Source organism: Aliihoeflea sp. 40Bstr573 (assembly GCF_024105655.1).
In the GTDB taxonomy this organism is placed as follows: domain Bacteria; phylum Pseudomonadota; class Alphaproteobacteria; order Rhizobiales; family Rhizobiaceae; genus Aliihoeflea.
The window spans coordinates 173,014-220,216 of sequence record NZ_JAAAMH010000007.1; the positions used below are offsets into that span (position 1 = coordinate 173,014).

Sequence of the window (47,203 nt, forward strand, 5' to 3'; positions counted from 1 at the left end):
GTCCGGACCTGCCGCCCTTCTTCAGCGACGACGAGACGCTCGCCGCCGACCTTTCGCGTGCGGGCGAGACGGTCGCCGATCCCGTTTGGCGGATGCCCCTGTGGAAGCCCTACGCGAAGAAGCTTTCCTCGCGCGTCGCCGACATGAACAACGTCACCACAGACGGCTTCGCCGGCTCCGTCACTGCCGCGCTTTTCCTGCAGAAGTTCGTCGAGAATGCGCGGAGCTGGGTCCATCTCGACATCTTCGGCTGGAACCCGATCGACAAACCCCATGCGCCGATCGGCGGCGAGGCGCAGGCGATCCGGGCGCTGATGCGCGTCCTCGAGGCGCGGTACGGCAAATGACCGCCCTCGACCGCCGCCTCCACGCCTTCCGGCCCGACCTCGCCTCGGCGGACCTGCGGGGCCGGGTCACGGCCAGCGCATTCGCAGAAGGCCGGCCGGCACGCATCGCCTCGCCGGTCGTCGACCTGCGGCCCGAACCGCGCGCCGATAGCGGCATCGACACGCAACTGCTCCACGGCGCGACGGTCCGAATATTCGACGAGCGCGAGGGCTGGGCGTGGCTGCAGGCGGACGCCGATGGCTATGTCGGCTACGCGCCGGCATCCGCGCTCGGTGCACCCGAGGAAGCGACGCATGTCGTCGTCGCCCAACGCAGTTTTGTCTATCGCGGCGCCGATTTGCGCTTTCCAGCGACCCAGGCTCATTCAATGGGCGCAACCGTGCGCATCGTCGACGAAACGGAGACGCGCGGCACGCGCTATGCGCTTTTCGATACGGGCGAGGCGATGATCCTCGATCATCTGCGCCCGATCGGCCAACTGGAGGCAGACTACGTCGCGGTCGCCGAGCGCTTCGAGCACGCGCCCTATCTGTGGGGCGGCGTCTCCGGTTTCGGCATCGACTGTTCAGGGCTGGTGCAGCTTTCGATGGCAATGGCGGGCATTCCAGTGCTGCGCGACACGGACATGCAGGCGGCAAGCATCGGAGCGGCGCTCGACATCGGAACCGATCTCGCCGGCCTGCGGCGCGGCGACCTCGTCTTCTGGAAAGGCCATGTCGCGATCATGATCGATCCGGCTTCCATGATCCACGCCAGCGGGCACACGATGTGCGTTACACGCGAGAAGCTTTCCGATGCCGTCGCGCGCATCGGCCATCTCTATGGCGGGCCGACCGGGTTTCGCCGGCCCTGATCAGTAGCCCGCCGAACGATCCACCAGATGCTGCAGCGGATCGCCCCGCTCGAAGCGGTCCATTTGATCCAGCATCAGCGGCACGAGATGGCGTGCGTCGGACGTGGCGGCCGCGTGGGGCGTGAGGAAGACGCGGGGATGCGTCCACAGCGGGCTCGTCGTCGCCAGCGGCTCGGTCTCGAAGACGTCGAGGCTCGCTTCCTTGAGCGTGCCGTCATCGAGCGCGCGCAGGATGTCCGCCTCTTTCTGCAACTTGCCCCGGCCGGCATTGATCAGGCAGGCGCCGCCAAGCTGATTGTCGCGGCGCAGCTTCGTGATGAGGTCGTAGTCGACGATTCCCTCGGTCGCCGGCGTGTGCGGCAGCAGGACTACGAGGATGTCGGTGGCGTTAAGGAACGGCGTCAGCCCCGCCTCGCCGCTGAACGTTTCCACGCCCTCGACTGTCTTTGCCGTCCGCGTCCAGCCCTTCACGTCAAACCCGACCGCCTTCAGCGCTTTCGCAGCGGCTTGGCCCAGTTCGCCGAGGCCCAAAATGCCGACAGAGACGTCCGGCGAGGCGGGCTGCGCGATCTCTCGCCAGCTCTTCTTCGCCTGTTCGGAGCGGTAGAACATGCCCTGGCGCTGATGGTCGAGCACGCGCCAGACGACATAGTCGACCATGTGCTGGGTGAGGTTTCCGGCCACCACGCGAACGATAGGCACATCGGGCAGGTTCGGGTCGGCAAAGATGTGGTCGACCCCTGCGCCGATCGAGAAGATCGCCTTCAGGTTCGGCAGCGCGGCGAGAATTCCAGGCTGGTGCTTCCAGACCACCGCATAGTCGATCGACGGGTCGCTCCCGCCCTGCGGCTCGATCACCACCTCGCGCGTTGCCGAAAGAAGCTCATGCCACTTCTTGGGGTTGAAGCCCTGGACGGACAGAAGAATGCGGCCCGCACGGTGGTCGGTCATGGTCTGCTCCCTGATGTCTTCTTCTATTCGCTGACGACGCCGGCTGGCGCGGTCGCGAGATCGAAGGCGGCGGCGATCAGCGCCTTCGTGTAGTCGGTCTGCGGGTTCTCGAAGATCTGCTGGCTGGTGCCGTATTCGACGACCTTGCCGTTGCGCATCACGATCACCTCGTTCGCCAGCGCGCGCACGACCTTCAGGTCGTGGCTGATGAAGAGGTATGCGAGCTGGTGCTTCTTCTGCAGGTCGCGCAACAGGTCGACGACCTGCGCCTGCACGCTCATGTCGAGCGCCGAGGTCGGCTCGTCGAGCATGACGAAGCGGGGATTGAGCACCATGGCCCGCGCGATAGCGATGCGCTGGCGCTGGCCGCCGGAAAATTCGTGCGGATAGCGGAAACGCGTCGCCGGATCGAGACCCACTTCCTTGAGGACGTCCACCACCAATACGTCGCGCGCGTCCGCATCGAGCCTGGGCTGGTGGATGCGCAGCCCTTCCTCGATGATCTCCGAGACCGACATACGCGGCGAGAGCGAGCCGAACGGATCCTGGAAGACGATCTGCATCTCGCGGCGCAGCGGCTTCATCTCGCGGAACGAGAAGTCATCGATCGCCTTGTCGCCGAGCATGATCTTGCCTTCAGACGAGATCATGCGCGAGAGCGCCAGTCCCAGCGTCGTCTTGCCGGAGCCGGATTCGCCGACCACCCCAAGCGTCTGGCCGGCGCGCACCGTCACGTCGATGCCGTCCACCGCCTTCACATGGTCCACCGTCTTGCGGAAGAAGCCTTCCTTGATCGGGAACCAGACCTTGATGTCCTCACCCTTCATGACGACGGGTGCTGCTTCGTTTGCCGCCGGCGGCTCGCCCTTGGGCTCGGCCGCGAGAAGGTGGCGCGTGTATTCGTGTTTCGGATTGGCGAAGACCTCTGCGGTCGGCCCTTCCTCGACGATCTTGCCCTTCGTCATCACGCAGACGCGGTCCGCGATGCGCCGCACGATGCCGAGATCGTGCGTGATGAAGAGCATCGACATCTTGTTGCGGGTCTTCAATTCGCCGAGGAGTTCGAGGATCTGCGCCTGGACGGTCACGTCGAGCGCGGTCGTCGGCTCGTCGGCGATCAGGAGCTTCGGCTCGTTGGCGAGGGCCATCGCGATCATGACGCGCTGGCGCTGGCCGCCGGAAAGCTGATGCGGATAAGCGCCGAGCCGCTTTTCGGGCTCGCGGATGCCGACTTCGTGCAACAGTTCCAGCGTGCGCGCCTTCGACTGCTTCTCGTTCATGCCGCGATGCAGTTTCAGGGTCTCGCCGATCTGCCGCTCGATCGTGTGCAGCGGATTGAGCGACGTCATCGGCTCCTGGAAGATCATCGTGATGTCGTCGCCGCGCACGCGCATCAGCGCCCTCTCGTCGAGCGCAAGCAAATCCTTGCCCTCAAAGAGTACCTGCCCCGACGGATGGCTCGCCGCGGGATATGACAGAAGTTTCAGGACCGACAGCGCGGAAACCGACTTGCCCGACCCTGACTCGCCGACAAGTGCAACCGTCTCCCCCGACGCGATGTCGAAGGACACATGATCGACGGCGATCTGCTCACGTCCGCCTTGGGTGAAGGCGACGGACAGATCGCGGACGGAAAGAAGCGGAGCGGTCATCGGAAGGTCTTCCGGGGATCGAAGGCGTCGCGCACGGCCTCGCCGATGAAGATCAGCAGGGACAGCATGATGGAGAGCGACAGGAAGCCGACGATGCCGAGCCAGGGCGCGTTCAGATTGCGCTGGCCCTGGCGCAGGAGTTCGCCGAGCGAAGCGGAGCCGGGCGGCAGGCCGAAGCCCAGGAAGTCGAGCGAGGTCAGCGTCGTGATCGAGCCGTTGAGGATGAAGGGCAGGAAGGTCAGAGTCGCAACCATCGCGTTCGGCAGGAGGTGACGGAACATGATCGTCGCATTGCCGACGCCAAGCGCGCGCGCGGCGTTCACATATTCGAAGTTGCGCGCGCGCAGGAATTCGGCGCGCACCACGCCGACGAACGCCACCCATGAGAAGAGCAGCATGATGCCAAGCAGGATGAAGAAGCCGGGCGGCAGGATCGCGGCGATGATGAGGATCAGATAGAGAACCGGGATCGACGACCAGATCTCGATCACGCGCTGGAAGATCAGGTCCGTCCAGCCACCGAAATAGCCCTGCACCGCGCCGGCCGAGACGCCGATGATCGCCGAAGCTGCCGTCAGGACGAGGCCGAACAGGACCGAGATGCGGAAGCCGTAGATGACACGCGCGGCAACGTCACGCGCCTGGTCGTCCGTGCCGAGCCAGTTGAAATTGCCGAGCGTGCAGTTCGGATCGTCCGCGCCCTCGAAATAGCGCTGGCAGCGCGTCTCGCGATCATAGAGCCAGGACGGCTTGGCAGGCGCCGCTTGCGGGATTTCGTTATTCACCGTGCGGTAGGAATAGCGGATCGGTGGCCAGATCATCCAGCCATTCGCCTCGATCTCCTCCTGGATGACCGGATCGCGATAGTCGGTTACCGCGAGGAACCCGCCGAACTTCTCCTCCGGGTAGTCGACGATGGTCGGGAACAGGATTTCGCCGTTGTAGGAGGCAAGGACGGGCCTGTCGTTGGCGATGAACTCGGCGAACAGCGACAGGACAAACAGGACGAGGAATATCCAGAGCGACCAGTATCCGCGCCGGTTCGCCTTGAAGTTCTGCCAGCGGCGCTGGTTGAGCGGCGACAGCCACGGCCTCCTGACCTTCTCGCGCACTTCCTCGACCTGCGCTTTCGAAAGGATATCCGACATCAGACGTCCCTCCGCTCGAAGTCGATGCGCGGATCGACCCATGTGTACATCAGGTCCGACAGGAGGCTGACGAGCAGCCCGATCAGCGAGAAGATGTAGAGCGTGGCGAAGACGACCGGGTAGTCACGGTCGAGCACGGAGCGGAAGCCGAGGAGCCCGAGCCCGTCGAGCGAGAAGATGTTCTCGATCAGGAGCGAGCCGGTGAAGAAGGCCGAGATGAACGCGCCGGGGAAGCCGGCGATGATGATCAGCATCGCATTGCGGAAGACGTGACGATACAGCACCTGCCGCTCCGAAAGCCCTTTTGCGCGCGCGGTGACGACGTATTGCTTGCGGATTTCCTCAAGGAAAGAATTCTTGGTCAGAAGCGTCGTGGTGGCGAAGGCCGAGAGGACCATCGCCGTCAGCGGCAGGGCTAGGTGCCAGAAATAGTCGAGGATGCGCTCGGGCCATGAAAGGTCCGACCAGTTCTCCGATGTCAGGCCGCGCAGCGGGAACCAGTCGAAGAACGAGCCGCCCGCAAACAGCACCATCAACAAGATCGCGAACAGGAAGCCCGGGATCGCGTAGGCGATGATAACGACCCCGCTGGTCCACACGTCGAAGCTCGATCCATCCTTGACCGCCTTGCGGATGCCCAGGGGGATGGAGATCGTGTAGGAGATGAGCGTGATCCACAAACCGAGCGAGATCGACACCGGCATCTTCTCGACGATCAGGTCGATCACGGAAATGTCGCGGAAGTAGCTCTCCCCGAAGTCGAAGCGGATGTAGTTCCAGATCATGTTGGCGAAGCGCTCGAGCGGCGGCTTGTCGAAGCCGAACTGGCGCTCGAGTTGGGCGATGAATTCGGGGTCGAGCCCCTGCGCGCCGCGATAGCTGGATTCGCCGCCCGTATCGAAGTTCTGGAAGTCGGAGCTGCCGCCGCCAATGCGGTCGGCCGCGCCGCCGCCCTGCCCGGTGATGTTGGCGATGACCTGCTCGACCGGCCCGCCCGGCGCGAACTGGATGACGATGAAGGATATCGCCATGATGCCGAACAGGGTCGGGATCATCAGCAACAGGCGTCGAAGGATATAGGCGCCCATCAGGTGCGCTTCGTCTCGGAAACGGTCAAGTCAACCTCAAGCCCTGCCAATCGATTTCGCCTTTTCCTCGTCGTACCACCACAGGGCCTCGACCGGAAAGCCATAGTCCGGCTTTGGGTCCTTGAAGCCGAACATGTCCCAATAGGCCGCCCGGTGATTCGGTGCATGCCAATTTGGTATCCAGTCATGACGCGCGCGCAAGATGCGGTCCATGACCTTGAGCGTGACGACGAGCTCGTCGCGCGTCTCGGCCCTGCCGGCACGCTTGATCAGCGCGTCGAGCGCTGGCGATTTCGTACCCGGATAGTTGCGCGTGCCCGGCAGGCCGGCCGAGCGCGAATGGAAGAAGTTGGCGAGCGAATCGCGCGTCGGTGTCGCGCCGAAGGAGGCCGCCATGCCCACCATGTCGAAGTCGAAGTCGAGCTGGCGCGCCTGGTACTGGGCCGAATCGACCTGCCGGATCGAGGCGTCGATGCCGATCTGGCGCATGTTCTCTATGAAGGGCGAACCCGAGCGGATGAAGACCTCGTCCTGAATCAGATACTCGACCGACAAGGTCTGGCCGGCGGCATTCTTCAGCGTGCGCCCATCCGCCTGCCACCCGGCTTCCATCAGCAGGCGGCGCGCTTCGCGCAACAGGCGCCGGTCGCGGCCCGAACCGTCCGATGTCGGGGCGACCACCGCCTCGCCGAAGGCTTCCTCGGGGATTTCGCCGCGGAACTCCTCCAATAAAGCGAGTTCCGCCTGGGAAGGCGCGCCCTCTGCGCGGAACTCCGATTTCTCGAACACCGAGTTGGAGCGCGCATAGGCGCCGTAGAAGAGATTGCGGTTCGTCCATTCGAAGTCGAAGCACATGCCGATCGCCTGGCGCGTGCGCGGATCGGCGAACTTCTCGCGCCGCTGGTTCAGCGCCCAAGCCTGCATGGAGGGCGACTTCTCGCTCGGGAACTCGCGCTTGACGACGCGCCCCTCCGTGATCGCCGGGAAATCATAGCCCGTCGCCCAGGTTCGCGCCGTGAATTCCTGGCGGAACTGGATGTCCCCCTTCTTGAACGCCTCGAAGGCGGCATTGCGGTCGCGGTAAAACTCGATGCGGATCGTATCGAAATGAAAGAGCCCGCGCATGACCGGCAAGTCGCGCGCCCAGTAGTCATCGACGCGGTCATATTCGATTGTCTGACCCGCATTGACCAGGCCGACCTTGTACGGCCCCGAGCCGAGCGGCGGATTGAGCTGCGAGGCGTCGAACGGGTTTTCCTCGTAGAAAGCCTTGGAGACGATCGGCATCGAGATGACCGAAAAGATCGTGCGCGAGGACTGGTTGCCGCTGAAGGCGATGCGGAAGGTCGCCTCGTCCTCGGCCACCGCCTCCGTCATCTCGGTCAGCGGCAGGATGAGCGAGGGGTGCCCCTTTTCCTTGAAGAGATTGAACGAATAGGCGACGTCCTCGGCCGTCAGATTGGAGCCGTCATGGAAGCGCGCCTGCGGCCGCAGCTTGAAAGTGAAGGAATTGCGGTCGTCCGCGATCGTCACCGTCTCGGCGAGAAGGCCGTAGGCCGAATCCGGCTCGTCGAGCGAGCCGGCCATCAAGCTGTCGAAGCAAAGCTCCATGCGCGGCGGCGCATCGCCGCGCGGCACGAAGGAGTTCAGCGTGTTGAAGGTGAGGACCGACTGGTTGTAGCCCCAGTTCGGCACCGAGAAGTTGAACCGTCCGCCCTTGGGGGCTTCAGGGTTCGCATAGTCGAAATGCGTGAAGTCCGGCCCGTATTTCAGGTCGCCGAAGGCCGAGATGCCATGCAGCGGCGTTCCGGTTTGAAGCTGCGCAAGCGCTGCGCGCGGCAGGAACGGCGCAGTGAAAGCCGCGCCGCCAAGCGCAAGAAAGGCGCGGCGGTCGAGAACCGCGCCGCTCATTCCGTTTCCTCGATCTGTTCTTCGATCTGCGCCTCTCGGTGCTGCAATATCCACCAGGACTGCGTGTCGATGCCGGCATATTCAGGCTGCTGCTCGGGAATGCCGAACTTGTTCCAGTAGGCATAGCGCATGGTCGGCTGGAAATATTGCGGCACGGTGTAGTAGTTCCACAAGAGCACCCGGTCGAGCGCGCGCGTGGCGGCCACCAGTTCCTCGCGGTCGGCCGCGTAGATGATCTTGTCGATCAACGCGTCGACCACCGGGTCCTTGATGCCCGGAACGTTGCGCGAACCCTCCGCATCTGCTGCCTGCGAGCTCCAGTAGTCGCGCTGCTCGTTGCCGGGCGATTCGGATTGCGGGAAGCGCGCCGTCACCGCGTCGAACTCGAAGGCCTGGTAGCGCTGGATGTATTGCGAGGTGTCGACGATGCGCAGCGTGGCGTCGATGCCGATGCGGCGCAGATTTGCCATGTAGCCGCCGGTTATGATCTCGCTGGTCGGCGAAGCACCCAGGAACTCGATCCTGAACTGCTCGCCCGTCTCCTTGCTGACCATGCGCCCGTCCCGGATCGTCCAGCCAGCTTCCTCGAAGAGGCGCACCGCCTCGCGCAGATTGTCGCGTTGCGCGCCTGGCGTGTCGAAGACCGGCAGCTCGAATTCCTCGGTGAAGAGCTCGGTGGGCAGTGCGTCACGGTGCGGTTCTAGGATTTCCAGTTCCTTGCCCTCGGGCAGGCCGCTCGAGGCGAGCTCGGAATTCTCGAAATAGCTGGAGAAGCGCTCGTTCATGCCGAAGAACTGAAGACGGTTCTGCTCCTCGAAATTGTAGGCCAGCGTCAGCGCCCGGCGCACGCGCCGGTCCTGGAAGCGCGGCTGGCGCATGTTGAACGCGAACGCCTGCATGTGCTGGATGCCGCCCGATATGAACTCGCGCTTGACCACGTCGCCGCGCTCGAAGGCCGGGAAATTGTACTCGACCGCCCAGCGCCGCGTGCTCGTTTCCAGACGGATGTCCTCGAAGCCGCCGCGCGTAAAGGCCAGGAACTCCGCATTGTCGTCCTGGAAATAGGTGTAGGTCATGCGGTCGAAATTGTTGCGGCCAATGTTGACCGGCTCTTCGGCGCCCCAGTAATCGTCGACACGCTCCCAAACGATGCGTGAGCCCGGATCGAAGGATGCGATCTTGTAGGGACCGCTGCCGAGCGGCGCCTCGAGCGTCGGATTGGCGATGTTGCGCTTTTGCCCCCGCGCGTTCTCGCCTTCCCACCAGTGCTTCGGCAAAACGGCCAGATCGCCCATGATGTGAGGCAGTTCGCGATTGCCGGTCTGGTCGAAGGTGAACTCGACCTCGCGCTCGGAAACAGCGACGGCCTCGGTCACGTTGGCATAATAGCGGCTGTAGGCTGGGCTGATCTCCTTCAGCTTCTCGAACGACCAGACCACATCTTCGGCGGTAATGGGCTCGCCATCGTGCCAGCGCGCGTTGGGGTTGAGCCGATAGGTGGCGGACGAATAGTCGTCCGGATAGGTGAACGCCTCGGCGATCAGCGCGTGGCTCGTCCCGGCTTCGTCGGGGGACTGCTGCATGAGCGTATCCCAGAGAAGGCCGCCGAACTGGCTGAGACCCGCCGCTGGCGTGCCCCGCACGATAAAGGGGTTGAAGCTGTCGAATGTGCCGAAGGCGGCCGAATTCAACGTTCCGCCCTTGGGAGCATCGGGATTGACGTAGGAATAGCGGGTGAATTCCTCGGCGGGCGGTTCGGTCTGGATCAGCGACGACGTCGTGCGCCATTGCGCCTCGCCGTCCTGCGCAATCGCGCTTCCCGTGCCCATGGCCAGAACTGCCACCGCGATCAGCGAATTGCGCAACTTGTTGCCGCTGCTGCTGAAAACCATCCGACGCGTCTCCTCTTCGTCTGCACGCGCACCCTACCCGATCGGGCGCGATTGGAAACCGGCAGTGCGGCTAAACTTTGCGTGGCTGCCCATTCCGCCGGATGCAAAAAAGCCGGGCAAAACCCGGCTTTTTCGTGATCGTTGAAATTACGCTTTGGTTAGTTCTGCGCCGGAGCCCGCTGCTCCTCGTCGGACACTTCGCCATCGGGAGCGGGCGTTGCTGCATCTGTTTCGGGCGACGCGGCGGAACCGTCTTCCTCGCGGGGAACTTCGATCGGTGCAGCTTCGGTCTCGGTCGTCGCATCCGCGTCAGCGGGTTCGGTTGCGTCACCGGCAGGCGCAGCGGCGCCATTTGCCGGCGCGGCCCCGTCCGCAGCGGGGCCGGCTTCGGCGCCAGCCGCTGCTTCCTCGCCTGCAGCGGCTGGCGCGGCTTCCTCACCGTCTGCGGGGGCAGCGTCTTCGCCCTCGGCCGGAGCGGCGGCGTCACCCTCTGCGCCTTCTTCCTCGGCAGCGGCCGGCTCGGGCAGCGGCAGCGGATTGTCCGACTGCGCATTGATGTAGGCGATCAGGTTGGCTTCTTCCTGCGGGTCGCGCATGCCGGCGAAGGCCATGATCGTGCCGGGGATGTACGAACGCGGGTTCACCAGGAACGCGCTCATGTTCTCGAATTCCCAGGTCTTGGTGCCGCCCTCGGAATACGCCGTCATCGCGGCGGAGTAGGAAAAGCCTTCGTGCGACGCGACGACGCGGCCCAGCACGTCGTGCAGGTTCGGCCCGACGCGGTTCGCGCCACCGGCTTCAATCGTGTGGCACGAGGCGCAGCGGCGGAAAGCGGCTTCGCCGGCGGCCGGATCGGCGGTGGCAAGAAGGTCTAGCGCGCTCGGTCCGCTTTCAGCGGGCGCGCCGCCGCCAGCCGGCTCGTCGGGAACCTCGATCGCATAGCCCGGAGTTTCAGGGGCGTGGGACGCAAAGATCGCATCCGAGACCAAGCTGACCGAAAAGACGACGAACACGACGCCCAAAAACGCGCCGATCAGCTTGTTGAGTTCAAAAGAGTCCATCTACCCAAGGCTCCAAGGTTCGACCGGGGTGATGGGCCGTGCGGCCGGCGCACACGCGTCAAAGGGTCCCCCACCCGGTCGTGCCGGTGAAAATCGCGCGGAAACTAGGTCTTTTGCTTGGATGTTGCAACACATATAAGGGCCTTTCCACGTGAGACCTTTTGACACTTTTCCGACTGTCCCGAGAGCAGCACCGCCGCGCCCCAGATGTCCCGACTGATCCTCATTCCCGCCCGCATGGCCTCCACCCGCCTGCCCGGCAAGCCGCTGGCCGACATAGGCGGACTGCCGATGATTGCGCAGGTGGCGAGGCGCGCGGCCGAAAGCGGCGCCGGCGAGATCGCCATCGCAACCGACAGCGCCGAGGTGGCCCGCGCTGTCGAGGCGCTCGGCTTCACGGCCGTGATGACGGCGCAAACGCACCAGTCAGGCTCGGACCGCATCTTCGAGGCGTTGAAAACGCTCGACCCTGCCGGCCGCCATGGGACGATCGTCAATCTCCAGGGTGACCTGCCGACCATCGATCCCGCGCTGATCGCAAGAACGGCCGACGTGCTTGAAGAAGGCGACGCGGATATCGCCACACTCGGCGTAGAGATCGCCGACGAGGCGGAGAAGACCAATCCGAACGTCGTCAAGATCGTCGGATCGCCGATAGCGCCCAAGAGGCTGCGCGCACTCTATTTTACCCGTGCGACCGCGCCTTGGGGCGATGGCCCGCTCTACCACCATATCGGCATCTACGCCTATCGCCGCGACGCGCTCGAACGTTTCGTCGGCCTGGGCCCCAGCCCGCTCGAGACGCGCGAACGGCTGGAGCAGTTGCGTGCGCTCGAAGCGGGCATGCGGATCGATGTCGGGCTGGTGAATTCCGTTCCGCTGGGCGTCGACACCCCCGAAGATCTCGAGCGCGCCCGCGCCATCCTTTCCTAAAGAAGAGCCAGAAGCCGCATGTCCAAGACCAACCGCATCGCATTCCAGGGTGAACCCGGCGCCAATTCCGACACCGCCTGCCGGAACATGTTTCCCACCATGGAACCGATGCCCTGCGCAACCTTCGAGGACGCGTTCAACGCGGTCGAGAGTGGCGCGGCCGAACTTGCGATGATCCCGATCGAGAACACGATCGCGGGCCGTGTCGCCGACATCCACCACCTCCTGCCGGAATCGAGCCTGCACATCGTCGGCGAGTATTTCCTGCCGATCCATTTCCAGCTCATGGTGCTGCCGGGCGTGAAGATCGACGAGATCAAGTCCGTCCACAGCCACATCCACGCGCTCGGCCAATGCCGCAACGTGATCCGCAAGCACAAGTGGAAGCCGGTCATCGCCGGCGATACTGCCGGGGCCGCGCGCCAGGTGGCCGAAGAGGGCGACCGCACCGCCGCGGCGCTCGCGCCGGTTCTCGCAGCCGAACTCTACGGCCTCGACATAGTCGCCGAGAACGTGGAAGACACGGACAACAACGTGACCCGCTTCGTCGTTCTGGCCAAGGAAGAATCCCGGGCGCCGCGCAAATCCGCCGACGATCTGATGATGACGACCTTCATCTTTCGCGTGCACAACATTCCGGCCGCGCTCTACAAGGCCATGGGCGGCTTTGCCACCAACGGCGTCAACATGACCAAGCTGGAAAGCTACCAGCTCGGCGGCACCTTCTTCGCCTCACAATTCTACGCCGACATCGAAGGCCATCCCGACGACGCCAATGTCGCGCAGGCGCTGAAGGAACTGGACTTCTTCTCGCGTGAGGTGCGGGTGCTCGGCGTTTATCCGGCGGCCCAGTTCCGCGTCGCGCAGCGCAGCGGCGGTTAGCTGTCCACCCACGCTCGGATCAGATGATTGGCGATCGCGGCGTCCGGCGGCACGATCAGTCCGTCGGGATGCGTACCGGCAATCATCGACCGCACCTCGTCGCGCGTGAACCAACGGCAGGCTTCGAGTTCGGTGAAGTCCGGCGTCAGGTCCTCGTTCATCGCCTCGCCAAAACAGCCGATCATCAGCGAGTGGGGAAACGGCCAGGGCTGGCTGGCATGATAGGCGACGCGGCCGACCCGCACGCCCGATTCCTCCAGCGTCTCGCGCCGTACCGCATCCTCGATCGTCTCGCCCGGCTCGACGAAGCCGGCCAGCGTTGAGAACATGCCCGGCACGAAATGCGGGCTGCGGCCCATCAGGCATCGCTCCTGCGTCACCGTCAGCATGATGACGACGGGGTCGGTGCGCGGAAAATGCTGTGCGCCGCAACCGGTGCACACACACTTGTATCCGCCGATCCGGGCTTCGGTCGCAGCCCCGCAACGCCCGCAGAAGCGGCAATTGGCGTTCCACGCCAAGAGCGATGCCCCTTGCCCTACCGCGCCAATATCCTCCGGCCCGAGCAGGCCCTGACTATTCAGTGAGCGCAGGTCTATCGCCTTGATGGCGGCCGGCAGGTCTTCCGGCTCGAGTCCGCCGGGCGCGGCGATGACGGGGCCGTTCGCGCCATGTCCCAGCAGCACGGCATGCTGCAGTTTGGCCTTCAGCCCTGTCGCCTCCGATGCCGAAAAGCGGCAATCGGGACCAGCGCCGTTCATCTTCAGATACAGGCGTCCGCCTTGCAGAATCAGGACGGAGAGGCGCGGGTCAGAGAGCGCATCCGCAAGCGCCGTTTCCGAACGGTTCTCGGCCTGCCGGTCGATGCGATTGCCGGCAAAGCCGACGAAACGGCTCGGCTCTTCGGCCGGCCGGTCGAACAAGGCGAATGTCACAGGCGGCCCTTGATGTCGTTGATCAGACCGTGGAGATCCTCACGGCGGTAGGGTTCGGGCTGGCCGTGGCCCCAGACGGGACCTGGCCAGTTCGCGTCGCCTTGCTTGCGCGCGATGACATGGACGTGGAGCTGGCGCACGATATTGCCGAGGGCGCCGATATTGATCTTGTCGCAGCGCGTGACTTCCATCAGCGCCTTGGAGACCAAGGTCGTCTCGAAGGAGAGCATCGCCTGGTCGAGCGGCGTCAGATCGTGGATTTCGACGGCGCCACGGCGCTGCGGGATCATGATCAGCCAGGGCCAGCGCGCATCGTCCATGATCCGCAGCTCGCAAAGACCGAGCCAGATCACTTCGCAACTGTCGCGTTCAAGCTTTCTGTCGAGCTCGAAACCGCCGGCCCTGTGCGGCATGTCCATGTCTCCCTCCTCTCCAAGGATTGCGAAGCTAGAGCGTTTCCCTGCCCGATGGAAGCGAATCGTTCCAGCGATCGATCCGGTCTTGCATTCGCCTTTCGAATTGCCGATATGGGGCGCGGGAGGTTGGTGGTGGACGAGCCACTCGCCAACCGGGTCAGGTCCGGAAGGAAGCAGCCCTAACGAGCCCCGGCACGGGTCACCGTGCCAGCCTCCCACCTTATCCTTCAAGGCCAGGCGTCGGCGCCCTTCTCGGCATTGACGACCGGCTATGTCGGGACAACACTCGCGCCGCGAGGATGAAGGGGCCGCAAGGCCCGGGCACGAGCGGGATTTCATGGATCAGGCGCCGGACAAGGACCAAAGCCGCCCGAGCGGGCCCTACCGGGTACTCGCGCGCAAATATCGCCCGCGCGACTTTTCCACCCTGATCGGCCAGGAGCCGATGGTGCGCACGCTCACCAATGCGTTCGCCACCGGCCGCATCGCGCAGGCCTGGATGCTGACCGGCGTGCGCGGCGTCGGCAAGACGACGACGGCGCGCATCCTCGCCCGGGCCCTCAACTACAAGACCGATGCGGTCAGCCAGCCGACCGTCGACCTTTCCGTTGCCGGCGAGCATTGCGAAGCCATCATGGAAGGCCGCCATGTCGACGTGGTCGAGATGGACGCCGCCTCCCACACCGGCATCGACGACATTCGCGAGATCATCGAGCAGGTCCGCTATGCGCCGGTCTCCGCGCGCTACAAGGTCTACCTCATCGACGAAGTGCACATGCTCTCGACGCAGGCCTTCAACGGCCTGTTGAAGACGCTCGAAGAGCCGCCGCCGCATGTGAAGTTCATCTTCGCGACGACCGAGATCCGCAAGGTGCCGATCACGGTCCTGTCGCGCTGCCAGCGCTTCGACCTACGCCGCGTCGATGCCGGCCTCCTTACCGCACATCTGCGTGGCATTGCACAAAAAGAGGACGTCGCGATCGACGACGACGCGCTCGCGATGATCGCGCGGGCGGCGGAAGGCTCGGTGCGCGACTCGCTTTCGATCCTCGACCAGGCGATCGCACACGGTTCGGGCACGGTCACCGCTGGGGCGGTGCGCGACATGCTCGGCCTTGCCGACCGCGCCCGCGTCATCGACCTCTTCGAACTCCTGATGAAGGGCGACGTCGCCGGCGCGCTGGGCGAATTCCGCGGCCAGTACGATGCCGGTGCCGACCCCGCGACGGTCCTCACCGATCTTGCCGAGTTCAACCACCTCGTCACGCGCATCCGTTTCGTGCCGAATGCGGCGGACGACGCCTCCATATCGCAGGAAGAGCGCCAGCGGGGCCGCGAGTATGCGGACGGGCTTTCGGTCCGCGTCCTGTCGCGAACCTGGCAGATGCTCCTGAAGGGGATCGCCGAGGTGCAGACGGCATCGCGGCCGGTCAGTGCCGCCGAGATGGTGCTGATCCGCATCGCCCATGCCGCAACGCTGCCGACGCTCGACGAGGCGCTGAAGTCGCTCGACGGCGAAGCCTCGGCTCGCAACGCTCCGCAAAGCCCGACCCCGCCCGGCACCGGCGGTGCTGCGAGCCGCGCACCGGCCTCCGTCGACGCCATTGCCACACAGCCCGTCGCGGTGGGATTGAGTGGCGGCGGGCAGACGATGCGCCTCGTGCGCACCGAGCCGGAGCCGTTGCCCGTGGCGGTGCCGCAGCCGAAGGTCGAAGAAGCACCGGCCGGGCCGCGCATCGCCTCGATGACTGATCTCGTCGCGCTGTGCGACGCCAATCGCGATATGGCGCTGAAGGTTCAAATCAAGCAGTTCCTGCGGCCTGTGCGGTTCGATCCGGGACGCATTGAGGTCAGCCTGACGGAGCACGCGCCGCGTATGCTCGTCAGCGACCTGACGACACGGCTCCACGCATGGACCGGGCGGCGCTGGATCGTTACAGTCTCGCGCGAGCGCGGCGGCGACACGTTGTCGGAGATCGAGCAGGCGCGGCGCGACGTCGCCCTCCTCGATGCCAGGAACGACCCTTCCGTCGCCGCCATTCTCGCCCGCTTTCCCGGCGCGAAGATCATCGACGTGCGGCTGCCCGATGCTGCCGAAGCCCCGGAGATCGAGATCGAAAGCGACGAGGTGCCGGTCGATCCGGGCATCGGCGATCTGGACGATGACGACGAAATCTGACCAACGGAGATCACGATGAAAGACCTTCTCGGCATGATGGGCAAGGCCCGCGAGATGCAGGCCAAGTTCGCGCAGATGCAGGAGGAACTGGCCAACGTGGAAGCGTCCGGCCAGTCGGCCGGCGGCCTCGTCCAGGTCACGCTTGCCGGCAAGTTCGAGATGAAGTCGCTGAAGATCGATCCCTCGCTCTTCAAGGAAGACGACGTGGAAATTCTCGAGGACCTGATTCTCGCTGCCCACAACGATGCCAAGGCCAAGGTCGAGGCGATCATGCAGCAAAAGACGCAGGAACTGACCGCCGGGCTTCCGATCCCGCCCGGCATGAAGCTGCCGTTCTGACGCTTCGACAACGCGCTCTTAACGCATTAAAAAGCATTTGAACGATAGGATCGGGCAAATCCGGTTCTGATCGCGAAGTTGCGGCACAGGCGCGTTTTGAACGTGCCGCCCCTTTTTTGCCGCAAATCGCCCTTTCAAAATCGTCCACCAAACGGCGGGGGCCGTTCGGAGAGGTCTGTATCGTGTTCTTTCGGCTTCCGGCCGCGGCCTGCGCGGTCGCCCTGTCGCTTGTTGTCTCGTCGTGTACGTCCAGCAGCGATCTTCTCAGCGAGGCCGCCACATCGTCGGCCAAGCCGGTCGCGGCGACGGCCAGCAATCGTGATTGCCTTGCCCGCGCGATGTTCTTCGAATCGCATCGGTCGAGCCGGGAAGGCCTCGTAGCCGTCGGTACGGTGGTGATGAACCGGGTGAACTCGGGCGAGTATCCCGACACGATCTGCGGCGTCGTCGGCCAGAAGAATCAGTTCGCGCCGGGCGTGATGACGCGCAAGATGGATTCGAAGGCATTGCCGGACGTGATGGCCGCCGCGGACGCCGTCCTCGCCGGTGAACGTCACCCCATGGTCCAGAACGCGAAGTTCTTCCATACCGCCGGGCTGAACTTCTCCTATCCCAATATGCACTATGTGCTGAAGGCCGGCGGCAACGCCTTCTACGAGAAGCGCGGCCGCGAAGAGCGGGCCGCCAAGGGCGTTCGCCCGCAATCGCAGCTTGTCGCGGCCGGCCGAGTGGAGGGCAAGCAGGCGCGCGTCCAGGTTGCCGCCGCCCCGCAGTCACAGCCACAGCCACAGCCCGAACGTTTCGGAACGCCGCAGCCCGGACCGGCGGTCCCGCAGATGCAGACGGCGAACGCCTCAGTCTCGGCGGACCCGGCAACCGACGCGCTCTCCTTCGCCATAGACCAGGCAAAGGCGGACGCGATCGGCGCTTTGATCCTCGACCAGACGCGGACCGTCTCGATCGACTGAGTTCGACCTACACATCGGCAGGTTTCGGCGCTAAACCGGAGCCATGTCGAAGAGAATCGCCGGCCCGGAAATCGAACGTCTGATCCAGCTCCTGGCAAAGGTGCCGGGGCTTGGGCCGCGCTCGGCCCGGCGTGCTGCGCTGCATCTGATCAAGAAGAAGGAGCAGCTCTTCGTGCCGCTCACCGCCGCGATGGGCGAGGCGGTGGACAAAGTGCGCGTGTGCTCCACCTGCGGCAATGTCGACACGTCCGATCCCTGCACGATCTGCACCGATCCGCGCCGCGAGGATGCAACGCTGATCGTCGTCGAAGACGTCGCGGACCTGTGGGCCTTGGAGCGCGCGGCAGCCATGAACGTGCGCTACCACGTTCTTGGCGGGACACTTTCACCGCTCGACGGCGTCGGCCCGGACGACCTCAATATCAGGACGTTGATCGCCCGCGTCGCCTCGGGAGCGGTGTCCGAGGTCATCCTCGCCGTCAACGCCACGGTCGAGGGCCAGACGACGGCGCACTACATCACCGACCAGTTGTCGAGTTTCGAGGTCAAGGTCACGCGTCTGGCCCACGGCGTGCCGGTCGGCGGCGAACTCGACTATCTGGACGAGGGAACGCTGACCGCAGCGCTGAAATCGCGCACCGCGTTTTGAGCGCCGCGACAGGAAGGATAGCCATGAGAATCGCCGCCCTGCTGGTTTTGCTGCTTCTCCCCTTCCCCGCATTCGCCCAATCCATCGACCAGCAGTTCCGCGCGTGGCTCCAGAACGACCTTTGGCCCGAGGCCTCGCGCGCCGGCGTCTCCCGCTCCACCTTCGACGCGGCCTTTGCCAATATCGGTCCCAATCTCGACCTGCCCGACCTCGTCATGCCCGGTCAATCCGCGCAGACGCCGCAGCGCCAGCACCAGGCGGAGTTCGGCTCGCCCGGCAACTACTTCGCCGAGAACATCGTCTCGGGTGTCACCGCCGGCGGGCGCCAGCGCGCGGGGCGGCTCGCGCCGGTGCTACGCGACCTCGAAGCCCGCTATGGCGTTCCCGGCGCCATCCTCCTTGCCATCTGGGGGCGCGAGAGCGGTTTCGGCGCGGCGAGAATTCCGCACAATGCGTTCCAGGTGCTCGGCACCAAAGCCTTCATGGCGACGCGCAAGGAGATGTTCCGCGCAGAGGTGATCGCGGCTCTGTTGATGGTCGAGCGTGGCCATGCGCGCGTTGCCGACATGAAGTCCTCGTGGGCCGGTGCCCTTGGTCAGCCCCAGTTCCTGCCGACCTCTTACCTCGAGTACGCGACCGCCTATTCCGGCGGACGGGCCGACATCTGGGCCTCGGAGGCCGATACGCTCGCTTCCATCGCCAACTATCTCGCCCATTTCGGCTGGGTCCGTGGGCGCGACTGGGGCTTTGAGGTCTCGGTGCCGGCAAGCGTCTCCTGCGCGCTCGAAGGTCCCGACCGCGGCCGGCCGATTTCCGAATGGGCCGCGATGGGCGTGACGCGCGTTTCGGGCCGTCCGTTCCCCGACCACGAACTGCGCGGCGAAGGCTACCTCATGATGCCGGCCGGCGGTTCCGGCCCGGCCTTCATCGTCACGCCGAATTTCTACGTCATCAAGGAATACAACGAGAGCGACCTCTATGCGCTGTTCGTCGGCCATGCCGGCGACCGAATTACCTATGGCGACAGCCGCTTTTCAGGCAGGTGGGGCAATGTCGGTGGGCTGATGCGCTCCGACGTCGCAGCCATGCAGCGCGGCTTGCAGGCGCTCGGCTACGACACCGGAGGTGCCGACGGGCTCGCCGGTTTTCGCACCCGCCGCTCGATCGGCGATTGGCAGCAGAGGAACGGCCAGGCGCCGACCTGTTTTCCGGACGCCGGAATCGTGCGCGCGCTTCGGTAGAAAATACTTCAACCCCCTCGGAACCGGACAGCGCGTTGCGACTTCATGAATTTGGGACGGGTCTGTTTTGGAGTGAGCTCATGAAATTCGATTTCTCCGGGATAAAAACCGGATTGTTGGCCGTGGCCGGCGCCGGCCTTCTGGCTTCGTGCGTTGTCGTTGAGGAGGGCCCGCGGCCGTTGCCCCCGCGTCCCGGGCCGGAGCCGATCTGCACGCAGCAATATGACCCCGTGTGCGGCGAACGCGGCGGTGATCGCCAGACGTTCCCCAATTCGTGCGTAGCGCGCGCCGAAGGCTACCGCATTGCCTATGGCGGCGAGTGCCGTCGCGGCGGAGGTTCCAATTGGGACCGCCCCGGTCGTCCCGGAGGCCCCGGCTCCGACCGGCCAGGCCGTCCCGGCCCCGACCGTCCGCAGTTCTGCACGCGCGAATATGCTCCGGTCTGTGCCGTCCAGGGCAATCGCCAGCAGACCTTCGGCAACGCTTGCGAAGCGGAAGCTGCCGGCTGGCGCATTCGCCGCGGCGGCGAATGCTGATCTAGGAAAGGAGAAAGGCCGGCGCGAAGCCGGCCTTTCTTCTGGCGCCTATTCGGCGGCGGCGTTCACCACCGTCAGTCCGTAGACCTCGGCCAGTATCTCGAAGGACCGTACCCGCGCCCCATGATCGTGGATTTGCGCGGTCACCATCAATTCGTCCGCGCCGGTGCGCGCGATAAAGGCGTCGAGCCCTTGGCCGATCCGCTGCGGCGAGCCGACGATGGAGCAGCTCAGCGCCTGGTCCAGCATCGCCTTCGCCATGGGGTCCAGCCCTGCTTCGAAATTCTCGATCGGCTTCGGCAGCTTGCCGGGCCGGCCGGACCGCAAATTGACGAAGGCCTGCTGAAGCGAGGAGAACATGTAGCGCGCCTCTTCGTCGGTCGGTGCCGCGACGACGTTCAGCCCTGCCATGACATGGGGCTTGTCCAGATATTCGGACGGCTCGAACCGGGTTCGGTAGATCTCGAGCGCGTGGTCGAGTTCGGCTGGAGCGAAATGCGACGCGAAGGCATAGGGCAATCCCAGCGCCGCAGCGAGTTGCGCGCCGTAATGGCTCGAGCCGAGAATCCAGATCGGCACGTTCGTGCCTTCGCCCGGCACCGCACGCACGCGCTGGTTGGGCTCGGCCGGCTTGAAATAGGCCAGGAGTTCAAGCACGTCGTTGGGAAACTGGTTGACGTCGCCCGACAGGGACCGCCGCAGCGCATGGGCAGTCAACTGGTCGGTGCCCGGCGCGCGGCCAAGTCCCAGATCGATGCGCCCAGGGTAGAGCGAAGCCAGCGTACCGAACTGCTCGGCAATGACCAACGGCGCATGGTTCGGCAGCATGATGCCGCCGGCGCCGACCCGGATGCGCGACGTGCCGCCGGCAACATGGCCAATGACGACCGAGGTCGCGGCACTCGCGATGCCGGGCATGTTGTGGTGCTCGGCAAGCCAGAAGCGATTGTATCCGAGGCGATCGGCGTTCCTGGCAAGGTCAAGCGTATTGGCGAGCGCGTCGGCGGTCGTCGCGCCGTCGGGCACGGGCGAAAGGTCGAGTACGGAAAGAAGGGTCATCGCGTCATCCGGGTGTGTTCAATGCCCGGATATAGGAAGGACGATGCCGCCCGCCAACGTTACGGCGCGACGTGCTGCGCCTCTTCCTGGTTCTCTTCCTCCTCCTCGGCCGTTTGCTGGGCCGACAGGAAGTTGCCGACATGGCTGAGGCTCTCGAAATGATCGCAGAATACTTTGATGACGACGAGGAGCGGCACCGCAATCAGCGCGCCGACGAAGCCCCAGAGCCACGACCAGAAAGCGACGGCGATGAAGATTGCCACCGCATTGATCTCCAGCCTACGACCGACGATCAACGGATTGACGAAATTCCCCTCGATGATATTGCACAGGAGCACGAAGGCGGGCGGCACGAGCGCATAGGCGAGGCTGTCGAAAGTGACGATCGACAGGACGGCGACGAGGATGATGGTCATCGCCGCGCCGACATAGGGCAGGAAGTTCAACAGGCCCGCCGCAACGCCGAACACGAAGGGCATCGGCATGCCCAGCGCCCACAATCCGGTTCCCACTACGATTCCAAGGCACGTGTTGATTGCCGCGACCGTCAAGAGATAGCGCGAGATCTCCCGCTCCACGTCGTAAACGACGCGCAGCGCACGCTTCTTCTCGCTGAGCCGGGTGAAGGATTGGATGATCTTTTCGTAGAACATCGTCCCCGAAGCGAGCAGGAACAGCGACAGGACGAAGGTGATCGCCGCCGTCGTCGAGCCGGACAGGAGATTGCCAGCCGCGCGCGAGACGATGCCGGGTTGCGAGACGACAACGCGCTGGACATCGGGCTCCGAAGTCGTATCGGCCGCCTCGTCGACTTGGCGCGAGACCTCCATGAAGCGCTCGAAGGGGCGGCGCAGATCCTCGAGTCGCTCGGTCAGGCGCTGGCCGATCGCCGGCGCGTCGTTGGCGAGTTCGACCACCGGACCGGACAGGAAATAGCCTGTGGTGCCGATCGCGGTCATCGACATGAAGACCAGCAGCGTCGCCGAAAGCGCCTCGGGCACGCCGCGCTTGCGCAAGAACCGGACGATCGGCGTCAGCATCAACGCCAGCAGAAAGGCGAGAACGATGGGCATGAAGAAATCGCGCGCGAAATAGAGCGCGTAGACGACTGCGAAGAGGAACAGCCCCAGCATGAAGGAACGGATCAGGCGCAGGTCCCGATCGCGTGCAGGCGCGGGCTCGGGCGGCACGGAAGGCCCCGCGTGATCGAATTCGCTTTTCATGACGGCTCCACCGGCTCCCCTGCCGCGAATGCCGGCGGCATTCGGGCGGGTCGGCTGAAACGCGGCGCCATGGCTTTTCGTTCCGGGGCTAGAACACGTTCTGCTGGGAGATCTGGATGCCGGCCGGGCCCAGAATGACGGCGAAGAGAACCGGCAGGAAGAAAAGGATCATCGGCACGGTCAGCTTGGGTGGCAGCGCCGCCGCCTTCTTTTCGGCAGCGGTCATGCGGGCCTCGCGGCTTTCGGCCGAGAGGACGCGCAGCGCATGGGCGACAGGCGTGCCGTAGCGCTCGGCCTGTATCAGCGCCTGGGAGACGGAGCGCACGGATTCGAGGCCTGTGCGGCTCGCAAGGTTCTCGTAGGCCTGCTTGCGCTCCTGCAGAAACGACAGCTCGGCATTCGTCAGGACCAGTTCCTCGGCCAGTTCGACCGATTGCGATCCGATTTCCTCGGCTACTTTGCGGAACGCAGCCTCGACGGAGATGCCCGATTCCACGCAGATCAGCATCAGGTCGAGCGCATCCGGCCAGGCGCGCTGGATCGACTGCTTGCGCTTGCTCGCCTGGTTCGAGACGTAGAGCACCGGGACATAGAAGCCGGCATAGGCGGCGATGACGCAGATCAGCCCGCGGATGAAATTCGGCTGTTCGGCAAAGGCGCCCATGCCGAACACGTAGACGAGCGCGCAGGCAAGGAAGACGAAGGGCAGAACCAGGCGAAAGAACAGAAACTTCGTCAGCGGGTTCTGGCCGCGATAGCCGGCCATCCGCAGTTTGGCGATCGTCGCGTCGTCGGCGAGTGCCCGGCGCAGGTCCAGCTTCTCGACGATCGAGCGCATGCCGACCGATTCCTGCTCGCGGATGCCCTTGCGGCGGCGCTCGGCCTCGTTGGCAAGGCGCACCTTCTGCTGCGCGCGCAGCTGGTCGCGCTCGAGTGCGACGGCCCTCATGCGCGCCTTCAAAGGATTTCCCGAAAGGGCGGGCAGCGCCGTGAACAGCGTGGCGAACACCGCCACCGAGACGAGAACCGCCAGGAGGAAGCTGGGATCGGTAACGATATTGACGACCGAGCCTGTCATGGTTCGCCCCTAGAAGTCGAAGTTCATCATCTTGCGCATCACGAGCAGGCCCATGCCCATCCAGATGCCAGAGATGAGCAGGATGAGATGTCCGGTGCTGGTGGTGAAAAGCGGCATGATGTAGCCCGGGCTCGACAGGTAGACGAGCGTCGCGACGACAATCGGCAGCGCGCCGATGATCACGGCCGAAGCCTTCGCTTCCATCGACAGCGCGTCGATCTTGGCCTTCATTTTCTTGCGGTCGCGCAGCACCTTGGACAGGTTGCCGATCGCCTCGGAGAGGTTGCCGCCGGCCTGGCTCTGGATTTGGATGACGATGCCGAAGAAGCTCGCCTCGGCGGCGGGCATGGATTCGGGCATGCGCATCACCGCCTCGGGAAGCGACAGGCCAAGCTGCTGGTGCTCGACGACACGCTTGAATTCGCTCCGCACCGGCTCGGGCGATTCGCTCGCGATCATGCGGACGGCATCGTTGAGCGGCAGGCCGGACTTGACTGCGCGCACGATGACGTCGAGCGCGTTGGGAAACTCCGCCAGGAACGCCTTGACGCGGCGGCCGCGCTTGAAGGCGACGAACCAGCGCGGCAGGCCAAGGCCGCCGGCGATCATGGCGCCGGCAGCCACGAGCAGCGGCGCGCCCAGGAAGATGAAGAGGATGAACATGACGAGCCCGGTCGCGGCCGAGACGACATAGAACTGGCGGATCGTCATGGTGAGGCCCGCCTGCCGGATCTGCACCTTCAATGGCGGCTTGTGCCGGCCCTGGCCACGCGCCTTCTGCTTTTCCTCGAGATCCTTCAGCGTGTCCTGCACCGACTTGCGACGCTTGGCGGCTTCGGCGACGCGATCGCGCGAGGCGCGCACGACATTGCGGTCCGCCTCCGCGTTGCGAACGGTCTCGAACCGGCGCTCGATCGTTCTCTCGCTCTGCACGCGGGAGAACAGGAGGCCGTAAGCGAGCGCGCCTGCGCTGACGGCGGCCAGCGCAACGAAGAGCAGCAGGTTCATGTCCATCGAAGACCTCCCGCCTGTACCATCACGATTGGACTTCCATCGCTTCGAGGGCGGCGGCAAGACGCGCCTCCTCGCCGTAATATCGGGCGCGGTCCCAGAAGCCGGGGCGGCCGACGCCGCTCGAGACGTGGTTGCCGATCAGGCGGCCATTGGCATCCTCGCCCTTGATCTCGTAGGTCATCAGGTCCTGCGTGATGATGACGTCGCCTTCCATGCCGATCACCTCGGTGATGTGGGTGATGCGGCGCGAGCCGTCGCGCAGGCGCGCGGCCTGGATGATGACGTCGATGGAACCCACGATGATCTCGCGCACCGTCTTCTGCGGCAAGGTGAAGCCGCCCATGGCGATCATCGATTCCATGCGGTTCAGGCATTCGCGCGGATTGTTGGCGTGGATGGTGCCCATCGAGCCGTCATGGCCGGTGTTCATCGCCTGCAACAGGTCGAACACCTCGGGTCCGCGCACTTCGCCGACGATGATGCGTTCCGGGCGCATGCGAAGGCAGTTCTTGACGAGATCGCGCATGGTGACCTCGCCTTCGCCCTCCAGATTGGCGGGGCGCGTCTCGAGGCGCACGACATGCGGCTGCTGAAGCTGCAGTTCGGCGGAATCCTCGCAGGTGATGACGCGCTCCTCGCGATCGACATAGTTGGTCAGGCAGTTGAGGAGCGTCGTCTTGCCCGAGCCGGTGCCGCCGGAGATGATGACGTTGCAGCGCACCCGGCCGATCACTTTCAGCACTTCCGCGCCTTCCGGCGAGATCGAGCCGAACTTGACGAGCTGGTCGAGCGTTAGCTTGTCCTTCTTGAACTTGCGGATCGTGAGCGCGGTGCCGTCGATAGCCAGCGGAGGCGCGATGACGTTGACGCGCGAGCCGTCGGGCAGGCGCGCGTCGCAGATCGGAGACGATTCGTCGACGCGCCGGCCGACCTGACTGACGATTCGCTGGCAGATGTTCAAGAGCTGCTGATTGTCGCGGAAGCGGATCTGCGTCTGCTCGACACGGCCGGCGACTTCGATGAACACCTGCCGGGCGCCGTTGACCATGATGTCGGCGATGTCGTCACGCGCCAGAAGCGGCTCCAGCGGACCGTAGCCGAGGACGTCGTTGCAGATGTCCTCGAGCAGTTCCTCCTGCTCGGAGATCGACATCGCGAAATTCTTGATCGCTATGATGTCGTTGACGATGTCACGTATTTCTTCGCGCGCGGCGTCCGGCTCGAGCTTGGCGAGCTGCGACAGGTCGATCGTGTCGATGAGGGCGGAAAAGACCTGGCTCTTCGTGTCGTAATAGGCTTCCGAGCGTGGGCGGGTGGGCGTCGCCACGCGGCGTGGCTCGGGCGCCATCGGCGGCGCGGGGCTGACCACGCGCTTCGGCGCGGGGGAGCTTTCCCCGCCGCGTTCGGCCGGACGTTCGTCGAGCGTCAGGGATTCGGAGACGGGCGCCGCCGGGGCAGACCTGAACTCCGGAACATTGCGGCTTCCGCCTTCGTTTCCACGCTTGCCAAACATCTTGTCGCCCGTTCCCTTGGCTCCGCTATCGGAGCCTCAGATGAGTTGCTGCCGCAGTCGCGCCGCGCTCACGCGCTCTTCTTCTTCATCTTCAGCCGGCCCAAAAGGTCACCGAGACCGGCCTTCTTCTTCGACTTCATCTCGCTTCGCCCCGTCAGAACGTGGGCCATCTCATGCACGATCTTGACGATCGCATGCTGCGCGTCCGTCTCGCCCAGCATCCGGCCATTGTTGGCGGCGTTGCCGAAAAGCAGCGGCTCGAACGGGATCACGGCCAGTGGCAGCACGCCGAGCGGCTCGGCAAAATCCTCAGGCGAAATCTCCGGCCGCTTCGGCACGCCGGCCTGGTTGATGATCAGCTTGGGCGGTGAATCGTTGGGGCGCAGCTTGCGCAGCATGTCGATGAGGTTCTTCGTGTTGCGCAGGTTGGCGAGTTCGGGGGTCGCGGTGACCACGATTTCGTCGGCCTGCGCGAGTGTCTGGCGGGTCCAGCCGGTCCACACGTGAGGAACGTCGAGAATCACGGTCGGCGCGCTGCGCTGGGCGGTCTCGATCAGCGAGGCGAAGGCGTCGGTCTCGAAATCATAGACGCGGTCGAGCGTCGAGGGTGCTGCGAGCAGCGACAGGCGCTCGGCGCACTGCGCCAGGAGACGGTCCAGATAGACCTCGTCGATGCGCTCGGGCGAGAACACCGCTTCGGCGATGCCCTGGGCGGGGTCCTGGTCGAAATTGATGTTGGCGGTGCCGAAGGCGAGGTCCATGTCGGCCACGACCACTTCGGACTGGAACAGCGTCGACAGCGTCCACGCGATGTTGTGGGCTATGGTCGAGGAGCCGACGCCACCCTTGGCGCCGATGAAGGCGATCGAGCGCCCGATCGGCTCGGCGTCCGGGTCGACGAAGATCTTGGCGATATCGGCCACGATGTCTGCCATCGAGATTGGCGCGACAATGTATTCGGAGATGCCGAAGCGGATGAGTTCGCGATAGAGCGCGACGTCATTGTGATGGCCGATCACCACGACCTTGCTCGCGGGGTCGCAGACTTCGGCAAGCTTTTCCAGCTTGCCCATCAGCGCGCGCGGTTCGTCGCGCGATTCGATGATGATGAGGTTGGGCGTGGGTGCCGTGTGGTAGAACTCGATCGCGGTCTGGATGCCGCCCATGTGCACCTTCACATGAGCCTTGGCCATGCGGCGGTCCTCGGCGGCGCGTTCGATCGGCTGCGCGACGCCGTCGGTTTCGCAGAAGGCCTGGATCGAGATGCGCGGCACCGGCCGAAGTGCCTGCATGGCGGCTGCATCGGGCACGATGGCGTCGTTCGGATCGGTGGTGTAGGCCAGGTTCGTCATGTCGGTGCCCCCACGCTGTCCTAGTAGTTGATCTCGGACGTGCCGATGAATTCCGGCGCGACCTGACGGCGCTGATACTGGTCGATCGCGTTCGAGCGGTTCTGCGCATCGATCGGCGTCGACTCGCGCGGCGTCAGCAGATCGGCCGGGTTTGCGATCTGCGCGGCGAGATTGTTCTGGTAGGAACAGCCGAAATTCGCCCAGTGCTTGTTGTCGACGCGCGCCAGCATGTCCTCCGGCCAGCGGCCGCAATTGGAGGCGACCTGAGCGCGCATGTTCGCATAGGTCAGCCGGATGGGTGCCGAGGCGTCCGCGGGTGCTTGGTAGTGCTGCTGCACGACCCGGTTCTGCGGCACGCCGGCCTTGTGCATGTAGCCGATGAACTGACCGGCGATCCGCATGGCGGCGGCCGAGTTGGCCGAGCCATACGGCACCATCACATGAACCATCGGCGCCGCCTTGCCATCGTAGCGCGCCATGAAGCCGTTGATCGCCGCGCGCTGGACGCCGGTCATGTCATAATCGTTGAGACCGACGGGGATGTCGATCTTCTCCTGCTTCTCCGCGACGACGATCGGGTGGTTGGTCCGATAGTCGTCCGGGATCGCACCGACGACGATGCTGTCGCGCTGGGTGCAGCCGGCGGCGAAGGCGGCCGAACCGACCAGCGCGAGGGCGATCAGGAAGCGGGAATTCCAGGTGGTCGAATGGGCAGACATCGTGCGGTCCCCGCTCACTTGTAGATGAACCCGACCACGCCGTGGTAGCGGCCGGCGGGCCGATCGGTCTTCATGGTCCCGTAGACGCGGTTGACGCGGCCGAGGAAGTTACCCGCACCTTCCGAGGCCGGGTTGAAATTGTCGTCCGGCTTGGCCAGTTCGTTGCGGGCGACCGGCCGCGCCAGATAGGGCGTGACGATGATGACGAGCTCGGTCTCGTTGCGCTCGAAGGCCCTGCTGCGGAAGAGCGCGCCGAGCACGGGGACCCGGGAAAGACCAGGCAGGCCGTTGATCGACTGCCGCACGTCGTCGCGCACAAGCCCGGCGATCATCATCGAGCCGCCCGAGGGCAGTTCGACCGTGGTGTCGGCGAGGCGCTTGCGGATCGAAATTATGTTTGTGCCCGGAACATTGCCCTGTTGATTCCGTGCCGCACCGCCCTCGAAAAGTACAGAGCCCTCCATGGTCGGCTCCGACACCTGCGTTCGCAACTTGAGGCTGATGCGGCCGGGCGAGAGCACGGTCGGCTGAAATTCGAGCCCGATGCCGTAGTCGATTTTCTCGATCTCGTAAGCGGGCCTGTTGTTATCATCAACGTCGCGGTCGGTGACCATGTTGAACTCGCCGCCAACGCGGAACGTCGCCTTTTCACCCGAGACAGCCGTCAGCGTCGGTTCCGCCAGCGTCTTCATGACGCCCGATTGTTCCATCGCGTTGAAATAAGCATCGAGCGCTGATCCTCCTATGCCAAAGCCGCTGTTCGACAGCGGCTTCCCAAGGCCCGTCGGATTGTCGCCCAGAACCGACCATGCAAGCCCGTTTGATGATCCGCTGCCGACCATGTTGACACCGAGCTGGCGCATGACCGAACGCGAGACCTCCGCAATGGTCACCTTCAGCGTAACCTGATCCTCGCCGATGATCGACAGCATGTTGACGATCTGCGAGACGCGGCGCTCGCTGTCGGGGTTGTTGATGTCGACGCCGCCGATGGCCGAGCCGCCGGCCGCGGTCTGCGAGAACTGGCCGGTCGTCGCCTCACCGCCGGAGACGAAGAGCTGGGCGATCTGCTCGGCGCGCTTGGCGTCGAGCGGCGTTTCGACCGTACCCGACAGCACCACGTTGTCGTTGATCAGTTCGATCCTGATGTCCGAATTGGGCAAATAGCGCTTGAGATGATCCTCGAGGCCAGCCACGTCGCGCTCGATCGACAGGTCGAGGCTGACGATCTGTTCGCCATTGGCGCCGAAGACGAAGATGTTTGTCTCGCCGACCTGCTTGCCGAAGAGATAGATGCGCCGCGAAGTGCGGGTCACCGCATCGGCCACGGCCGGATTGGCGACGAGGATGTCGTAGGCGTCGGCAGGCAGGTCGATGACGATCGACTTGTTCAGGCCGAGCTTGACGCGCTGGGTGGCGGCCTGCGAGGCGATACGCACCTGCGCATAGACGCTCCCCGTTTCGGCCAGAAGGACAGCGCCGGTCAGCGGTGCTACCAGCACCAGCGACGCGGCGGTGCCGATCAACGTTCTCTTGAAGATATCGATCATTGACGGCCCCCCACTTCGGACACCTGCCCGGACTTGATCAATCGTATGGCGCCGCGGCGCCCGCTGCCCGAAAGGAGGTGGTCGGCCTGGTCGGTTACGACTTCCTGCGTGTCGACGACGGAGCGCAGGGCCAGGCTCAGCCGATCCGCCATCTGCTGGGCGACCGTGATGATTTCGGCCTGTTCGGGCGTCAGCTCCAGCGTCGCCGTCTCGCCGACCTTGACCCGTCGGCCCTCCTCGTCCTCCTGGATCGCCTGATCGATCGCGAGGACGCGGATGTTGCGCAGCACCGTCTCGGTCGCGTAGGCCTCCACGCCGCTGCTGTCGGTCTGGCGGCGCGTCATGATGACGTCGACATAGTCGTTCGGCAGGATGAAGCCGCCCGCCGACGTGTCGGCGGAAATCTGCGTCGCGACCGCGCGCTTGCCCGACGGCAGGATCGACGACATGAAGCTTTGGCCCTCGCCGATCAGCTTGGAGCGGCGCAGCGGCTCACCGGCATAGATCGGGACCCTGGCGATCGCGGTCTGCAGCTCTTCGAGCGCGTCGGGGTCGACGTCGCGGCGGATGAAATAGTCGTAGACATTGCTGGATGGCCAGGACTGCCAGGCGAGTTGCTCGCCGAGCGCGCCGCCCATCGGCACGTCGCCGCTCATCACGAGCACTTCCGTCAGCGCGATGGCCGGTTCGGCGGGGCCGGTTTCGATGAAAACCTGTTCAGGCGGCGCCGAGGCCATGTTCCTGGCGATCAAGCCGGCGCCTGCGGCGGCCACGACCGCGACGCCAAGGATGATTACTCTGGATGGAGCCATGTCCGCGCCCTTTACCCGGCATTTTCTTCAAGCCAGGGCGGACCTTGCATCACCAATCGTCAAATTAAGGTTAACGACCAGCTTACACTTATGCTTAACGATCGATTGACGACGCTCTACCTGACGAGAGACTGTATCGCCCATGCGCCCATGGGCGAGGACGGGAACACCATCAGCCCGGCCGCACCGAGCGCAATGCCGTAGGGAATCCCCACGCGCCGGTCGGCGAAATTGCGCAAGAGCACGAAATTGCCGGTGACGTCGGAGATCGGCGAATTGCGGTAGGCGAGGATCAGCAGCGTCAGCATGCCGCCCCAGACTGCGCCGACGACGACATACTCGGCGAGCGGCATCCCGAATCCCATCCACAGTGCAGTCGCTGCGAGAAGCTTGGCGTCTCCCCCGCCCATCGTGCCGAGGGCGAAGAGCGCAAATGTCACGCACAGAACCGCCGCCGCGGCCATGACGTGCATTCCCAGCATCGCCACAGGCATGCCCGTCAGCGGCGCGACGACCAGAAAGGTCGCGACAAGAAGAACGGAGACGCGGTTGGCGATCGTCATGGTGATCATGTCCGAAACGGCCGCATAGACCATGCAGAACGGAAAGATGACCAGGATCAGCGCTTCGACCATGACAAACCCTCACTTTACAGGCGCAAGCTAGACCGGTCACGCTTAAGCTTTGGTGAAACGGATCGGGGGATTTGATGCAATCTGCACGGGCGCCTTGCGGTTAACCGCCAATTCACCATTCTCCTTCACCTTCCAGAAGATTACCGAATAAGGGAACCGAAACGTGGCGCGGTCGACAACATCCATTCGCTTCATCGCGGGCCTGGCGCTTGCCGGAGCCGCATCGCTCTTCGCGGCTCCTGCGCTGGCGGATGCCGGCATCTCGGTCCTCGTCAACCAGGCCAAGATCGTCAAGCTCGCGCGCGCTGCCGACACGATCATCATCGGCAACCCTGCAATCGCCGACGCTTCCGTGCAGGACGCCTCGACATTGGTTCTCACCGGCAAGGGCTTCGGCGTGACCAACCTCGTCGTTCTCGACGCCGACGGCCAACCGATCGTCGACGAGCAGGTGACGGTGTCGCGGCAGTCGGTGAATTCGGTGCGCATCTATCGCCGCGCCGCCGTGCAGACGCTCTCGTGCACGCCGGTGTGCGAAGCGGCGTATGTCACCGAGGCGGAAGCCCTCTCGGACACGACGATCGGCGCACCCTGAACGCGGCGTTAATTCTTTTCGTCGCATCCTAGCGACCGCCACAACCTCAATTCAACATGACTGCGCTAGCGTGGTCGGTGGAGTTGAACAGGCGGGACCCGAAGAATGCCGACACACGCATCCGTCACTGCGCCATCTGCCCGCAAGGGGCTGCTCAGCGCCTTTGTGCGCCGACGCGACGGCAGCACGGCGGTCGAGTTCTCGATCCTCGTCATCCCTTTCGCGCTCCTGGTATTCGCGATCCTTGAAAGCTGCATTTCCTTTGCGGCCCAGCAGGTCATGACCAACGCGACCGACGACGTCGCCCGACTCTACCGCACGGGCCAGTTGCGGGCCGACCAACTCAGCCACGATCAGCTTCGCGACCGCATCTGCCAGCGCATGGAGATTCTTGTTTCGGCCGGTTGCCCAGGGCTTGAGGTCGATCTGCAGACCTTTGAGACCTTCGCGCAGGCTGCCGCGCTGCGCACGCCCTACAGCAATGGCGATCTCGACGACACGGATTTCGATGCGGTTTCCGGCGGCGCCGAGTCGAAAAACGTGCTGCGCGTCTATTATCGCTGGCCGGTCATGACCGACATGATGCGGCTGTCCATGTCGACCATCAATGGTGGCAAGGTGCTGCATTTCGCAACCGTCACCTGGCAGAACGAACCCTATGCGGAGTGAGGCGGCCCGATGATGCGATCCATTGCAAGTGCCGCCAAACGCCTACGCGCGGACACGCGCGGCGCGGCCGCGATCGAATTCGCGTTCATCGCGCCGATCCTGCTCGTTCTCTATTTCATGACCATGGAAGTGTCGCAGGCGATCGAGACCAACAAGAAGGTCGGCCGTATCGCCTCCATGGTAGGTGACCTTGTCGCGCAACAGCGTGAGGTCCCGCGCGTGGACGTGGACCAGATTCTGGATATCGGCGCTGCGATCATCCAGCCCTACAGCCGTTCGCGTCCCACGATCATCATCGAGCATATCGGCATCGAGGGCGACAAAGCCAATCCCAAGGCCGTCGTCGAGTGGTCGCGCCAGATCGAAGGCAACCACAAATCCCAGGCCGTGCCGAAGAACACCGAAACGGTGGTTCCCGAGCAGTTGCGCGTGGTCGGCACCCATCTCGTACGGGTCACCACGGAACTCGGCTACAAGCCCGTCATCGCATGGACCGCCGAACAGAAGGCCTCGCTCGGACTGGCTTCGGCCTTCAGCACGCTGAACATGAGCGAGCAGTACTATCTGCGCCCGCGCATGTCCGCCGACGTCAGATGCGGCGACTGTTGAGGCTGGCGACGTTTGCAACGCCCCCGGCATAGCCCTATCTGTCGCCATTATCGCGACAGATGGACCAACCTATGCGCCGCGCCTTCCTTCTCGTGCTCGATTCATTCGGCATCGGCCATGCCCCGGATGCCGAACGGTTCGGCGATGCGGGGTCCGACACGCTCGGCCACATCGCGGAAAGCTGTGCGCGCGGCGAGGCCGACAGGCCCGGCCTTCGCCAGGGTCCGCTCCACCTTCCCAACCTGGCGCGGCTCGGCCTTTTCCACGCCGCCGACCTCGCCGCCGGACGAAAGCCGGCCGCGAATGGCGTCGACGGCTTCTTCGGCTCCGCGCAGGAGGTTTCGAGCGGCAAGGATACGCCCTCCGGACACTGGGAGATGGCCGGCGTTCCCGTCACCTTCGACTGGGGCTATTTCCCCGAGGAAGGACCTGCCTTTTCCCACGATCTTGTCGCCGCAGTCGTCGCGGAAGGCGGCGTTCCCGGCATTCTCGGCAATTGCCACGCATCGGGCACCGACATCATCGCGCGCCATGGCGAGGAGCACATCCGCACCGGCAAGCCGATCTGCTACACCTCGGCCGACAGTGTCTTCCAGATCGCCGCGCATGAGACACATTTCGGGCTCGAACGGCTCTACATGCTCTGCCAGACAGTGCGCCGCCTCGTCGATCCGCTCAATATCGGCCGCGTCATCGCGCGCCCCTTCGTCGGCGAGACTGCCGATACGTTCCAGCGCACGTCCAATCGACGCGACTATGCTGTGCCGCCGCCCGAGCCGACGCTGATGGACCGGGTGATCGCCAGCGGCGGCCGCTCGCTCGCAGTCGGCAAGATCGGCGACATCTTCGCCCATCGGGGCGTCTCGCACCTGCGCAAGGGCCCCGACAACATGGCGATGTTCGACCGCGCGCTGGAAGCGATGGAAGACGCCAGGGACGGTGATCTCGTCTTCGCAAACTTCGTCGACTTCGACGCGCTTTACGGCCATCGGCGCGACGTTGCCGGCTATGCCGCTGCGCTCGAAGCCTTCGACCGGCGCCTGCCGGAAGCGCTTCAAGAGCTCCGCCCAGGCGATCTTCTGCTCCTGACCGCCGACCATGGCTGCGATCCGACCTTCCGCGGCACGGATCATACCCGCGAGCAGGTTCCCGTCATCGGCACCGGGCCCGGCCTCAAATCCGGCGCGGTCGGCGTGCGCAAGAGCTTCGCGGATATCGGCGAGACGGTCGCCGCGCATCTGCGGCTTTCGCCAGGTCCGCACGGGCGATCCTTCTACGGCGCGATTGCCGCCGATGCCTGAACTTCCCGAGGTTGAAACGGTTCGTCGCGGGCTCGCCCCCGTGATGGAAGACGCCACCATCGTCGCGGTGGAGCAGCGCCGGCCGGATCTGCGCTTTCCCTTTCCGGAAGATTTCGCGGCAAGGCTTCAAGGGCGGCGGATCGTGTCGGTCGGCCGGCGGGCGAAGTTCCTCTTCATCCATCTCGACAAGGATCCCGTGCTGATCGCGCATCTGGGCATGTCGGGCTCGTTCCGCATCCATGACGAGGACAGCCAGGAGATGCCCGGCAACTTCCGTCACGAACGCACCAAACTAGCCGCGCATGACCATGTCGTCCTCCACCTGGAACGAGGCGGCAGGACGCACCGCGTCGTCTATAACGACCCGCGCCGCTTCGGCTTCATGGTCTTTGCCGAGGCGTACGACCTTGACGCCCATCCCTTTCTTGCCTCGCTCGGCATCGAGCCGACGGGAAACGCACTCGACGGCGCGGTTCTGGCCGCACTTCTTGCTGGCCGCCGCTCGCCGCTCAAGGCCGCGCTCCTCGACCAGAAACTGATCGCCGGGCTCGGCAACATCTACGTATGCGAAGCGCTCTGGCGGGCCGGACTTTCGCCCAAGCGGCTGGCCGGAACGGTGTCGGGACGGCGCGCCGCGCGGCTTGCAGACGCCATCCGCACCGTCATTGCCGATGCGATTGCCGCCGGTGGCTCGACCCTGCGCGACCATCAGTTGACCGACGGCTCGCTCGGCTATTTCCAGCATTCCTTCAATGTCTATGACCGCGAGGGCGAGCCTTGCCGACGCGAAGGCTGCGCCGGCGTCGTCAAAAGGGTTGTGCAGTCGGGCCGGTCCACCTTCTATTGCTCCGCCTGCCAGCGTTAGCTATCCCATGTCGAACGCAGTCTTGCGCGCAGGAGGATAGCTTGGCCTACGAAACCATTCTCGTCGAAACCCGCGGCCGTGTCGGCCTGATCACGCTCAACCGCCCCAAGGCGCTCAATGCGCTCAACTCCGAAATGCTCAAGGACGTGGTCGCCGCCGCCGAGGCGTTCGAGGCCAATCCCAAGATCGGCGCGATCGTGATGACCGGCTCGGAGAAGGCCTTTGCCGCCGGTGCAGACATCAAGGAGATGCAGCAGAAGTCCTATGTCGACATGTACATGCAGGACTTCTTTTCCGGCTGGGACGCCTTCACGCGCATACGCAAGCCGATCATCGCCGCGGTGTCGGGATACGCGCTCGGCGGGGGCTGCGAGCTTGCGATGATGTGCGACTTCATCATCGCAGCCGACAATGCCAAGTTCGGCCAGCCCGAGATCACGCTCGGCGTCATGCCCGGGATGGGCGGCTCGCAGCGCCTCACCCGTTTCGTCGGCAAGTCGAAGGCGATGGACATGTGCCTCACCGGCCGGATGATGGACGCCGCCGAGGCCGAGCGCTCCGGCCTTGTCTCGCGCGTTGTGCCGGCGGGCGAACTCATCGAGGAAGCCCTGACGGCTGCCGCGAAGATCGCCGAATTCTCGCTGCCGGCGGTGATGATGACCAAGGAGGCCGTCAACCGCTCCTACGAGACCTTCCTCGCCGAGGGCCTGCGCTTCGAGCGACGCGTCTTCCACGCCATGTTCGCGCTCGACGACCAGAAGGAAGGCATGGCCGCCTTCTCCGAGAAGCGCTCGGCGAATTTCCGCAATCGCTAGGCCGATAGGCGTTGACGCAAGGGGGCGGCTCGACTATAAGCCCCGACGACTGAGGCAGCTTGCGGGCTGCCCCAATTGTTTTTGCGCCCGGCTCCTGCTCGTTCGGCGCGTCCACGCAAAGAGACACTGAAGAGAGGCATTCGATGGCCAATACGTCTTCGGCCAAAAAGGCAACGCGCAAGATCGCTGCCCGCACGGCTGTTAACAAGAACCGCCGCTCGCGTGTTCGCACGTTCCTGCGCAAGGTCGAGGAAGCCCTCCTGTCCGGCGACAAGGCCGCCGCCCAGGAAGCTTTCCGCGCCGCCCAGCCGGAATTGATGCGCGCCGCCTCCAAGGGCGTGTTCCACAAGAACACCGCTTCGCGGAAGGTCTCGCGCCTGGCCAATCGCGTGAAGGCTCTCGAAGCCTGATACGACGCGACCTGGAATTTTGAGAAAACCCGGCTTCGAGCCGGGTTTTTTTGTGCCCTGTGAACGGATTTCCTGCCGCCGGGGAAGGCAAATGTCATCGATTGCAACGACTTGCCGACGAAAGAATCGCAGATCGCGCCAACCCTTCCCCATGGTTATGCACAGGCTTTCGGTCAGCATGTTTTTCTGTTTGAAATCAATATCTTACCCGGGGTCTTTTGAAGCCCGCCAAATGAGAGCCACACCCAGCGAAGCCGGCGATGAGTCAAGGCGCCTTTTGGAAAATTATTTGAAGCCCACAGGCAAAATCGGCGGCCGGCCAAAAAGGTTTTGAATCAAAACGGTTTATGCGCCGGCGACGGATTTGGGCGGGCGCTTTGGAGGCCCGATCCAGGTTGCAGAGGTGAAGAATCCGTTACGGCGGTCTTGCCTGTCCGGCGCCGCCTTTTGTAATGTCGGTCCCGTTGAGAGGGGCAGGGAAACCTGCGGATTTCGCCATTTCCGACATGCCGGACAACGTGGACGCCAGTGTCTGCGCACGTCATTGGCTTGTCCGCTTTCAACACCATAATAGTCGATTTCGCCGTCAGGACTGACGGCCATGCCACCGGCCTTTCTGGCTGGACGGCCAGCTATTGCCCAGGGGGGCTTGGGGAACGGGGCCGGCGTTCGTGCCGGCAAATGAAGGGATCACACACTTCGGCAGCGACCGAGGTTCAGGTCAGACCAAACGAGGAAGCAGCAGGCCGGGTCATCGTCGAGGAAGACGCGCCATGCTGCTCGCACAACAGGGACACTCAATATGCAAAGCGGCGTCGAAGCGGGTGCGCGGGCAAGCACCTCCTTTTCGAAATTGAAGGTCGAGGGACAACATCAGATGGAAGGCGACAGCGCACCGGGGGCCGGAGCGACATTCGAACGTGTGACCGCGCAATTGAAGGCGCGCCTGGGCAATGACGTCTATTCGAGCTGGTTCGGCCGGATGCAGGTCGCCGAGGCCTCACGGGGCATCGTGCGCCTCTCGGTGCCGACGGCCTTCCTGCGTCAGTGGATCAACGGCCACTACCGCGACCTGATCGGCGAGTTGTGGAAGCAGTCGGACCCGTCCGTCCTGAAGGTCGAGATCGTGGTGCGCAGCGCCACCCGGCCCGTCAAGGCCGTCGAGGACGAGGACATCCAGCCCGGCAAGCCGCGCGCGCTTGCCAGTGCCACCGTGACACAGATGCCCGTCCGCACCGGCGTTCCGGCCGGCCAGCCGCGCGCGGCGTCGAACGAGTCCTTTGCGCAGCGTCAGTCTGTCCTCGGCTCTCCACTCGACAGCCGCTACACGTTTGCCTCGTTCGTCGAGGGCCCTTCGAACCGCGTGGCCTTTGCCGCCGCCCGCGCCGTCGCGGAGAGCGCGTCGAATGCGGTGCGCTTCAACCCGCTCTTCCTCCACGCTTCCGTGGGGCTGGGCAAAACGCACCTCCTCCAGGCGATTGCCGCCGAAGCGCTGCAGCGCCGGCCGCAATCGCGCGTCGTCTACCTCACGGCCGAGTACTTCATGTGGCGCTTCGCAACCGCGATCCGCGACAACAATGCGCTGACCTTCAAGGAACAGCTTCGCGACATCGACCTCCTGATCATCGACGACATGCAGTTTCTGCAAGGCAAGTCGATCCAGCACGAATTCTGCCATCTCATCAACACGCTGCTCGACAGCGCGCGCCAGGTCGTCGTAGCTGCCGACCGGCCACCTTCCGAGCTGGAGTCGCTCGAGCCGCGCGTGCGCTCGCGCCTCAATGGCGGCGTCGCGCTGGAAATGGCGACGCCGGACTTCTCGATGCGTCTTTCGATGCTGCAGCAGCGCCTTGCCGCCGCCGCCTCGGAGGACCCGTCGATCGCCATCGCCGACGGCATTTTGGAGCACGTCGCGCAGACCGTGACAGGCTCGGGCCGCGAGCTCGAGGGCGCGTTCAATCAGCTCCTGTTCCGCCAGTCCTTCGAGCCGCAACTGTCGGTCGACCGGATCGACGAATTGCTGGGCCACATGTATCGTTCGGGCGAGCCCAAGCGGGTGCGCATCGAAGACATCCAGCGCATCGTGGCGCGCCACTACAACGTGTCGAAGACGGAGCTTCTCTCCAACCGCCGCACGCGCACCATCGTGAAGCCGCGCCAGATCGCCATGTATCTCGCCAAGATCATGACGCCGCGCTCGCTGCCGGAGATCGGACGGCGCTTCGGCGGGCGCGACCACACAACGGTCCTCCATGCCGTGCGCAAGATCGAGGGACTTTCCGACGGCGACACCAAGATGGCGCAGGAACTCGAACTCCTGAAGCGCCTGATCTCGGACCAGGCCTGAACAAACCGCTGGGCACGGTCTATCCACGCCTTTGACATGCTTCCGGGCCGCTCGTTGTGGCCCGGACTTGCGTTTTCGCCGGATTTCCTGTCAGTCTGCCCACCCGTTTCCGGCGCCGCTCTGGCCGCCAGGAAGCCCTGCCATCAAGTCCTTCGCGAGTATAATCGGTCATGCGCGTCATCCTCGAACGGTCGAACCTCCTCAAGTCGCTCAACCATGTTCACCGGGTGGTCGAGCGGCGCAACACGATCCCGATTCTGTCGAACGTCCTTTTGAGCGCCGATGGCGAGGGCCTATCGCTGAAAGCCACGGATCTCGACCTCGAAGTGACCGAAGCGACGCCCGCGCGCGTCGAGCAGGCCGGCGCCACGACCGTTCCCGCACACCTTCTCTACGACATCGTGCGCAAACTGTCGGACGGGTCGGAAGTGATGCTGAAGCTCGACGAGAGCGGCAAGGCGATGTCGGTCGTCTCCGGCCGTTCCTCCTTCCGCCTTCAGTGCCTGCCGCAGTCGGACTTCCCCGAGCTCACGGCCGGCTCCTTCACCCACCGTTTCCAGATGCCCGCCGAGGCGCTGAAGCGCCTGATCGACAAGACGCAGTTCGCGATCTCGACCGAGGAGACGCGCTACTATCTCAACGGCATCTATCTTCACGCGATCGAGGCCGACGGGCGGCTTCGCCTGCGTTCGGTCGCGACCGATGGCCATCGCCTGGCGCGCGCCGAAACGGAAGCGCCCTCGGGCTGCGAGGGCATGCCGGGCATCATCATCCCGCGCAAGACTGTTTCCGAACTCCAAAAGCTCGTCGACCAGCCCGACCTTCAGGTCTCGATCGAGCTTTCGGACACCAAGATCCGCTTCACGATGGGCTCCGTCGTGCTGACCTCCAAGCTGATCGACGGCACTTTCCCCGACTACCAGCGTGTCATCCCGACCGGCAACGACAAGAAGCTCCTGATCGATCGCCAGAGCTTCGCGCAGGCCGTCGACCGCGTCTCGACCGTGTCGTCCGAGCGTGGGCGCGCCGTCAAGCTCTCCATCGGCGACGGCATGGTCACGCTCGCCGTCAACAACCCGGATTCGGGCAGCGCGACCGAAGAGGTTGCAGCCGACTATTCGGCCGATCCGCTGGAGATCGGCTTCAACGCCAAGTATCTCCTCGACGTCGCGGCGCAATTGTCGGGTGGTGAAGCGCAGTTCCTGCTCGCCGACGCCGGCTCGCCGACGCTGATCCAGGATGGCGCGGATGCCGATACGCTCTACGTCCTGATGCCGATGCGCGTCTGATCGCCGGACACGGGACTTGGCCGAGCAAACCGCAATCCGTAAGCTGACGCTTACGAACTTCCGGAATTACGGCCAGTTGACGCTGTCGCTCGAGCGCGGTCCCGTGGTGCTGACCGGCGACAACGGCGCCGGCAAGACCAATCTCCTGGAAGCCATTTCGTTCCTCACGCCGGGCCGCGGCCTGCGCCGTGCCGCGCATGAGGATATCGCGACCGCTGCTGCTTCCACCGGCTTCGCCATCAACGCAAAGGTCGAGGGGCCGTTCGGCGAGGTGTCGATCGGCACCGGAACGCTGTCCGACCAGCCGGGCGTGGTGGAGCCCGCGCGGCGTGTGCGCATAAATGGCGTGCCGGCGAAATCCGCCGATGACCTTCTCGAATGGCTGCGCATCATCTGGCTCGTGCCGTCGATGGATTCGCTCTTCAACGGTCCGGCAGGCGACCGTCGCCGCTTCCTCGACCGGCTCGTCCTCGCCATCGATCCGCAGCACGGCCGACGCGCGCTCGACTACGAGAAGGCGATGCGCGGGCGCAACCGGCTTCTCGCCGAAGGCAGCCGCGACGACGGCTGGTTCGAAGCCATCGAGACGCAGATGGCCGAAACAGGCGTCGCCATCGCCTCGGCGCGCATGGAACTCGTCGGGCTGCTCGCCGGCATGGTCGAGAAACTGCCCGACGGCGGACCGTTCCCGAAATCGGACGTCGCGCTCGATGGGGTCCTCGAGGTGTTGGTCGGCACCGCGCCCGCTGTCGACATCGAGACGGCCTTCATCGAACGGCTTGCGGACAATCGCGCGCGAGACCGGGCAGCGGGGCGCACGCTCGAAGGCCCGCACCGCTCGGACCTGACCGTCGCGCACAGGCCCAAGGCAATGCCCGCCGCGCTGTGCTCGACCGGCGAGCAGAAGGCACTGTTGACCGGCATGATCCTGTCGCAGGCGCGGCTCGTGGCCGAGATGACCGGCGCGACGCCGATCCTGCTTCTCGATGAGATCGCCGCCCATCTCGATCCCGGCCGGCGCGCCGCGCTCTTTTCGATCCTCACCGAGCTCGATTGCCAGGCGTTCATGACCGGCACCGACGCCGCGCTGTTCTCCAGCCTTGACGGCCGCGCGCAATTCCTGGACGTGAATGCCGGCACGATCTCGCCGCGATGACAAAAGAGGCGCCCGCCGCTACCATCCAGCCATGAACCAGCCCCCTGCCCTTTCCGACGACGAACTCGAGCGCTACGCGCGCCACATCGTGCTGGCCGAGATCGGTGGGCCGGGCCAGCAGAAGCTGAAGCGCGCGCGCGTCCTCGTCATCGGCGCGGGTGGGCTCGGCGCGCCGGTCCTGCAATACCTCGCCGCAGCCGGCATCGGCACGCTCGGCATCGTCGACGACGACCACGTCTCGCTGTCCAATCTCCAGCGGCAGGTGATCCATGCGACCGACGCAGTCGGCATGGCGAAAGGGGAAAGCGCCAGCGAAGCGATCGGTCGTCTCAACCCGCATGTGAAGGTTGAACTCCACGCCATGCGCATCACGGCCGACAATGCCGCCGGTCTCCTTGAAGGCTACGACATCGCCGTCGACGGTTCGGACAATTTTGACACGCGCTATGCGCTCGCCGATGCCTGCGCGACGGCCGGTGTTCCGCTCGTCACCGGCGCGGTCGGCCGGTTCGACGGGTCTCTCACCGTGCTGAAACCGTTCGAGACCGGGCCGGACGGACGGCAGAACCCGTCCTACCGCGATCTCTTCCCCGAGCCGCCGCCGGCCGGCCTCGTTCCGTCCTGCGCGCAGGCGGGCGTCGTCGGCGCGCTGACGGGCGTCATCGGCACGCTGCAGGCAATGGAAGTGATCAAGCTCGTCACGGGCGCCGGCGAGCCGCTGGTCGGCCGGCTCCTGCTCTATGATGCGCTCGGGGCGCGCTTCGACATCGTGAAATACCGCGCCGCCAGGGTTTAGCGGCGCATCGGATTTTCCGAAGACCGGTTTCCACTTTTCGGTCCAGTACGTCAGACCTTGAGCGGCAATACGCGGTCCGGCGGACGGTGGCCGTCGAAATAGGTGCGGATGTTGATGATCACCTTCTCGCCCATGTCGATCCGGCCCTCGATCGTCGCAGAGCCCATATGCGGCAGGATGACGACGCGGCCCTTTGCGGCAAGCTTCAGCAGCTTGGGGCTGACCGCCGGCTCATGCTCGAAGACGTCGAGGCCCGCGCCGGCCAACTTGCCGTCCTGCAGCATCCTGATGAGTGCATCCTCGTCGATGATGTCGCCGCGCGCCGTATTGACCACATAGGCCGAGGGCTGCATCAGCGCGAGGCGTCGGGCCGAAAGGAGATGGAACGTCGCCGGCGTCGAGGGACAGTTGACCGAGATGATGTCCATACGGGCCAGCATCTGGTCGAGGCTTTCCCAATAGGTCGCCTCCAGCTCATCCTCGATCTTCGGCGCAACCCGCTTGCGGTTGTGATAATGGATCGACAGGCCGAACGCCTTGGCGCGGCGCGCAACGGCAGTGCCGATGCGGCCCATGCCGACGATGCCGAGACGCTTGCCCCAGATGCGCCGCCCAAGCATCCAGGTCGGCGACCAGCCGGGCCATTTGCCGTCCTCGCTCAGCACGGCCGCACCCTCGACCAACCTGCGCGGCACGGCCAGCATCAGCGCCATCGTCATGTCCGCCGTGTCCTCGTTGAGGACGTTCGGCGTGTTGGTGACGGTGATGCCCTTCCTGGATGCGCTCACGACGTCGATATTGTCGACGCCGTTGCCGAAATTCGCGATCAGCTTGAGATTCGGCCCAGCCTGCTCGATCAGCGCCGCATCGATCCGGTCGGTGACGGTCGGCACGAGCACGTCCGCCTCGCGCATCGCCGCGACGAGTTCGGGCTGCGTCATCGGCCGGTCGTCGACATTGAGGCGCGCGTCGAAAAGCTCGCGCATACGCGTTTCGACCTGATCGGGGAGCTTGCGGGTAATGACGACCATAGGCTTCTTGCGGCCTGCCATGGGTTCCTCGAATCCTGACGCGTTGAGACCTCTTTAACCAAGAACGCGGATAGTTGGAACCGGAATCACCCGCATCTTCCGCGTGGCGCCGTTCTGCCGCTCGCCGCTGGCAGCGCCCACAGGAATGGCGCCTCAGAAAGGCTCGTCTCGACCATGCAGGACCGCACCGCTTCCTCCTCGCTCCTTCGCCGTGCGACCCTTACGGTCCTCGCAGCGGTGCTGGCGTTCGGCAGTGTGGGGCTTTCGGGCGTCATCGGGCAAGGGGCCGCATATGCGCAGCAGGTCGGCCCGAGCGGCTTGCCCCTGCCGCGCTTCGTCAGCCTGCGCGCCAACCGCGTCAACCTGCGTGTCGGTCCGGGCACCAATTATGCCGTCGAGTGGATGTATTTGAAGTCGGGCCTGCCGGTCGAAATCATCCAGGAATACGACAACTGGCGCCGCGTGCGCGATGCCGAGGGCGCGGAAGGCTGGATCAACCAGTCGCTTCTTTCCGGCAACCGGACCGCTGTTGTCGCGCCCTGGCACAAGGGCAAAGACGACGTTCAGGTCAATCTTTATGGCGCGGCGAACCGTGCTGCGGCGATCCGCGCCTATCTGGAGCCGGGCGTCATCGGGTCGATCCAGGCCTGCAACGGTGAATGGTGCGAGATGGACTTCGCCGGCCATCGCGGATGGATCGAGCAAGCGCAGGTATGGGGCGCCTATCCGGGCGAAACCTACACGAACTGACCGATCAGATCAGTTCAGCGGCTCTTCGGGCGCAGGCGAATGACGATGTCGACATTCGCGATTTCCATGCCTTCCGGCGGCGTCGGCAGATTGGTCACGCAGACCGGTCCGTGCTCGATGTCCATCACGCGGTTCTCGCCTTCGACGAAGAAGTGGTGGTGGTCCGACGTGTTGGTGTCGAAATAGGTGCGGGCACCCTCGACGGCGAGAATGCGCAACAGACCCGCTTCGGTGAACTGGTGGAGCGTATTGTATACGGTCGCCAGCGAAACGGCGACGCCGGCACCCTGCGCTTCCTCATGCAACTCTTCAGCAGACAGGTGACGGTCGCCCTGTGCAAACAGAAGATCGGCAAGCGCGATGCGCTGGCGGGTCGGACGAAGTCCGGCACGCCTGACGCGCATTTCGATATCAACTGGGGAGGTCTCGCTGCCTGAGGCCATTCTCTCGCCGATAAACTTGCCCTTGGAAATCGTGTTGCCGCCCAATTTCCCAGGCAGCGTTCCCAGCAAGATATATTCGGTATGCCGACCACGATCAATAGCGGCACATTGACCGCCAAAGACAGGCGCGTTAAGCGCGGAGCGCGGTTTCCTCGCGCAAACCGACTATGCTAGGGACTTTCTCAAACGGTCGCATGATGGCCGTGCCAACGGGACGGAGCGATATGGCTGACCAGAAATCAAGCTACGGTTACGAGGACCTTCTTGCCTGCGCAGAGGGCAAATTGTTCGGACCGGGCAATGCACAGCTCCCCGCTCCTCCGATGCTGATGTTCGATCGGATCACGCAAATCAGCGAGACCGGTGGCGAGTTCGACAAGGGCTTCGTGCGCGCCGAACTCGACATCAAGCCCGACCTCTGGTTCTTCCCCTGCCACTTCCCGGGCAACCCCATCATGCCCGGCTGTCTCGGGCTCGACGCCATGTGGCAACTGACCGGCTTCTTCCTTGGGTGGCTCGGCGAGGAAGGCAAGGGCATGGCCCTTTCGACCGGTGAGGTGAAGTTCAAGGGCATGGTGACGCCGTCGGTGAAGAAGGTCGAATACGGCGTCGACTTCAAGCGCGTCATGCGCGGCCGCCTCGTCCTCGGCATCGCCGATGGCTGGCTGAAGGCGGACGGCGAACAGATATACAAGGCAACCGACCTCAAGGTCGGTCTGTCGAAGCAGGAAGCTGCCTAAGGCATCCCGATACACTTGCGGACAAGTTATTGCCCGCCATCAAATGGAGCGCCATATGAGACGCGTCGTCATCACGGGTTTGGGAATCGTTTCCTCGATCGGAAGCAATGCCGAGGAGGTGACGACGTCACTGCGCGACGCGCGCTCGGGCATCTCCTTCTCCGACGAGTTCGCCGAGCACGGCTTCAAGTGCCAGGTCTGGGGCAAGCCCGACCTTGATCCCGCCGAGGTCGTCGACCGCCGCGCCATGCGCTTCCTGTCGAAGGGCGGTGCATGGAACCATGTCGCCATGGAGCAGGCGATCGCCGATGCGGGACTAGGCGAAGCCGAGATCACCAATGAACGCACCGGCATCATCATGGGCTCGGGCGGCCCGTCCACGCGCCAGATAGTCGAAGCTGCCGACATCACCCGCGAGAAGGGCAGCCCCAAGCGCATCGGGCCGTTCGCCGTGCCGAAGGCGATGTCGTCGACCGCGTCCGCCACGCTCGCCACCTGGTTCAAGATTCATGGCGTCAACTATTCCATCTCGTCGGCCTGCTCGACCTCGGCGCATTGCATCGGCAATGCCTATGAGTTGATCCAGTTCGGCAAGCAGGACCGCATCTTCGCCGGCGGCCACGAGGATCTCGACTGGACAATGTCGAACCTCTTCGACGCCATGGGCGCGATGTCGTCCAAGTACAATGACCGCCCGGAAGTCGCCTCCCGCGCCTATGACGAGGGCCGCGACGGCTTCGTCATCGCCGGCGGCGCAGGCGTCCTCGTCCTCGAGGACCTCGAAACGGCAAAGGCGCGGGGCGCCAAGATCTATGCCGAGATCGTCGGCTATGGCGCGACGTCGGACGGCTACGACATGGTCGCCCCTTCCGGCGAGGGCGCGGTGCGCTGCATGCGCCAGGCGCTTGCCACCGTGAAAGGCGACGTCGACTACATCAACACGCATGGCACCTCGACGCCGGTCGGCGACAGCAAGGAAATGGGCGCCATCCGGGAAGTGTTCGGCGACAAGATCCCGCATATCCAGTCGACAAAGTCGCTGACGGGACACTCGCTCGGCGCCGCCGGCGTTCAGGAATCGATCTATTCGCTCTTGATGATGCAGGCCGGCTTCATCGGCGAGAGCGCGCATATCGAAAATCTCGATCCCGAATTCGAAGGCATGCCCGTCGTGCGCAAGCGCATCGACGACGCCAAGGTCGACATCGCGCTTTCGAACTCGTTCGGCTTCGGCGGCACCAATGCAACGCTGGTCTTCCAGCGCTATCAGGGCTGATCCGATGCAAGGACTGATGAAGGGCAAACGCGGGCTCGTGATGGGTGTCGCGAACGACCATTCGATCGCGTGGGGCATCGCCAGGCAGCTTGCCGAGCATGGCGCGGAACTCGCCTTCACCTACCAAGGGGAGGCGTTCGGCCGCCGCGTCAAGCCGCTGGCGGAAAAGGTCGGCGCCAAGCTCGTCCTGCCCTGCGACGTCGAGGATTCCGCCTCCATCGACAGCGTCTTCGACGCGCTGAAGGCCGAGTGGGGAACGATCGACTTCGTCGTCCACGCCATCGGCTTTTCAGACAAGAACGAACTCAAGGGCCTTTACGCGAACACGACGAAGGACAACTTCACCCGCACGATGGTCATCTCGTGCTACTCGTTCACGGAAGTCGCCCGCAAGGCGGCCGAGATGATGAACCCTGGCGGGTCGATGCTGACGCTGACCTATGCCGGCTCCGTGCGCGTCATGCCGAACTACAACGTCATGGGCGTCGCCAAGGCCGCGCTCGAGGCCTCGGTGCGTTATCTGGCAGACGACTATGGCCCGCGCGACATTCGCGTCAACGCGATCTCGGCCGGGCCGGTGCGTACGCTTGCCGGTGCCGGCATCTCAGACGCGCGGCTGATGTTCTCGTTCCAGAGCCGCAATTCGCCGCTGCGCCGCACGGTCACGATCGACGAGGTCGGCGGCTCGGCGCTCTATCTTCTGTCGAACCTTTCATCAGGCGTAACAGGTGAAATCCACTATGTCGATTCGGGCTATCACATCACTTCGATGCCGCAGCTCGAAGAGCTGAAGTCGACTGACCGGATCGTAGGTGAAGGGGCGTAAGAGCCGCTCGAGACTGAAAAACAGTTCTTAACGAGTCTGCGGTAATAACTCTGTGAACCAGGGTTATTCCGCATGACGACTCGAAACCCGATCCGAACGAAAAGCTTCCGGCTGCTGACCGTCACGGTCTGTACGCTTGGCAGTTTCGTGATCGGCCTGACGGCAGCCCGCTACGGCATGGAGGGCGTTGCCGGCGTTCCGGCGGAGCTCGTCGGCCTCAGTGATCCAGCCCCACTGAACGGGTCCACCTTGAGTTATGGTTTTGACCATGAAGGAGGACCACGATGAGCAACAAACGACACAAGCCGGAAGAGATCGTCACGAAGCTTCGGCAGGTTGAAGTCCTGC

General features: G+C 64.4%; 47 protein-coding genes and 1 other RNA gene (1 of these 48 cut by a window edge). 27 read left to right on the plus strand and 21 right to left on the minus strand.

What is annotated here, in order from left to right; translation table 11 throughout:
* Both GTK01_RS11180 and GTK01_RS11185 read left to right on the plus strand, forming a co-directional pair.
* Nucleotides 1–347, plus strand: the end of a protein-coding gene (locus GTK01_RS11180) for a M17 family metallopeptidase (RefSeq protein ID WP_252925965.1). The gene continues 1,030 nt to the left of window position 1, outside the view; the window shows 347 of its 1,377 coding nt (coding positions 1,031–1,377); the start codon falls outside the window, past its left edge; the stop codon is at nt 345–347.
* Nucleotides 344–1,201, plus strand: a complete 858-nt coding sequence (locus GTK01_RS11185) for an NlpC/P60 family protein (RefSeq protein ID WP_252925966.1) — start codon at nt 344–346, stop codon at nt 1,199–1,201. Before GTK01_RS11180 ends, GTK01_RS11185 begins: the two co-directional genes overlap by 4 nt.
* Here GTK01_RS11185 and GTK01_RS11190 read toward each other — a convergent pair whose 3' ends face one another.
* The 7 genes from GTK01_RS11190 to GTK01_RS11220 form a co-directional block, all read right to left on the minus strand.
* Nucleotides 1,202–2,152: a glyoxylate/hydroxypyruvate reductase A gene (locus tag GTK01_RS11190; protein WP_252925967.1), complete on the minus strand. Its 951-nt coding sequence runs from the start codon at nt 2,150–2,152 to the stop codon at nt 1,202–1,204. It lies immediately after the preceding gene.
* A gap of 23 nt (nt 2,153–2,175) precedes the next feature.
* Nucleotides 2,176–3,804 (minus strand): ABC transporter ATP-binding protein, encoded by a 1,629-nt coding sequence (locus GTK01_RS11195; protein ID WP_252925968.1) that lies wholly within the window; start codon nt 3,802–3,804, stop codon nt 2,176–2,178.
* Entirely contained in the window at nt 3,801–4,952 is a 1,152-nt protein-coding gene (locus GTK01_RS11200) for an ABC transporter permease (protein ID WP_252925969.1), read from the minus strand. The genes GTK01_RS11195 and GTK01_RS11200 overlap by 4 nt, the downstream gene beginning before the upstream one ends.
* Nucleotides 4,952–6,040: a microcin C ABC transporter permease YejB gene (locus GTK01_RS11205; RefSeq protein ID WP_252925970.1), complete on the minus strand. Its 1,089-nt coding sequence runs from the start codon at nt 6,038–6,040 to the stop codon at nt 4,952–4,954. The genes GTK01_RS11200 and GTK01_RS11205 overlap by 1 nt, the downstream gene beginning before the upstream one ends.
* 36 nt (nt 6,041–6,076) lie before the next feature.
* Nucleotides 6,077–7,951 carry an extracellular solute-binding protein gene (locus GTK01_RS11210; protein WP_252925971.1) on the minus strand — a complete coding sequence of 625 codons (1,875 nt, stop codon included), beginning with the start codon at nt 7,949–7,951 and terminating at the stop codon, nt 6,077–6,079.
* On the minus strand, nt 7,948–9,843 hold the full coding sequence (locus tag GTK01_RS11215) for an extracellular solute-binding protein (protein ID WP_371924322.1): 1,896 nt from the start codon (nt 9,841–9,843) through the stop codon (nt 7,948–7,950). Before GTK01_RS11215 ends, GTK01_RS11210 begins: the two co-directional genes overlap by 4 nt.
* 158 nt (nt 9,844–10,001) lie before the next feature.
* A complete protein-coding gene (locus GTK01_RS11220; protein ID WP_252925972.1) occupies nt 10,002–10,904 on the minus strand; it encodes a cytochrome c family protein in 903 nt (300 codons plus the stop codon).
* 207 nt (nt 10,905–11,111) lie between these two features.
* On the opposite strand from GTK01_RS11220, the gene GTK01_RS11225 reads away from it, so the two are divergent.
* Both GTK01_RS11225 and GTK01_RS11230 read left to right on the plus strand, forming a co-directional pair.
* Entirely contained in the window at nt 11,112–11,837 is a 726-nt protein-coding gene (locus tag GTK01_RS11225; protein ID WP_252925973.1) for a 3-deoxy-manno-octulosonate cytidylyltransferase, read from the plus strand.
* 18 nt (nt 11,838–11,855) lie between these two features.
* A complete protein-coding gene (locus tag GTK01_RS11230; protein ID WP_252925974.1) occupies nt 11,856–12,719 on the plus strand; it encodes a prephenate dehydratase in 864 nt (287 codons plus the stop codon).
* Here the strand turns inward: GTK01_RS11230 and nudC are convergent.
* Together nudC and GTK01_RS11240 are read right to left on the minus strand one after the other, a co-directional pair.
* Complete coding sequence (gene nudC, locus GTK01_RS11235) at nt 12,716–13,654, minus strand: NAD(+) diphosphatase (protein WP_252925975.1); 939 nt, start codon at nt 13,652–13,654, stop codon at nt 12,716–12,718. The two genes, GTK01_RS11230 and nudC, sit on opposite strands and share 4 nt — an antisense overlap.
* Complete coding sequence (locus GTK01_RS11240; RefSeq protein ID WP_371924323.1) at nt 13,651–14,073, minus strand: HIT domain-containing protein; 423 nt, start codon at nt 14,071–14,073, stop codon at nt 13,651–13,653. The genes nudC and GTK01_RS11240 overlap by 4 nt, the downstream gene beginning before the upstream one ends.
* 118 nt (nt 14,074–14,191) lie before the next feature.
* On the opposite strand from GTK01_RS11240, the gene ffs reads away from it, so the two are divergent.
* From ffs to GTK01_RS11275, 7 genes are all read left to right on the plus strand, one after another.
* Nucleotides 14,192–14,289, plus strand: an RNA gene (gene ffs, locus GTK01_RS11245) — signal recognition particle sRNA small type.
* 118 nt (nt 14,290–14,407) lie between these two features.
* Entirely contained in the window at nt 14,408–16,249 is a 1,842-nt protein-coding gene (locus GTK01_RS11250) for a DNA polymerase III subunit gamma/tau (RefSeq protein WP_252925976.1), read from the plus strand.
* A 15-nt stretch (nt 16,250–16,264) separates the two neighbouring features.
* Nucleotides 16,265–16,588 (plus strand): YbaB/EbfC family nucleoid-associated protein, encoded by a 324-nt coding sequence (locus GTK01_RS11255; protein ID WP_252925977.1) that lies wholly within the window; start codon nt 16,265–16,267, stop codon nt 16,586–16,588.
* A gap of 182 nt (nt 16,589–16,770) precedes the next feature.
* Nucleotides 16,771–17,556 (plus strand): cell wall hydrolase, encoded by a 786-nt coding sequence (locus tag GTK01_RS11260; protein WP_252925978.1) that lies wholly within the window; start codon nt 16,771–16,773, stop codon nt 17,554–17,556.
* A gap of 43 nt (nt 17,557–17,599) precedes the next feature.
* Complete coding sequence (gene recR, locus GTK01_RS11265) at nt 17,600–18,205, plus strand: recombination mediator RecR (RefSeq protein ID WP_252925979.1); 606 nt, start codon at nt 17,600–17,602, stop codon at nt 18,203–18,205.
* Between the two features lie 23 nt (nt 18,206–18,228).
* Nucleotides 18,229–19,446, plus strand: a complete 1,218-nt coding sequence (locus GTK01_RS11270; protein ID WP_252925980.1) for a lytic murein transglycosylase — start codon at nt 18,229–18,231, stop codon at nt 19,444–19,446.
* Between the two features lie 179 nt (nt 19,447–19,625).
* Complete coding sequence (locus tag GTK01_RS11275; RefSeq protein WP_371924324.1) at nt 19,626–19,982, plus strand: Kazal-type serine protease inhibitor; 357 nt, start codon at nt 19,626–19,628, stop codon at nt 19,980–19,982.
* Between the two features lie 48 nt (nt 19,983–20,030).
* On the opposite strand, the gene GTK01_RS11280 is transcribed toward GTK01_RS11275, so the two are convergent.
* The 10 genes from GTK01_RS11280 to GTK01_RS11325 form a co-directional block, all read right to left on the minus strand.
* On the minus strand, nt 20,031–21,041 hold the full coding sequence (locus GTK01_RS11280) for an LLM class flavin-dependent oxidoreductase (protein WP_252925982.1): 1,011 nt from the start codon (nt 21,039–21,041) through the stop codon (nt 20,031–20,033).
* 59 nt (nt 21,042–21,100) lie between these two features.
* Nucleotides 21,101–22,264, minus strand: coding sequence for an AI-2E family transporter (locus GTK01_RS11285; RefSeq protein ID WP_371924325.1), 1,164 nt, complete (start codon nt 22,262–22,264; stop codon nt 21,101–21,103).
* Nucleotides 22,265–22,352: 88 nt separating this feature from the next.
* The gene (locus tag GTK01_RS11290) at nt 22,353–23,342 is read right to left on the minus strand and encodes a type II secretion system F family protein (protein WP_252925983.1); all 990 of its coding nucleotides are present in this window, start codon (nt 23,340–23,342) and stop codon (nt 22,353–22,355) included.
* A gap of 9 nt (nt 23,343–23,351) precedes the next feature.
* Nucleotides 23,352–24,356: a type II secretion system F family protein gene (locus GTK01_RS11295; protein WP_252925984.1), complete on the minus strand. Its 1,005-nt coding sequence runs from the start codon at nt 24,354–24,356 to the stop codon at nt 23,352–23,354.
* Between the two features lie 22 nt (nt 24,357–24,378).
* Entirely contained in the window at nt 24,379–25,869 is a 1,491-nt protein-coding gene (locus tag GTK01_RS11300; protein WP_252925985.1) for a CpaF family protein, read from the minus strand.
* 68 nt (nt 25,870–25,937) lie between these two features.
* Nucleotides 25,938–27,221, minus strand: coding sequence for a CpaE family protein (locus GTK01_RS11305; protein WP_252925986.1), 1,284 nt, complete (start codon nt 27,219–27,221; stop codon nt 25,938–25,940).
* A 20-nt stretch (nt 27,222–27,241) separates the two neighbouring features.
* Nucleotides 27,242–27,940, minus strand: a complete 699-nt coding sequence (locus tag GTK01_RS11310; protein WP_252925987.1) for a CpaD family pilus assembly lipoprotein — start codon at nt 27,938–27,940, stop codon at nt 27,242–27,244.
* A gap of 14 nt (nt 27,941–27,954) precedes the next feature.
* The gene (locus GTK01_RS11315) at nt 27,955–29,490 is read right to left on the minus strand and encodes a type II and III secretion system protein family protein (protein WP_252925988.1); all 1,536 of its coding nucleotides are present in this window, start codon (nt 29,488–29,490) and stop codon (nt 27,955–27,957) included.
* Nucleotides 29,487–30,302, minus strand: coding sequence for a Flp pilus assembly protein CpaB (cpaB, locus tag GTK01_RS11320; protein ID WP_252925989.1), 816 nt, complete (start codon nt 30,300–30,302; stop codon nt 29,487–29,489). Before cpaB ends, GTK01_RS11315 begins: the two co-directional genes overlap by 4 nt.
* A gap of 116 nt (nt 30,303–30,418) precedes the next feature.
* Complete coding sequence (locus tag GTK01_RS11325) at nt 30,419–30,937, minus strand: prepilin peptidase (protein ID WP_252925990.1); 519 nt, start codon at nt 30,935–30,937, stop codon at nt 30,419–30,421.
* 163 nt (nt 30,938–31,100) lie between these two features.
* On the opposite strand from GTK01_RS11325, the gene GTK01_RS11330 reads away from it, so the two are divergent.
* From GTK01_RS11330 to GTK01_RS11380, 11 genes are all read left to right on the plus strand, one after another.
* Complete coding sequence (locus GTK01_RS11330; protein WP_252925991.1) at nt 31,101–31,532, plus strand: pilus assembly protein N-terminal domain-containing protein; 432 nt, start codon at nt 31,101–31,103, stop codon at nt 31,530–31,532.
* A 105-nt stretch (nt 31,533–31,637) separates the two neighbouring features.
* Nucleotides 31,638–32,201 (plus strand): TadE/TadG family type IV pilus assembly protein, encoded by a 564-nt coding sequence (locus tag GTK01_RS11335; protein WP_252925992.1) that lies wholly within the window; start codon nt 31,638–31,640, stop codon nt 32,199–32,201.
* Between the two features lie 12 nt (nt 32,202–32,213).
* The gene (locus tag GTK01_RS11340; protein ID WP_252925993.1) at nt 32,214–32,810 is read left to right on the plus strand and encodes a TadE/TadG family type IV pilus assembly protein; all 597 of its coding nucleotides are present in this window, start codon (nt 32,214–32,216) and stop codon (nt 32,808–32,810) included.
* 71 nt (nt 32,811–32,881) lie between these two features.
* On the plus strand, nt 32,882–34,111 hold the full coding sequence (locus GTK01_RS11345) for a phosphopentomutase (RefSeq protein ID WP_252925994.1): 1,230 nt from the start codon (nt 32,882–32,884) through the stop codon (nt 34,109–34,111).
* The gene (mutM, locus tag GTK01_RS11350) at nt 34,104–34,976 is read left to right on the plus strand and encodes a bifunctional DNA-formamidopyrimidine glycosylase/DNA-(apurinic or apyrimidinic site) lyase (protein ID WP_252925995.1); all 873 of its coding nucleotides are present in this window, start codon (nt 34,104–34,106) and stop codon (nt 34,974–34,976) included. The genes GTK01_RS11345 and mutM overlap by 8 nt, the downstream gene beginning before the upstream one ends.
* A 41-nt stretch (nt 34,977–35,017) precedes the next feature.
* Nucleotides 35,018–35,791 (plus strand): enoyl-CoA hydratase, encoded by a 774-nt coding sequence (locus GTK01_RS11355; RefSeq protein ID WP_252925996.1) that lies wholly within the window; start codon nt 35,018–35,020, stop codon nt 35,789–35,791.
* Nucleotides 35,792–35,934: 143 nt separating this feature from the next.
* A complete protein-coding gene (gene rpsT / locus GTK01_RS11360) occupies nt 35,935–36,201 on the plus strand; it encodes a 30S ribosomal protein S20 (protein ID WP_252925997.1) in 267 nt (88 codons plus the stop codon).
* 802 nt (nt 36,202–37,003) lie between these two features.
* Nucleotides 37,004–38,548, plus strand: coding sequence for a chromosomal replication initiator protein DnaA (gene dnaA, locus GTK01_RS11365; protein ID WP_371924326.1), 1,545 nt, complete (start codon nt 37,004–37,006; stop codon nt 38,546–38,548).
* 170 nt (nt 38,549–38,718) lie between these two features.
* Nucleotides 38,719–39,837, plus strand: coding sequence for a DNA polymerase III subunit beta (gene dnaN / locus GTK01_RS11370; protein WP_252925999.1), 1,119 nt, complete (start codon nt 38,719–38,721; stop codon nt 39,835–39,837).
* Between the two features lie 16 nt (nt 39,838–39,853).
* Nucleotides 39,854–40,993: a DNA replication/repair protein RecF gene (recF, locus tag GTK01_RS11375; protein ID WP_252926000.1), complete on the plus strand. Its 1,140-nt coding sequence runs from the start codon at nt 39,854–39,856 to the stop codon at nt 40,991–40,993.
* A gap of 31 nt (nt 40,994–41,024) precedes the next feature.
* Nucleotides 41,025–41,789, plus strand: coding sequence for a molybdopterin-synthase adenylyltransferase MoeB (locus GTK01_RS11380; RefSeq protein WP_252926001.1), 765 nt, complete (start codon nt 41,025–41,027; stop codon nt 41,787–41,789).
* 50 nt (nt 41,790–41,839) lie between these two features.
* On the opposite strand, the gene GTK01_RS11385 is transcribed toward GTK01_RS11380, so the two are convergent.
* Nucleotides 41,840–42,841 (minus strand): D-glycerate dehydrogenase, encoded by a 1,002-nt coding sequence (locus tag GTK01_RS11385; protein WP_252926002.1) that lies wholly within the window; start codon nt 42,839–42,841, stop codon nt 41,840–41,842.
* 153 nt (nt 42,842–42,994) lie between these two features.
* Between GTK01_RS11385 and GTK01_RS11390 the strand changes: the two genes are divergently transcribed.
* Nucleotides 42,995–43,570: an SH3 domain-containing protein gene (locus GTK01_RS11390; protein WP_252926003.1), complete on the plus strand. Its 576-nt coding sequence runs from the start codon at nt 42,995–42,997 to the stop codon at nt 43,568–43,570.
* A 14-nt stretch (nt 43,571–43,584) separates the two neighbouring features.
* Here GTK01_RS11390 and irrA read toward each other — a convergent pair whose 3' ends face one another.
* Nucleotides 43,585–44,013, minus strand: coding sequence for an iron response transcriptional regulator IrrA (gene irrA / locus GTK01_RS11395; RefSeq protein WP_252926004.1), 429 nt, complete (start codon nt 44,011–44,013; stop codon nt 43,585–43,587).
* Between the two features lie 224 nt (nt 44,014–44,237).
* Between irrA and fabA the strand changes: the two genes are divergently transcribed.
* The 4 genes from fabA (at nt 44,238) to GTK01_RS11415 (ending at nt 47,143) form a co-directional block, all read left to right on the plus strand.
* Nucleotides 44,238–44,753, plus strand: coding sequence for a 3-hydroxyacyl-[acyl-carrier-protein] dehydratase FabA (gene fabA / locus GTK01_RS11400; protein WP_024586724.1), 516 nt, complete (start codon nt 44,238–44,240; stop codon nt 44,751–44,753).
* Nucleotides 44,754–44,808: 55 nt separating this feature from the next.
* Nucleotides 44,809–46,029, plus strand: coding sequence for a beta-ketoacyl-ACP synthase I (fabB, locus tag GTK01_RS11405; protein WP_252926005.1), 1,221 nt, complete (start codon nt 44,809–44,811; stop codon nt 46,027–46,029).
* 4 nt (nt 46,030–46,033) lie between these two features.
* Nucleotides 46,034–46,855, plus strand: coding sequence for an enoyl-ACP reductase FabI (gene fabI, locus GTK01_RS11410; protein WP_252926006.1), 822 nt, complete (start codon nt 46,034–46,036; stop codon nt 46,853–46,855).
* Nucleotides 46,856–46,927: 72 nt separating this feature from the next.
* Nucleotides 46,928–47,143: a hypothetical protein gene (locus tag GTK01_RS11415; RefSeq protein WP_252926007.1), complete on the plus strand. Its 216-nt coding sequence runs from the start codon at nt 46,928–46,930 to the stop codon at nt 47,141–47,143.
* Nucleotides 47,144–47,203: the final 60 nt, after the last annotated feature.

What these genes read in the sequence shown, in the direction of transcription:
- GTK01_RS11185 (WP_252925966.1), top strand. Translation starts at nt 344, where the DNA reads ATGACCGCCCTCGACCGCCGCCTCCACGCCTTCCGGCCCGACCTCGCC.
- GTK01_RS11190 (WP_252925967.1), bottom strand. Translation starts at nt 2,152, where the DNA reads ATGACCGACCACCGTGCGGGCCGCATTCTTCTGTCCGTCCAGGGCTTC.
- GTK01_RS11195 (WP_252925968.1), bottom strand. Translation starts at nt 3,804, where the DNA reads ATGACCGCTCCGCTTCTTTCCGTCCGCGATCTGTCCGTCGCCTTCACC.
- GTK01_RS11200 (WP_252925969.1), bottom strand. Translation starts at nt 4,952, where the DNA reads ATGTCGGATATCCTTTCGAAAGCGCAGGTCGAGGAAGTGCGCGAGAAG.
- GTK01_RS11205 (WP_252925970.1), bottom strand. Translation starts at nt 6,040, where the DNA reads ATGGGCGCCTATATCCTTCGACGCCTGTTGCTGATGATCCCGACCCTG.
- GTK01_RS11210 (WP_252925971.1), bottom strand. Translation starts at nt 7,951, where the DNA reads ATGAGCGGCGCGGTTCTCGACCGCCGCGCCTTTCTTGCGCTTGGCGGC.
- GTK01_RS11215 (WP_371924322.1), bottom strand. Translation starts at nt 9,843, where the DNA reads ATGGTTTTCAGCAGCAGCGGCAACAAGTTGCGCAATTCGCTGATCGCG.
- GTK01_RS11220 (WP_252925972.1), bottom strand. Translation starts at nt 10,904, where the DNA reads ATGGACTCTTTTGAACTCAACAAGCTGATCGGCGCGTTTTTGGGCGTC.
- GTK01_RS11225 (WP_252925973.1), top strand. Translation starts at nt 11,112, where the DNA reads ATGTCCCGACTGATCCTCATTCCCGCCCGCATGGCCTCCACCCGCCTG.
- GTK01_RS11230 (WP_252925974.1), top strand. Translation starts at nt 11,856, where the DNA reads ATGTCCAAGACCAACCGCATCGCATTCCAGGGTGAACCCGGCGCCAAT.
- GTK01_RS11240 (WP_371924323.1), bottom strand. Translation starts at nt 14,073, where the DNA reads ATGGACATGCCGCACAGGGCCGGCGGTTTCGAGCTCGACAGAAAGCTT.
- GTK01_RS11250 (WP_252925976.1), top strand. Translation starts at nt 14,408, where the DNA reads ATGGATCAGGCGCCGGACAAGGACCAAAGCCGCCCGAGCGGGCCCTAC.
- GTK01_RS11255 (WP_252925977.1), top strand. Translation starts at nt 16,265, where the DNA reads ATGAAAGACCTTCTCGGCATGATGGGCAAGGCCCGCGAGATGCAGGCC.
- recR (WP_252925979.1), top strand. Translation starts at nt 17,600, where the DNA reads ATGTCGAAGAGAATCGCCGGCCCGGAAATCGAACGTCTGATCCAGCTC.
- GTK01_RS11270 (WP_252925980.1), top strand. Translation starts at nt 18,229, where the DNA reads ATGAGAATCGCCGCCCTGCTGGTTTTGCTGCTTCTCCCCTTCCCCGCA.
- GTK01_RS11280 (WP_252925982.1), bottom strand. Translation starts at nt 21,041, where the DNA reads ATGACCCTTCTTTCCGTACTCGACCTTTCGCCCGTGCCCGACGGCGCG.
- GTK01_RS11285 (WP_371924325.1), bottom strand. Translation starts at nt 22,264, where the DNA reads ATGAAAAGCGAATTCGATCACGCGGGGCCTTCCGTGCCGCCCGAGCCC.
- GTK01_RS11290 (WP_252925983.1), bottom strand. Translation starts at nt 23,342, where the DNA reads ATGACAGGCTCGGTCGTCAATATCGTTACCGATCCCAGCTTCCTCCTG.
- GTK01_RS11295 (WP_252925984.1), bottom strand. Translation starts at nt 24,356, where the DNA reads ATGGACATGAACCTGCTGCTCTTCGTTGCGCTGGCCGCCGTCAGCGCA.
- GTK01_RS11300 (WP_252925985.1), bottom strand. Translation starts at nt 25,869, where the DNA reads ATGTTTGGCAAGCGTGGAAACGAAGGCGGAAGCCGCAATGTTCCGGAG.
- GTK01_RS11305 (WP_252925986.1), bottom strand. Translation starts at nt 27,221, where the DNA reads ATGACGAACCTGGCCTACACCACCGATCCGAACGACGCCATCGTGCCC.
- GTK01_RS11310 (WP_252925987.1), bottom strand. Translation starts at nt 27,940, where the DNA reads ATGTCTGCCCATTCGACCACCTGGAATTCCCGCTTCCTGATCGCCCTC.
- GTK01_RS11315 (WP_252925988.1), bottom strand. Translation starts at nt 29,490, where the DNA reads ATGATCGATATCTTCAAGAGAACGTTGATCGGCACCGCCGCGTCGCTG.
- cpaB (WP_252925989.1), bottom strand. Translation starts at nt 30,302, where the DNA reads ATGGCTCCATCCAGAGTAATCATCCTTGGCGTCGCGGTCGTGGCCGCC.
- GTK01_RS11325 (WP_252925990.1), bottom strand. Translation starts at nt 30,937, where the DNA reads ATGGTCGAAGCGCTGATCCTGGTCATCTTTCCGTTCTGCATGGTCTAT.
- GTK01_RS11335 (WP_252925992.1), top strand. Translation starts at nt 31,638, where the DNA reads ATGCCGACACACGCATCCGTCACTGCGCCATCTGCCCGCAAGGGGCTG.
- GTK01_RS11340 (WP_252925993.1), top strand. Translation starts at nt 32,214, where the DNA reads ATGCGATCCATTGCAAGTGCCGCCAAACGCCTACGCGCGGACACGCGC.
- GTK01_RS11345 (WP_252925994.1), top strand. Translation starts at nt 32,882, where the DNA reads ATGCGCCGCGCCTTCCTTCTCGTGCTCGATTCATTCGGCATCGGCCAT.
- mutM (WP_252925995.1), top strand. Translation starts at nt 34,104, where the DNA reads ATGCCTGAACTTCCCGAGGTTGAAACGGTTCGTCGCGGGCTCGCCCCC.
- rpsT (WP_252925997.1), top strand. Translation starts at nt 35,935, where the DNA reads ATGGCCAATACGTCTTCGGCCAAAAAGGCAACGCGCAAGATCGCTGCC.
- dnaA (WP_371924326.1), top strand. Translation starts at nt 37,004, where the DNA reads ATGCAAAGCGGCGTCGAAGCGGGTGCGCGGGCAAGCACCTCCTTTTCG.
- dnaN (WP_252925999.1), top strand. Translation starts at nt 38,719, where the DNA reads ATGCGCGTCATCCTCGAACGGTCGAACCTCCTCAAGTCGCTCAACCAT.
- GTK01_RS11380 (WP_252926001.1), top strand. Translation starts at nt 41,025, where the DNA reads ATGAACCAGCCCCCTGCCCTTTCCGACGACGAACTCGAGCGCTACGCG.
- GTK01_RS11385 (WP_252926002.1), bottom strand. Translation starts at nt 42,841, where the DNA reads ATGGCAGGCCGCAAGAAGCCTATGGTCGTCATTACCCGCAAGCTCCCC.
- GTK01_RS11390 (WP_252926003.1), top strand. Translation starts at nt 42,995, where the DNA reads ATGCAGGACCGCACCGCTTCCTCCTCGCTCCTTCGCCGTGCGACCCTT.
- irrA (WP_252926004.1), bottom strand. Translation starts at nt 44,013, where the DNA reads ATGGCCTCAGGCAGCGAGACCTCCCCAGTTGATATCGAAATGCGCGTC.
- fabA (WP_024586724.1), top strand. Translation starts at nt 44,238, where the DNA reads ATGGCTGACCAGAAATCAAGCTACGGTTACGAGGACCTTCTTGCCTGC.
- fabB (WP_252926005.1), top strand. Translation starts at nt 44,809, where the DNA reads ATGAGACGCGTCGTCATCACGGGTTTGGGAATCGTTTCCTCGATCGGA.
- fabI (WP_252926006.1), top strand. Translation starts at nt 46,034, where the DNA reads ATGCAAGGACTGATGAAGGGCAAACGCGGGCTCGTGATGGGTGTCGCG.
- GTK01_RS11415 (WP_252926007.1), top strand. Translation starts at nt 46,928, where the DNA reads ATGACGACTCGAAACCCGATCCGAACGAAAAGCTTCCGGCTGCTGACC.